General features: G+C 70.8%; 51 protein-coding genes (1 of these 51 only partly in view). 28 read left to right on the plus strand and 23 right to left on the minus strand.

What is annotated here, in order from left to right:
- Positions 1 to 88 precede the first annotated feature (88 nt).
- Genes KAK03_RS16075 through KAK03_RS16085 form a run of 3 tightly spaced genes read right to left on the minus strand, consistent with a single transcriptional unit; the run spans position 89 to position 2447 of the window.
- Positions 89 to 676, minus strand: a complete 588-nt coding sequence (locus KAK03_RS16075; protein WP_210855191.1) for an MOSC domain-containing protein — start codon at positions 674 to 676, stop codon at positions 89 to 91.
- On the minus strand, positions 631 to 2070 hold the full coding sequence (locus KAK03_RS16080; RefSeq protein WP_210855193.1) for a cytochrome P450: 1440 nt from the start codon (positions 2068 to 2070) through the stop codon (positions 631 to 633). The genes KAK03_RS16075 and KAK03_RS16080 overlap by 46 nt, the downstream gene beginning before the upstream one ends.
- Positions 2067 to 2447: a hypothetical protein gene (locus KAK03_RS16085; protein ID WP_210855195.1), complete on the minus strand. Its 381-nt coding sequence runs from the start codon at positions 2445 to 2447 to the stop codon at positions 2067 to 2069. Before KAK03_RS16085 ends, KAK03_RS16080 begins: the two co-directional genes overlap by 4 nt.
- Positions 2448 to 2546: 99 nt before the next feature.
- On the opposite strand from KAK03_RS16085, the gene KAK03_RS16090 reads away from it, so the two are divergent.
- Positions 2547 to 3434, plus strand: a complete 888-nt coding sequence (locus tag KAK03_RS16090; RefSeq protein ID WP_210855197.1) for an AraC family transcriptional regulator — start codon at positions 2547 to 2549, stop codon at positions 3432 to 3434.
- A gap of 15 nt (positions 3435 to 3449) precedes the next feature.
- Here KAK03_RS16090 and KAK03_RS16095 read toward each other — a convergent pair whose 3' ends face one another.
- Positions 3450 to 4178: a DnaJ domain-containing protein gene (locus tag KAK03_RS16095; protein WP_210855199.1), complete on the minus strand. Its 729-nt coding sequence runs from the start codon at positions 4176 to 4178 to the stop codon at positions 3450 to 3452.
- A gap of 114 nt (positions 4179 to 4292) precedes the next feature.
- Here KAK03_RS16095 and KAK03_RS16100 point away from each other — a divergent pair, with 114 nt between their 5' ends.
- From KAK03_RS16100 to KAK03_RS16120, 5 genes are all read left to right on the plus strand, one after another.
- The gene (locus KAK03_RS16100; protein WP_210855201.1) at positions 4293 to 5693 is read left to right on the plus strand and encodes an FAD-binding oxidoreductase; all 1401 of its coding nucleotides are present in this window, start codon (positions 4293 to 4295) and stop codon (positions 5691 to 5693) included.
- Positions 5694 to 5770: 77 nt separating this feature from the next.
- A complete protein-coding gene (gene hsdR, locus KAK03_RS16105; protein ID WP_210855203.1) occupies positions 5771 to 8164 on the plus strand; it encodes an EcoAI/FtnUII family type I restriction enzme subunit R in 2394 nt (797 codons plus the stop codon).
- 18 nt (positions 8165 to 8182) lie between these two features.
- The gene (locus KAK03_RS16110; RefSeq protein WP_210855205.1) at positions 8183 to 9664 is read left to right on the plus strand and encodes a type I restriction-modification system subunit M; all 1482 of its coding nucleotides are present in this window, start codon (positions 8183 to 8185) and stop codon (positions 9662 to 9664) included.
- Positions 9665 to 9777: 113 nt separating this feature from the next.
- Entirely contained in the window at positions 9778 to 11265 is a 1488-nt protein-coding gene (locus KAK03_RS16115) for a restriction endonuclease subunit S (RefSeq protein ID WP_210855207.1), read from the plus strand.
- 22 nt (positions 11266 to 11287) lie between these two features.
- Positions 11288 to 12811 carry an ATP-binding protein gene (locus tag KAK03_RS16120; protein WP_210855209.1) on the plus strand — a complete coding sequence of 508 codons (1524 nt, stop codon included), beginning with the start codon at positions 11288 to 11290 and terminating at the stop codon, positions 12809 to 12811.
- A gap of 464 nt (positions 12812 to 13275) precedes the next feature.
- On the opposite strand, the gene KAK03_RS16125 is transcribed toward KAK03_RS16120, so the two are convergent.
- Together KAK03_RS16125 and KAK03_RS16130 are read right to left on the minus strand one after the other, a co-directional pair.
- Positions 13276 to 14247, minus strand: a complete 972-nt coding sequence (locus KAK03_RS16125; protein WP_210855211.1) for a Bug family tripartite tricarboxylate transporter substrate binding protein — start codon at positions 14245 to 14247, stop codon at positions 13276 to 13278.
- A gap of 65 nt (positions 14248 to 14312) precedes the next feature.
- Positions 14313 to 15101: a LuxR C-terminal-related transcriptional regulator gene (locus tag KAK03_RS16130; RefSeq protein ID WP_210855212.1), complete on the minus strand. Its 789-nt coding sequence runs from the start codon at positions 15099 to 15101 to the stop codon at positions 14313 to 14315.
- A 132-nt stretch (positions 15102 to 15233) separates the two neighbouring features.
- Between KAK03_RS16130 and KAK03_RS16135 the strand changes: the two genes are divergently transcribed.
- From KAK03_RS16135 to KAK03_RS16150, 4 genes are all read left to right on the plus strand, one after another.
- Positions 15234 to 15710: a DUF3237 domain-containing protein gene (locus KAK03_RS16135; RefSeq protein ID WP_210855213.1), complete on the plus strand. Its 477-nt coding sequence runs from the start codon at positions 15234 to 15236 to the stop codon at positions 15708 to 15710.
- Between the two features lie 63 nt (positions 15711 to 15773).
- Entirely contained in the window at positions 15774 to 16241 is a 468-nt protein-coding gene (locus KAK03_RS16140; RefSeq protein ID WP_210855214.1) for a MarR family winged helix-turn-helix transcriptional regulator, read from the plus strand.
- Between the two features lie 7 nt (positions 16242 to 16248).
- The gene (locus KAK03_RS16145) at positions 16249 to 17472 is read left to right on the plus strand and encodes an efflux RND transporter periplasmic adaptor subunit (RefSeq protein WP_210855215.1); all 1224 of its coding nucleotides are present in this window, start codon (positions 16249 to 16251) and stop codon (positions 17470 to 17472) included.
- Positions 17469 to 20555 carry an efflux RND transporter permease subunit gene (locus KAK03_RS16150; RefSeq protein ID WP_210855217.1) on the plus strand — a complete coding sequence of 1029 codons (3087 nt, stop codon included), beginning with the start codon at positions 17469 to 17471 and terminating at the stop codon, positions 20553 to 20555. Before KAK03_RS16145 ends, KAK03_RS16150 begins: the two co-directional genes overlap by 4 nt.
- A 28-nt stretch (positions 20556 to 20583) precedes the next feature.
- Here the strand turns inward: KAK03_RS16150 and KAK03_RS16155 are convergent, their stop codons facing one another.
- Positions 20584 to 21036 (minus strand): DUF2059 domain-containing protein, encoded by a 453-nt coding sequence (locus tag KAK03_RS16155; protein ID WP_210855219.1) that lies wholly within the window; start codon positions 21034 to 21036, stop codon positions 20584 to 20586.
- Positions 21037 to 21150: 114 nt separating this feature from the next.
- A complete protein-coding gene (locus tag KAK03_RS16160) occupies positions 21151 to 21630 on the minus strand; it encodes a GNAT family N-acetyltransferase (protein ID WP_210855221.1) in 480 nt (159 codons plus the stop codon).
- Positions 21631 to 21821: 191 nt separating this feature from the next.
- On the opposite strand from KAK03_RS16160, the gene KAK03_RS16165 reads away from it, so the two are divergent.
- The 3 genes from KAK03_RS16165 to KAK03_RS16175 all read left to right on the plus strand — a co-directional run bounded on the left by KAK03_RS16165 (position 21822) and on the right by KAK03_RS16175 (position 25119).
- Positions 21822 to 22289, plus strand: coding sequence for a hypothetical protein (locus tag KAK03_RS16165; RefSeq protein WP_210855223.1), 468 nt, complete (start codon positions 21822 to 21824; stop codon positions 22287 to 22289).
- Between the two features lie 201 nt (positions 22290 to 22490).
- Positions 22491 to 23858: an aminotransferase class I/II-fold pyridoxal phosphate-dependent enzyme gene (locus KAK03_RS16170; protein ID WP_210855225.1), complete on the plus strand. Its 1368-nt coding sequence runs from the start codon at positions 22491 to 22493 to the stop codon at positions 23856 to 23858.
- Positions 23859 to 23886: 28 nt separating this feature from the next.
- On the plus strand, positions 23887 to 25119 hold the full coding sequence (locus tag KAK03_RS16175; protein WP_210855227.1) for a class I SAM-dependent methyltransferase: 1233 nt from the start codon (positions 23887 to 23889) through the stop codon (positions 25117 to 25119).
- A 7-nt stretch (positions 25120 to 25126) separates the two neighbouring features.
- Here the strand turns inward: KAK03_RS16175 and KAK03_RS25440 are convergent, their stop codons facing one another.
- Positions 25127 to 27631 carry an ATP-binding protein gene (locus KAK03_RS25440; protein ID WP_210855230.1) on the minus strand — a complete coding sequence of 835 codons (2505 nt, stop codon included), beginning with the start codon at positions 27629 to 27631 and terminating at the stop codon, positions 25127 to 25129.
- On the minus strand, positions 27628 to 28725 hold the full coding sequence (locus KAK03_RS16185; protein WP_210855232.1) for a TRAP transporter substrate-binding protein: 1098 nt from the start codon (positions 28723 to 28725) through the stop codon (positions 27628 to 27630). The genes KAK03_RS25440 and KAK03_RS16185 overlap by 4 nt, the downstream gene beginning before the upstream one ends.
- A gap of 149 nt (positions 28726 to 28874) precedes the next feature.
- Between KAK03_RS16185 and KAK03_RS16190 the strand changes: the two genes are divergently transcribed.
- A complete protein-coding gene (locus tag KAK03_RS16190) occupies positions 28875 to 29699 on the plus strand; it encodes a MipA/OmpV family protein (protein ID WP_210855234.1) in 825 nt (274 codons plus the stop codon).
- Here KAK03_RS16190 and KAK03_RS16195 read toward each other — a convergent pair.
- The 3 genes from KAK03_RS16195 to KAK03_RS25445 all read right to left on the minus strand — a co-directional run bounded on the left by KAK03_RS16195 (position 29683) and on the right by KAK03_RS25445 (position 32201).
- Entirely contained in the window at positions 29683 to 29913 is a 231-nt protein-coding gene (locus tag KAK03_RS16195; protein WP_210855236.1) for a hypothetical protein, read from the minus strand. The genes KAK03_RS16190 and KAK03_RS16195 overlap by 17 nt on opposite strands.
- 109 nt (positions 29914 to 30022) lie before the next feature.
- Positions 30023 to 30739: an SOS response-associated peptidase gene (locus KAK03_RS16200; RefSeq protein ID WP_210855238.1), complete on the minus strand. Its 717-nt coding sequence runs from the start codon at positions 30737 to 30739 to the stop codon at positions 30023 to 30025.
- A 52-nt stretch (positions 30740 to 30791) separates the two neighbouring features.
- Positions 30792 to 32201: a methyl-accepting chemotaxis protein gene (locus tag KAK03_RS25445; protein ID WP_210855240.1), complete on the minus strand. Its 1410-nt coding sequence runs from the start codon at positions 32199 to 32201 to the stop codon at positions 30792 to 30794.
- A gap of 239 nt (positions 32202 to 32440) precedes the next feature.
- On the opposite strand from KAK03_RS25445, the gene KAK03_RS16210 reads away from it, so the two are divergent.
- Positions 32441 to 33733, plus strand: coding sequence for a DUF4397 domain-containing protein (locus tag KAK03_RS16210; protein ID WP_210855242.1), 1293 nt, complete (start codon positions 32441 to 32443; stop codon positions 33731 to 33733).
- Positions 33734 to 33934: 201 nt separating this feature from the next.
- Here KAK03_RS16210 and KAK03_RS16215 read toward each other — a convergent pair whose 3' ends face one another.
- The 3 genes from KAK03_RS16215 to KAK03_RS16225 all read right to left on the minus strand — a co-directional run bounded on the left by KAK03_RS16215 (position 33935) and on the right by KAK03_RS16225 (position 37028).
- The gene (locus KAK03_RS16215) at positions 33935 to 34666 is read right to left on the minus strand and encodes a hypothetical protein (protein WP_210855244.1); all 732 of its coding nucleotides are present in this window, start codon (positions 34664 to 34666) and stop codon (positions 33935 to 33937) included.
- 194 nt (positions 34667 to 34860) lie between these two features.
- Entirely contained in the window at positions 34861 to 35715 is an 855-nt protein-coding gene (locus KAK03_RS16220) for a pirin family protein (RefSeq protein ID WP_210855245.1), read from the minus strand.
- Positions 35716 to 35801: 86 nt separating this feature from the next.
- Positions 35802 to 37028, minus strand: a complete 1227-nt coding sequence (locus tag KAK03_RS16225; protein WP_210855248.1) for a tetratricopeptide repeat protein — start codon at positions 37026 to 37028, stop codon at positions 35802 to 35804.
- A gap of 23 nt (positions 37029 to 37051) precedes the next feature.
- Between KAK03_RS16225 and KAK03_RS16230 the strand changes: the two genes are divergently transcribed.
- Together KAK03_RS16230 and KAK03_RS16235 are read left to right on the plus strand one after the other, a co-directional pair.
- Positions 37052 to 37780: a hypothetical protein gene (locus KAK03_RS16230; RefSeq protein WP_210855250.1), complete on the plus strand. Its 729-nt coding sequence runs from the start codon at positions 37052 to 37054 to the stop codon at positions 37778 to 37780.
- A gap of 29 nt (positions 37781 to 37809) precedes the next feature.
- Positions 37810 to 39351, plus strand: coding sequence for a thioredoxin family protein (locus KAK03_RS16235; protein WP_210855252.1), 1542 nt, complete (start codon positions 37810 to 37812; stop codon positions 39349 to 39351).
- Positions 39352 to 39367: 16 nt separating this feature from the next.
- Here KAK03_RS16235 and gstA read toward each other — a convergent pair whose 3' ends face one another.
- On the minus strand, positions 39368 to 39976 hold the full coding sequence (gstA, locus tag KAK03_RS16240) for a glutathione transferase GstA (RefSeq protein WP_210855254.1): 609 nt from the start codon (positions 39974 to 39976) through the stop codon (positions 39368 to 39370).
- A gap of 342 nt (positions 39977 to 40318) precedes the next feature.
- A complete protein-coding gene (locus KAK03_RS16245) occupies positions 40319 to 40768 on the minus strand; it encodes a DUF4902 domain-containing protein (RefSeq protein WP_210855256.1) in 450 nt (149 codons plus the stop codon).
- Between the two features lie 110 nt (positions 40769 to 40878).
- Here KAK03_RS16245 and KAK03_RS16250 point away from each other — a divergent pair, with 110 nt between their 5' ends.
- Positions 40879 to 41604: a helix-turn-helix transcriptional regulator gene (locus KAK03_RS16250; protein ID WP_210855258.1), complete on the plus strand. Its 726-nt coding sequence runs from the start codon at positions 40879 to 40881 to the stop codon at positions 41602 to 41604.
- Positions 41605 to 41987: 383 nt separating this feature from the next.
- On the opposite strand, the gene KAK03_RS16255 is transcribed toward KAK03_RS16250, so the two are convergent.
- The gene (locus tag KAK03_RS16255) at positions 41988 to 42182 is read right to left on the minus strand and encodes a YgaP family membrane protein (protein ID WP_210855260.1); all 195 of its coding nucleotides are present in this window, start codon (positions 42180 to 42182) and stop codon (positions 41988 to 41990) included.
- Positions 42183 to 42272: 90 nt separating this feature from the next.
- Entirely contained in the window at positions 42273 to 42962 is a 690-nt protein-coding gene (locus KAK03_RS16260) for a Crp/Fnr family transcriptional regulator (protein ID WP_210855263.1), read from the minus strand.
- A gap of 124 nt (positions 42963 to 43086) precedes the next feature.
- Between KAK03_RS16260 and KAK03_RS16265 the strand changes: the two genes are divergently transcribed.
- Positions 43087 to 43311, plus strand: a complete 225-nt coding sequence (locus KAK03_RS16265) for a DUF2061 domain-containing protein (RefSeq protein WP_210855265.1) — start codon at positions 43087 to 43089, stop codon at positions 43309 to 43311.
- Here the strand turns inward: KAK03_RS16265 and KAK03_RS16270 are convergent.
- Positions 43274 to 43534: a YkgJ family cysteine cluster protein gene (locus tag KAK03_RS16270; protein WP_210855267.1), complete on the minus strand. Its 261-nt coding sequence runs from the start codon at positions 43532 to 43534 to the stop codon at positions 43274 to 43276. The genes KAK03_RS16265 and KAK03_RS16270 overlap by 38 nt on opposite strands.
- 124 nt (positions 43535 to 43658) lie before the next feature.
- Here KAK03_RS16270 and mnmG point away from each other — a divergent pair, with 124 nt between their 5' ends.
- From mnmG to KAK03_RS16295, 5 genes are all read left to right on the plus strand, one after another.
- On the plus strand, positions 43659 to 45671 hold the full coding sequence (mnmG, locus tag KAK03_RS16275; RefSeq protein ID WP_210855268.1) for a tRNA uridine-5-carboxymethylaminomethyl(34) synthesis enzyme MnmG: 2013 nt from the start codon (positions 43659 to 43661) through the stop codon (positions 45669 to 45671).
- Positions 45668 to 46327, plus strand: coding sequence for a 16S rRNA (guanine(527)-N(7))-methyltransferase RsmG (gene rsmG / locus KAK03_RS16280; RefSeq protein ID WP_210855270.1), 660 nt, complete (start codon positions 45668 to 45670; stop codon positions 46325 to 46327). The genes mnmG and rsmG overlap by 4 nt, the downstream gene beginning before the upstream one ends.
- A gap of 89 nt (positions 46328 to 46416) precedes the next feature.
- The gene (locus KAK03_RS16285; RefSeq protein ID WP_247661211.1) at positions 46417 to 47058 is read left to right on the plus strand and encodes a LysE family transporter; all 642 of its coding nucleotides are present in this window, start codon (positions 46417 to 46419) and stop codon (positions 47056 to 47058) included.
- 313 nt (positions 47059 to 47371) lie between these two features.
- The gene (locus tag KAK03_RS16290; RefSeq protein WP_210855272.1) at positions 47372 to 48139 is read left to right on the plus strand and encodes a ParA family protein; all 768 of its coding nucleotides are present in this window, start codon (positions 47372 to 47374) and stop codon (positions 48137 to 48139) included.
- A 92-nt stretch (positions 48140 to 48231) separates the two neighbouring features.
- Positions 48232 to 49272, plus strand: a complete 1041-nt coding sequence (locus KAK03_RS16295; RefSeq protein WP_210855274.1) for an OmpA family protein — start codon at positions 48232 to 48234, stop codon at positions 49270 to 49272.
- 19 nt (positions 49273 to 49291) lie between these two features.
- Here the strand turns inward: KAK03_RS16295 and argC are convergent, their stop codons facing one another.
- On the minus strand, positions 49292 to 50233 hold the full coding sequence (gene argC, locus KAK03_RS16300) for an N-acetyl-gamma-glutamyl-phosphate reductase (protein ID WP_210855276.1): 942 nt from the start codon (positions 50231 to 50233) through the stop codon (positions 49292 to 49294).
- A 75-nt stretch (positions 50234 to 50308) separates the two neighbouring features.
- Here argC and KAK03_RS16305 point away from each other — a divergent pair, with 75 nt between their 5' ends.
- Together KAK03_RS16305 and KAK03_RS16310 are read left to right on the plus strand one after the other, a co-directional pair.
- Positions 50309 to 50869: an RBBP9/YdeN family alpha/beta hydrolase gene (locus KAK03_RS16305; RefSeq protein WP_210855278.1), complete on the plus strand. Its 561-nt coding sequence runs from the start codon at positions 50309 to 50311 to the stop codon at positions 50867 to 50869.
- A gap of 96 nt (positions 50870 to 50965) precedes the next feature.
- Positions 50966 to 51877: a ParB/RepB/Spo0J family partition protein gene (locus tag KAK03_RS16310; protein ID WP_210855280.1), complete on the plus strand. Its 912-nt coding sequence runs from the start codon at positions 50966 to 50968 to the stop codon at positions 51875 to 51877.
- Between the two features lie 3 nt (positions 51878 to 51880).
- Here KAK03_RS16310 and KAK03_RS16315 read toward each other — a convergent pair whose 3' ends face one another.
- Positions 51881 to 53053: an MFS transporter gene (locus KAK03_RS16315; RefSeq protein ID WP_210855282.1), complete on the minus strand. Its 1173-nt coding sequence runs from the start codon at positions 53051 to 53053 to the stop codon at positions 51881 to 51883.
- 315 nt (positions 53054 to 53368) lie between these two features.
- On the opposite strand from KAK03_RS16315, the gene KAK03_RS16320 reads away from it, so the two are divergent.
- A complete protein-coding gene (locus KAK03_RS16320; RefSeq protein WP_210855283.1) occupies positions 53369 to 55291 on the plus strand; it encodes a PrkA family serine protein kinase in 1923 nt (640 codons plus the stop codon).
- A 112-nt stretch (positions 55292 to 55403) separates the two neighbouring features.
- Positions 55404 to 55416 carry the 5' end (the start) of a YeaH/YhbH family protein gene (locus KAK03_RS16325; RefSeq protein ID WP_210855286.1) on the plus strand. The gene runs 1274 nt beyond the window's last position, so the window shows 13 of its 1287 coding nt (coding positions 1-13); its start codon is at positions 55404 to 55406; its stop codon lies beyond the right edge, outside the window.

Consider the following 55416-nt stretch of genomic DNA (forward strand, 5'->3'; position numbering starts at 1 on the left):
TGCCTGCCTGCCCAGCCCTTGGCGGCACGGTTGGCGTAGCGCGTTGGCCCACAGCGGCCTACGGCCGCTGTGGGCAGGGAGCCGCCGCTCACGCGGCGTCGAAGTCCCGCCCCCGCACCTTGGCGCGGAAGGCCTCGACCAGGCCGACCTCGCGCGGGCCTGGTTCAAGTTCGAAGGTCTGGCCGGCCTGCACGGCGCCGGGGTGGAGCACCGCCAGGTAGGTGCCGCACCAACCCGACTCGGCCATCAGCTTGGCGGCCTTGTTGAAGCCCATGGCGGCGTTGAACTTGAAGCAGGGGAAGCGCGGCTCGCTGACGACCAGCACGCCGCCGTCGGCGAAGCGCAGGCGGTCGCCCAGCCACAGGTCCTTCTCGAGCAGGCCTTCGAGCGTCAGGTTCTCGCCCATCAGGCCGGGCGGGATGTCATCGGCCCAGTCGCCGGCGCGGGCCTGGGCGCGCATGGTGCGCCAGACCGGCAGGTGCTCGCTGGGGTAGGCATAGATGGCCTTGGAGAGGCCGCCGTGCACGCTGGGGTCGGCCTGCTCGTCGCCGTCCAGGCCCAGCGGGCCATAGGACACGGCGCCGCTGCGGGGCCGCTTGGCGATCGCGGTGGCGACCAGGCGGCCGTTGATCAGGCGGCGCTCGACACGGGCGGTGTTGACACTGAGGATGCGCATGGCGCCGATTGTGGCCGCAGCGGGCCGCGGCGCTGCAGCCGCAGGCGCACCGGCAACGTGGGGCGCAGGGTGACATACATGCGCGGCTGCGGCGCGGGCTCACCGGGCAGCGTCTCCAGCGTGCAGCGCTGCAGCAGCAGCGCGGCCACCAGCGTCATCTCCAGCATCGCGAAATGCTGCCCGATGCACACCCGCGGGCCGACGCCGAAGGGCATCCAGGCGCTGCGCGGCTGCGCCGGGTCGTCGGCCAGGAAGCGTTCAGGGCGGAAGGCCTCGGGCTCGGGGAACCAGCGCGGGTCGCGCTGGATCACCCAGGGCGTGACGCGCAGCAGCGTGCCGGCGGGCAGCGGGCGGCCGGCCAGTTCGAAGCCACGCGTGGCGCGCCGGGTCATCACCGCGGCCACCGGCGGGTACAGGCGCATCGCCTCCTTCAGCGTGGCGGCCAGGTAGGGCAGGGCCGCGCCGTCGGCGGCCGTGGGGTCGCGCCCGGCCAGGTGCTCGTCCACTTCCTGGCGGGCGCGGGCGGCGGCCTCGGGGTGGCTGGCCATCAGCCAGCTCCACCAGAGCAGCGCGGTGGCGCTGGTCTCGTGGCCGGCCTGGAACATCACCATGCACTGGTCGTGCAGCTCGGTCGCGGTGAGGCCGCTGCCGTCCTCGTCGCGCACCGCCAGCAGCATCGCCAGCAGGTCGTCGGTGGGCCGCTGGTCGGGCGGCAGCGCCAGGCGCTGGGCGATCTGGCCGTCGACCAGGCCGGTCAGCACCCGCATCGCCCGGCGCTTGGCGCGCTTGTGCGGCAGCGGCAGCCAGTCGGGCAGGGAGGCGGGCCAGAACATCTCCTGCATCGCCGCCTGCGACAGCACCTGGGTGGCCTCGGCCGCCGCGGCGGCCTGCGCGGGCGCGCGGCTGCTGAACAGCGTGCGCATGATCACGTCCATGGTCAGGCCGTTGAACAGCGTCTCCACCGGGCGCACCGAATGGTCCTGGTCGGGCGGCAGGGCGGCGTCCAGCGCGCTGCGCGCCGCGTCCACCATCAGCGCCGCATAGCCCTGCACGCGGCGCGGCAGGAAGCCCGGTGCCAGCATGCGGCGCTGGCGGCGCCAGGGCTCGCCCTCGGCCACCAGCAGGCCCTGGCCGAAGGCCTGCGAGAAGACCTCGGTGCCGCGTTCCCAGCGCAGCAGGTCGTCAGCGTGGTCGACCAGGGCGGCGCGTACATCGTCGGGGTGGAACAGGTCCCAGCTGCGCTCGGTGCCCAGGCGCAGGGCCACCACGTCGCCGTGCTCGCGCTGCAGGCCAGCGGCGAAACCCAGGTAGTCGCGGTACATCGCGCGCAGCAGCGGCAGGCCCCACCAGGGGCAGGCGGGTCCGGGCGGCGCGGTCGTCGGGGTGGCGCTCATGCGACCCCCACCTGCCAGCGGCCGACGGCGATCAGCACCGCCGTGGCCAGCATCGCCGTGCCCCCCTGGTGCCGCCCCCGCGTGGCCAGCGCCACCAGCAGGCCGCAGGCACCGACCGCCAGCGCCATGGCCGCCAGCATCGTCGAGCGCGCGTCGGCCGCGCCGCCGACCGCCAGCAGCGCCAGCACCGCCGCCAGCCCCCACCCGAGCAGCGTGGGCAGGTGCCAGCTGGCGCGCAGGATGACCCGGTGGGCCCGCGGCAGGTCGCGCGGTGGCGACGCCAGCCAGGGCAGGAAGATGCGGCGTTCACCCATCACCGAATGGGTCAGGCCGATGCCGATCAGCGCCGCACAGGCGCTCGCAAGCCAGTGGTTCATGGGCGGCAGCCTAAGGCCGGCGGCGTCCGCCGTCTTGAACGTTCCCGACATCGGCGGGGCTTGGGCCCGCGGGCCGCGCCATCTGCCTACACTGGCGGGATGGCAACGCTCGCGCCCCCCCTGCAGCCGGTGCTGGCCCAGCGCAACCGCGCACCGGCCCAGCTGTGGCTGCCGCACTGGTCGCTGAGCCACTGCGTGCGCGCCATCGTCTCGCGCAGCACGCTGGGCATCGGCCGCGACTGGCCGGCCGAGTGGCACCACAACCATTTCCCGGCCTCGCCGCTGTGCACGATCAGCTGGTTCTTCGCCGGCCACTCCGAGTTGCTGGAGCCGGGCCAGCCACCGCAGCGCCTGCCTCAGGTATCGCTGGCCGGCCCGTTCACCCGACCCACCCACTCGCGCAACAGCACCGAGGGCCACGGCATGATGCTGATGCTGATGCCCGACGCGCTGCAGGCGCTCACCGGGGTCGATCCGGCGCGCTACCTGAACCGCTTCGTGCCGCTGGACGAGGCGCTGGACGCCTCGTGGCAGGCGATGGCCGACGCCGTGCTGGCCGCGCCCGACGATGCCACGCGGGTGGTGTTGATCGAGAGCTTCCTGGCGCCGCGCTGGCAGGCCCTGCGGCGCAGCGCCGACCACCCGCACCTGCTGCGCCTGCAGGACTGGCTGCAGGGCCTGGCACTGCAGGCGGCGGCCTCGGGCGTGGGGCGCAGCCTGCGGCAGTTCGAGCGCCGCATCAAGGGTTGGACCGGCCTGCCGATGCGCGAGCTGCGCGGCCTGGGCCGCGCCGAGCAGGCCTTCTTTCGCACGCTGGCCGAAGGCGAGGGCCCGGTGCGCTGGGCCGACGTGGCGGCCGACACCGGCTACGCCGACCAGTCGCACCTGTGCCGCGAAACGCGCCGCGTCACCGGCTTCGCGCCGCAGGAGCTGCGCCAGCGGATTGCCGAGGACGAGCGCTTCTGGATCTACCGGATCTGGAACTGAGGCCGGGGGAAGCGCTCAGGCCTGCGCATCAACGTACACCCCCTTGGCCGCCGGCGCCAGCGACAGCGTCAGCAGCCGCCCGTGCACCGAATGGCCGACCCCCTGCTTGCGGCAGCCGACCACGCTGACCAGGGCGTCGAACTGCGGCGTGGTCACGCGCAGCACGCGGCCCACGGCCAGCGGCGTCTCGACCCACAGCTGCAGCCCGGTGAAGGACAGGTCGCGCAGCCGCGCGCGGCGCGGCAGGCGCTCGGCGGGCAGACGCAGCTCGACCACGGCATCGCGCGCGAAGCGCTCATCATGGCGGCGGCCCGCCGCCTCGCCGCGGCGTGGGCGGGCGGGCAGCGGCGTCAGCGGGCTGTCGCAGGCGCTGCAGCGGGCATCGCGCGGCAGCGTCGGGGCATGGGGGTGGCCGCAGAAGGGGCAACCACCTGAGCCTGCCGCCGCTCGCGGCGGCGGCGCTGGCGGCGGGCTGGCGGTGGCCCGCGGCGCGCTGTCAGCCGGTGGGGCGGCCGGCCCGCGCGGCGTGCGCCGCAGGCTGCGGTCATAGGCGGCGCGGCGCGCCGGGTCGGACAGCACCTCGTAGGCGGCATTCAGGCGCGCCGCGGTCTCGGTGTCGCCGCCCAGGTCGGGGTGGGCGCGCAGCGTGCTCATCAGCGCCCGCCAGGCGGCCTTGATGACCTCGGGCGGTGCCTCGGGCTGGACGTGCAGGATGCGGTAGAGGTTGCGGCGTTCGCGGCTCATGGTGGGCGGGGCTGTGGCGGGATGGCGCCATCCCGGCCTGTCGGACTTATCGGCGCCGCACGGACGGCACTTGAGGAGTTCCTAGAATCCTGCACCCACTTTCGCGAGCTGTCCATGCTGTCCACCGCCAACGCCCCCCGCACCGCGCCCGCCGCCCTGATCGACGCGCTGCGCCAGCGCTTCGGCGACCGGCTCTCCACCGCGCTGGCGGTGCGCGAGCAGCACGGCCGCGATGAATCGCCCTTCGACGTGGCGCCGCCCGACGCAGTGGTCTTCTGCGAATCCACCCAGGACGTGGCCGATGCGGTGACGCTGGCCGCCGCGCACCGCGTGCCGGTGATCCCGTTTGGCGTGGGCTCGTCGCTGGAGGGGCACCTGCTGGCGGTGCAGGGCGGCGTCAGCCTGGACCTCTCGCGCATGAACCGCGTGCTGCGCGCCGAGCCCGAGAACCTGACCGCCACGCTGCAGCCCGGCGTCACCCGCAGCCAGCTCAACCGCGAGGTCAAGGACCTGGGCCTGTTCTTCCCGATCGACCCTGGCGCCGACGCCTCGCTCGGCGGCATGTGCGCCACCCGCGCCTCGGGCACCAACGCCGTGCGCTACGGCACGATGCGCGAGAACGTGCTGGCGCTGGAGGTGGTCACCGCCAGCGGCCAGGTCATCCGCACCGGCACCCAGGCGCGCAAGAGCAGCGCCGGCTACGACCTGACCCGGTTGATGGTGGGCTCCGAAGGCACGCTGGGCGTGATCACCGAGATCACGCTGAAGCTGCACCCGCTGCCCGAGAGCCTGGCCGCGGCGGTGTGCTTCTTCCCCGACATCGCCTCGGCCGTGGCCACCACCATCCAGGTCATCCAGATGGGCGTGCCGATCGCCCGCTGCGAGCTGCTGGACGTCAACGCGGTGCGCGCCGTGAACAACCACGACAAGCTGGGCCTGCGCGAGGCGCCGATGCTGCTGATGGAGTTCCACGGCAGCGAGGCTGGCGTGGCCGAGCAGACCGCCACCGTGCAGGAGATCGCCAAGGACCACGGTGGCGAAGACTTCCAGTGGGCCACCACCCCCGAAGAGCGCACCCGGCTGTGGACCGCGCGCCACCACGCCTACCTGTCGGCGCTGCAGATGCGCCCGGGCTGCCGCGCCGTCACCACCGACACCTGCGTGCCCATCGCCCGCCTGGCCGAGATGGTCGTGGCCGCGGAGGACGAGGCCCGCGCCAGCGGCCTGCCCTACTTCATCGTCGGCCATGTGGGCGACGGCAACTTCCACATCGCCTACCTGCTCGACCCCAACCTGCCCGGCGAGCGCGACCTGGCCGAATCGCTGAACGAGCGCGTGGTGCGCCGCGCGCTGGCCGTGGGCGGCACCTGCACCGGCGAACACGGCATCGGCCTGCACAAGCAGGGCTTCCTGATCGAGGAAACCGGCGAGGGCGCGGTGGCGATGATGCGCGCGGTCAAGCGGGCGCTGGACCCGGACAACATCCTGAATCCGGGGAAGATCTTCGCGCTCTGAAGCGCGCCCCCTGTCCGGGCGCGACACGGCGGCACAATCAAGGTCGGCGCCCCACCCGCGCCCAGGGAGAAGCCGTCGTGGACAAGAAAACGCTCAGCGAACGCGACATCTGCACCAAGTTCATCACCCCCGCCGTGGCGGCGGCCGGATGGGACATCCAGCGCCAGGTGCGCGAGGAAGTCACCTTCACGCACGGCCGGGTGATCGTTCGCGGCAAGCTGCATGCCCGCGGCAAAGCGCGACGAGCGGACTATGTGCTGTACCACGCGCCCAACCGGCCCATCGCGGTGATCGAGGCGAAGGACAACACCCATGGTCCGGGCGACGGCATGCAGCAGGCACTGGACTACGCCGACGCGCTGGACGTGCCCTTCGCCTTCACCAGCAATGGCGACGGCTTCGTCTTCCATGACCACACCGTGGACGGCAGCGCACCCGGTGCAGCCGTTGAAACCCACCTGACGCTGGATCAGTTCCCGGCGCCAGCCGACCTGTGGGCGCGTTATTGCACCTGGCGCGGCCTGGACGCCACCAGCACGCCCAAGGCCGAGGCGCCTTACTACGACGACGGCTCGGGCCGTGCGCCGCGTTACTACCAGGTCAACGCCATCAACCGCACCGTGGAGGCCGTGGCCAAGGGCCAGCAGCGCGTGCTGCTGGTGATGGCCACCGGCACCGGCAAGACCTACACCGCCTTCCAGATCATCTGGCGCCTGTGGAAGAGCAAGCAGGCCAGGCGCATCCTGTTCCTGGCCGACCGCAACATCCTGGTCGACCAGACCAAGAACAACGACTTCAAGCCCTTCGGCGCGGCGATGACCAAGATCACCGGCCGCAAGATCGACACCAGCTACGAGATCTACCTCAGCCTGTACCAGGCCGTCAGCGGCGCCGAGGAAGACAAGAACGTCTACAAGCAGTTCTCACCCGACTTCTTCGACCTGATCGTGGTGGACGAATGCCACCGCGGCAGCGCGGCCGACGACTCGGCCTGGCGCGACATCCTGGAGTACTTCCAAAGCGCGACGCAGATCGGCCTGACCGCCACGCCCAAGGAGACCAGGGAAGTCTCCAGCACCTTCTACTTTGGCGAGCCGGTCTACACCTACAGCCTGCGCCAAGGCATCGAGGACGGGTTCCTGGCGCCCTACAAGGTGGTGCGCATCGACTTCGACCGCGACCTGCAGGGCTGGCGCCCGCCGCGGGGCATGCTGGACAAGCACGGCCAGCCGATTGAGGACCGCATCTACAACCTCAAGGACATGGACCGCCAGCTGGTGCTGGAAATGCGCACCCAGGCCGTGGCCACCAAGGTCACGCAGTTCCTGAAAGCCGGCAACCCCTACGCCAAGACCATCGTTTTCTGCGACGACATCGACCACGCCGAGCGCATGCGCCAGGCCCTGGTGAACCTGAACCCCGAGCGGGTGAAGGAGAACCGCAAGTACGTCATGCGCATCACCGGCGACGACGCCGAGGGCAAGGCCGAGCTGGACAACTTCATCAACCCCGAGGTGCGCTGGCCGGTCATCGCCACCACCAGCAAGCTGATGACCACCGGCGTGGACGCGCAGACCTGTCAGCTGATCGTGCTGGACCAGCACATCGGCTCGATGACCGAGTTCAAGCAGATCATCGGCCGCGGCACGCGCATCAACGAGGACTACGGCAAGTTCTGGTTCACGATCATGGACTTCAAGAAGGCCACCGAGCTGTTCGCCGATCCGGCGTTCGACGGTGAGCCGGTGCAGATCTACGAACCCACCGAGGACGAGCCCCCCACACCGCCGGACACCGATGCGCCGCCCGATGGGCTGGACCCCGTCCGCCCGGATCCGGGCGACGACCCGCCGGATGCAGACCGGCCGGACGACGACACCGCGCCGCGCCGCAAATACGTGGTGGGCGGCGACGTCACCGTACACATCGTGGCCGAGCGGGTGCAGTACTACGGCCCCAACGGCGCCCTGATCACCGAGAGCCTGCGCGACTACACCCGCCAGTGCGTGGCCAAGCAGTTCCGCTCGATGGACGACTTCCTGCGCCGCTGGAGCAGCGCCGATCAGAAGAAGGCCGTCATCGACGAACTGGCCGCCCTGGGCGTGCTGTGGGAGCCGCTGGCCGACGAGGTCCAGGCCAAGACCGGCCAGCCGCTGGACCCGTTCGACCTGATCTGCCATGTGGCCTTCGACCAACCGCCGCTGTCACGCCGCGAGCGTGCTGAGGGCGTGAAAAAGCGCAACTACTTCGCCCAGTACCAGGGCGCTGCACGCCAGGTGCTGGAGGCGCTGCTGGAGAAGTACGCCGACACCGGCATTGAACCCATCGAGGACCTGAAGATCCTGCAATTGCCGCCCTTTGACCGCATTGGCGCGCCGATGGAGCTGGTCAAGGCCTTCGGTGGCAAGGCCGGCTACACGCAGGCCATTGCCGACCTGGAGCGCCAGCTCTACCCGCCGCGCCAGGCCTGACCTTCCCCGCCTGTACCCATGTCGATTTCATCCGCCATCAAGTCCATCCAGGACATCATGCGCAAGGACGTGGGCGTCGATGGCGACGCCCAGCGCATCGGCCAGCTCGTCTGGATGCTGTTCCTGAAGATCTTTGACGACCGCGAGCAGGAATGGGAGCTGCTGAACAACGACTACCAAAGCCCGCTGCCCGAGGCCTACCGCTGGAGAAACTGGGCGGCCAATCCGGAAGGCATGACCGGCGATGAGCTGAAGAGCTTCATCGACAACGAGTTGTTCCCTGGCCTGCAGAACCTGACCGATCCGGTGAAGGGCCACAGCCAGAGCCCGGTGGCCTACGTGGTGCGCAGCGTCTTTGAAGACGCCTACAACTACATGAAGTCGGGCCAGCTGCTGCGCCAGGTGATCAACAAGATCCAGGCGGCGGTGGACTTCAACAAGGCCCAGGAGCGGCACGCCTTTGGCGACATGTACGAGCAGCTGCTGCGCGATCTGCAAAACGCCGGCAACGCGGGCGAGTTCTACACGCCGCGGCCCGTCACCGAGTTCATGGTGCGCATGGTCGACCCGCAGCTGCACGAGAAAGTGATGGACCCGGCCTGCGGCACCGGCGGCTTTCTCACCTGCACCATCGAGCACAAGCGCTCACGCTACGTGAAGACGCCTGAGGACGAGCAGATCCTTCAGGCCAGCATACACGGCGTGGAGAAGAAGCCGCTGCCGCACCTGCTGGCCACCACCAACATGATCCTGCACGGCATCGAGGTGCCCAGTCAGATCCGCCACGACAACACGCTGGCGCGGCCGCTGATCAGCTGGGGCCCGAAGGACCGGGTGGACTGCATCGTGGCCAACCCGCCCTTCGGCGGCATGGAAGAAGACGGCATCGAAACCAACTTCCCCGCCGCCTTCCGCACCCGCGAGACGGCCGACCTGTTCCTGGTGCTGATCATGCATTTGCTGAAGGACGGCGGCCGCGCAGCGGTGGTGCTGCCTGACGGCTTTCTGTTCGGCGAAGGCATCAAGAGCCGCATCAAGGAGAAGCTGCTCACCGAGTGCAACCTGCACACCGTGGTGCGCCTGCCCAACGGCGTGTTCAACCCCTACACCGGCATCAAGACCAACCTGCTGTTCTTCACCAAGGGCCGGCCGACCACCGACGTGTGGTTCTACGAGCATCCTTACCCGGCGGGGATGAAGAACTACAGCAAGACGCGGCCGATGCGCGTCGAGGAGTTCGCGGCCGAGCAGGCTTGGTGGGGTAGCGAGGCCGATGGGTTTGCGGCGCGCGTGGGTAATGAACAGGCCTGGAAGGTCAGCGTGGACGCCATCCGCGAGCGTGGCTGGAACCTGGACGTCAAGAACCCGCACCAGGGTGAGCAGGTCAGCCACGACCCCGAGGGGCTGCTGGCTGAGTATCGGCAGATGCAGGCGGAGATTGCCCAGTTGCAGGGGCAGTTGAAGGCGGCGCTGGCGGGGGCATTGGAGGGTGGAGAGTGACAGCTTTTCACACGGAGAACTTGTCGCTACTAGCCTCTGCGCCAAATGGCATTCGGCGTCTACGTGAACTGATCCTTGAGCTTGGTGTTACGGGGCGGTTGGTCGCGCAGGATATGAACGATGAGTCCGGACAAGATCTTCTCGTCCGCATCGGCAAACTGCACGCGTCGTTGATGAAGGGCAAACAGACCAAGTCCAGCAGCTTCGAGCGCAACGAGTTGCCCGACCAACTTCCTACCGGCTGGGCCGCTGCCCAGCTTGGCGATGTTGTCGAGATCGTGCGCGGCATCACCTTCCCGGCCAGCGAGAAGACGAAGGCCCCGGCGCCTGGACGAATCGCGTGTCTCCGGACAGCCAATGTGCAGGATCGAGTCGAATGGGATGACCTCTTGTACGTTGGCGAAGAGTTCGTCGCTCGGGAGGACCAAGTCCTGCAGGTGTCTGACATCGTGATGTCGATGGCCAACAGTCGAGAGCTGGTTGGCAAGGTCGCGCTTGTCACTGAAATTCCTGTGGAGAAGGCCTCCTTCGGTGGCTTCCTCGGTGTCATACGCCCGATCCTGATGGAACCGCGTTTCGTGATGGCGTTGCTTCGTACCCCTGTAGCCAGGCGCGATCTGATTGACGGTGCGAGTCAGACAACGAACATCGCGAACATCTCGCTTGCAAAGCTACGGCCGCTCCCAGTTGCAGTGCCGCCCCTCGCAGAGCAGCGCCGCATCGTCGCCAAGATCGATGAACTGATGGCCCTGTGCGACCGGCTGGAAGCGCGGCAGAAGGACGCCGAGGCCGCACACGCCCGGCTGGTGCAGGCGCTGCTGGACAGCCTGACCCAGGCCCGCGATGCCGACGAGTTCCAGGCGTGCTGGCAGCGCCTGGTGGGGCAGTTCCAGATTTCGTTCGCGACTGTGGAGGCTGTCGACAAGCTCAAGCAGGTGATCCGCGATGTTGCGGTGTCTGGTCGCTTGTCGGCCGGGAGCGCAGGTGAAGCGTCGTGGGAATGGTCGACGCTTGGTGCAGAGGTCACTGGCATGGACTCCGGCTGGAGCCCTGCGTGTCTTGATGCACCGTCCCCGTCCGAAGAGGCTTGGGGTGTCCTTCGCACTACCGCAGTTCAAAGCCTTCAGTACGTGCAGGCTGAGAACAAGTGCTTGCCTTCTCATCTGGAGCCCCGCCCCGAAGCTGAGGTCAGGGTGGGTGACATCCTGTTCACCCGCGCAGGCCCGATGAGCCGCGTTGCGATCTCGTGCTTGGTGGAGGCCACACGCCCGCGGCTGATGCTCTCCGACAAGATCATTCGATTTCGACCCAAAGCGCGCGTTGTGGGCAGCTTCATGGCGCTCTGTCTGAACGCTGGAAGGACTGCCGCGTACCTTGAACAGGCCAAGTCGGGCATGGCGGCTAGTCAGGTCAACATTTCGCAGGCCAAACTCAAGGCTGCGCCGATACCGGTGCCTCCGCTAGACGAGCAGGACCGCATTGTTGCGGCGGTCACCGAACTCCTCACCCTCTGCGACCAGCTCAAAGCCCGCATCGCCGCCGCCCGCGCCAAGCACGCGCAGTTGGCCGAGGCGCTGGTGGCGCAGGCAGTAGCCTCCTGAAGGCATCAAGGCACAACACACCATGCAGATCCACGACGAGCCGCTCAGCACTGCCGCCGCGCTGACCAAGATGCTCATCGGCCTGGGCGAGACCCGCCAGCGCGAGTTCAAGCGCGTCAGCGGCAAGATGGTGGGCAAGGCGCTGGAGACGATCTGCGCGTTGGCCAACACCGATGGTGGTGTGCTGGTGCTGGGCGTGGCCGACCTGAAGGACTTCAAAGGGTCGGCCCGGCTGTTCGGCGTGGAAGAGAACGCCGAGGCGGTGGATGAGCTGCTGCGCAAGCTGGGCACCGAGTTCCAGCCAGCCATCGAGGCGATCCAGATTCGCCGCCTGGCCTGCACGCTGCACAACGGCCCCGCCAAGGGCACCGACGGTCACCTGCTGCTGGTGCAGGTGGGCCGCAGCCGCGCGGTGCACTCCATCGTCAACGGCGGCACCTACACGCGGCTGGATGCCGGCAACCGCCAGATGTCGGCACCCGAAGTGACCGAGCTGTCGTACCGGCGCGGCGTGCGCAGCGCGGCCAGCGAGCCGGTGGCAGTTCCGCTGGACCGGCTGAAGACCGATGCCTGGCAGCGCTACGTCAGCGCCCGCGGGCTCAAGAGCGGCGACATGGCCGACCAGTTGCTGCGCATTGGCCTGGCCGACGAGGTGGGCGGTGTGGTGCAGCCCAAGCGCGCGGCGGTGCTGCTGTTTGCCGATGAGCCTGGCAGCCTGCTGGCCGCGCACGACACCCGGGCCGATATCCGCGTGATGGTGTACGACGGCAAGGCGGTGGTGCCTGGCGCCACGCCCAACCTGCGCAAGCAGCCCAAGACCGTGCGCGGTCCGCTGGTGGACCAGATCGATGCGGCCGTGACCCTGGTGTTGGATGAACTGGCGCAGGGGCTGACGCTCTCGGGCAGCGGCTTCAAGACCCAGCATGTGTACCCCGAGCGGGTGGTGAAGGAGGCCATCGTCAACGCGGTGGTGCACCGCGACTACCGGCTCAACCGCGACATCTTCATCCGCATCTTCGACGACCGGGTGGAGGTGGAGAGCCCTGGCGTCTTCCCCGGGGGCATCACCCCGGCCACCATCGCCCGGTCCGGCTCACGGGCGCGCAACCCGCTGATCGCCCAGAACCTGCGGGAGTTTCCGGTGGCGCCCAACATCGATGCCGGTGAGGGCGTGCGCATGATGTTCGCCGAGATGGCGCTGGCCAAGCTCTACCCGCCGCAATACCGCCAGAGCACCGACGTCGAGGTGGAGAGCGTGACGGTGACACTGCTGAACCTGCGGCGCCCCAGCGCCTGGGATGAGGTGAGCGACTGGCTCGACCGCCACGGCTCGATCGCCAACGCCGATGTCGTGCGGATCGCCAAGGTTGACACGCTGAAGGCCTCCAAGTTGCTGGCGGCCTGGCGCGAGCAAGGCTTGTTGGCGCCGCTGCCTGGGCGTGGAAAGCGCAACATGGCCTACACCAAGCCCGCACAGGGCAGCGAGAACGGGTCGTTGTTATCCGCGCTGGAAGAAAACAACGCGCCCACTGGGAATTTATCTTGATAATCAAAGACTTAGGATCGTCTTTGTTATCTGTGAGGGGTCAAGGGACACTGGGCGGCGCTTGAAGGACAGAACGAACAGAAGGGCAAGCGCAGAGCGCAGCTTGTTCTCCGCGGCGGCAGAAAAAGAAGTGGTCGACTGTCGATAAGTCTTATTTATCAACCACTTAGCGTCGCGTTTGTTTTCCTTGTCGGCTCACTCCGAGGTCTTCTGGGGCGTTCCCGCTGTAGGGTCCAACGCTGACATCGCGTATGCAGCAGCTCGGCCGCGCGCGACGGGCCGATCAGGTCATTCCGCCAGGGCGCGTTAGACGAGGGACTCGAAGCGGCGCGGCAGCTCGGCTGGTAGCGCGCGCGCGCCGCATTTCCAAGACTTCTTGGATGATGTCAATCCGGGGTCGGAGAGCATCACGATCTCAAGCGCGGGGGCGTCAGACAAACGCCACGGCAACAACGCCGCCCGCTTCAGTCCCCCTGGAACCCCGACGTCTTGACCACCGCCGCCCAGCGCGCCGCCTCGGCCTTGAGCATGCGCTCGGTGTCGGCGCGGCCGCTGCCAACGATGCTGAAGCCGGCCTCCTGCAGCTTCTGGCGCAGGTCGGGGCTTTGCAGGGCGGCCACGGCCTGCTGGCTCAGCGCGTCCACGGTGGCGGCCGGGGTGCCGGTGGGCAGCAGCAGCGCGAACCAGGCGGAGAAGTCGGCCTTGGGGTAGCCGGCTTCGGTGAAGGTGGGCACCTCGGGCAGCAGGGCGGAGCGCTGGGGCGCGGTGGTGGCCAGCGCGCGCATCTTGCCGCCCTTGACCTGGGCCAGCGCCAGCGCGGTGGAGACGAAGGCGCCCATCACGTCGCCGGCGATGATGGCGGTGACGGCGTCGCCGGTGGCGCGGTAGTGGATGGGCTCGACCGCGAAGCCGGCCAGGCTGCCGAAGACCTCGGCGCCGAAATGGCCCGGCGTGCCGGCGCCGAAGGTGCCGAAGTTGACGCGGTCCTTCTGCGCCTTGGCGGCGGCGACGAATTCGGCCACGGTCTTGGCCGGTGAGGTGGCGGGCACCACCAGCACGAAGTCGGAGCGCACCACCTCGGCCACGACCACGAAGTCCTTGGCGGGGTCGTAGGGCAGCTTGCGGTAGGCGGCGGGCGAGATGCTGATCGAGCCCACCTCGCCCAGCAGCAGCGTGCTGCCATCCGCCGGCGAGCGGGCCACCGCCTGGGCGGCGATCTGGCCGCCAGCGCCGGCGCGGTTGTCGATCACCACCTGCTGCTTCATCAGCTCGCCCAGCTTCTGGCCCAGCTGGCGCGCCACCACGTCGGGGCCGGAGCCGGGCGGAAAGCCCACCACCAGCTTCAGCGGCGCGCCGCCCTGGGCCAGCGCGGGGGCGGCGCCGGCCAGCAGCCAGGGGCTGGCGAGGACGGTCAGGGCGTGGCGGCGGGTGCTCATGGCGGTCTCCTGGGGGTATCAAGGCAGCAGGCCGGCAGTGTGCCGCCCGGCGCTGCCGCCGCCTGTCATCCCTGAGGAGGACAGTCTCCCCCGGGCAGGAAGGCGGCGAAGAGCTCGCTCTTGAAGTGCAGGCCCAGGCGGGCGAAGGCGCGGGCCCGGTAGGTCTTGGCGGTGGCCACGCTCAGGCCCAGGTCGGCGGCGATGCCGTCGAAGCTCCAGCCGCGCAGCAGCCGCTCGCACACGTCCAGTTCACGCTCGGTCAGCGCCGCGCAGCGGGCCTTCAGCGCGGCGCGCAGGTCGGGGGCCGGTTGGCGCAGCGCCAGGTGGCGCTGCACGCCGGCCAGCAGCACGGGCGCCAGCTGGGCGAAGCCGGCGAGCTCGCCGTCGCCGAAGCGGCCCTGGTGGGCGTGGCGGTAGACATTGACGGCGAACACCGCGCCGTCATCGCCCCGCTGCACCACCGACAGCCGCTCCAGCACGCCATGGCGCAGGTAGATGGCCTGACGGTGGTCGTGGCTGGGCGCCTCGTCGGCATGCATGCGCAGCACCGCGGCGTGGCCGGGGCGCACCGCGTCGAAGCTGCTGTCGCGGCGGTACAGGCCGGCGTCGCGGTAGGCAGCGAAGCAGTCGCGCGTGGTGTCGGCCACGCCCAGGCTGCCCGAGAGGTGCAGCTGCGGCAGGCGGTCGCGCCAGACCTGGTAGACCGACCAGGAGCCCACGCCCAGCGCCGCCTCGTCCAGCGCCTGCAGCACCCGGGTGTCGAAGTCCGGCGCGCCCACGGCCTGCACCACCGCGGGCAGGGCGCGCGACCAGGCGGGTTGGGCATCGGCAAGGGGCAGGGCCCAGGCGTTCATCGGGGTCAGGTGGGTGCTGGGGCGGTCATCCTCTGGGATGACGGCGGGTGGCTGGGCAAGCGCCCGAGCCTGGCGCAAGATGATCAACCGGCCACGCCGCCTGTCCATCCCGACTGACCCGAACGCCCCGCCATGACCGACCCCTTCAGCCCGCCGCCCGCCCTGCAACCGATGTGCCGCGTGGTCTGCGAGGTGGGCGCGCTGGTCAGCCTGGGCGGCCCCGCCAAGCATGGCGAGCGCCGCTACGTGCCGCTGCTGGGCGGCACGGTGGAGGGCCCCGAGCTGAGCGGCGAGATCCTGCCCGGCGGCGTGGACTGGCAGGTGCTGCGCGCCGATGGCGTGCTGGAGATCGCCGCGCACTACGTGATCCGCACGCCCGACGGCGCGCTGGTCGAGGTGCAGAGCGACGGCCTGCGCCACGGTCCCGCCGAGGTGATGGCGCGGCTGGCGCGCGGCGAGCCGGTGGCCGCCAGCGAGTACTTCTTCCGCACCGTGGTGCGCTTCACCACCGGCGCGCCGGCCTGGGCGCACCTGAACCGCTGCCTGGCGCTGGCGGTGGGGGAACGGCAGGCGCGCGCGGTGCGGCTGGACTTCCACCGCATCACCTGAACCCTGGCTGAAGCGGGGGGCTTCCCGGTTCGGCGGGCGCCGGAAATTTGTTAGATTTCCGAAGTGTCTGCCGCGCTGAAGCCCGTCCCCCACGCCGACCTCGCCGAGGTCTGCGCGCAGGCCGTGCTGGCCCAGGTGCCGCTGCTGATGCGCGAGATCCGCAGCGCGATGCGCCAGGCCGCGCCCGAAGGGCTGACGGTGCCGCAATTCCGCGCGCTGCTGTTCGCCCAACGCGAGCCGGGTGGCAGCGTCGGCGCGCTGGCCACCCATCTGGGCGTGACGCTGCCCACCGCGTCGGTGGCGGTGACGGCGCTGGCCGAGCGCGGCCTGCTGCGCGTGCACGCCGACCCCCACGACCGCCGCCGGCGACTGATCCGGCTCAGCGCCGAGGGCCGGCGCATCGTGGACGCCGCCTGGTCGCGCACCGCGGCCGGCTTTGCGGAGCGGCTGTCGCGGCTGCCGGCGGCCCAGTTGCACTCCACCCCGCAGGCGCTGCAGGCGCTGGCGGGGGCCCTGATCTCCCGTTCCTGAGTGGCTCATGAAGAAGTCTTCACTTGTCCTGATCCTGGCGGCCGTGGCCGCTGCCGTGGCGGCTGGCGCCTGGTGGCGCGGCCAGGCCGCCGGGCCGGCCGCGGCCGAGCCGGCCGCGTCGGCGCCGAAGCCGGCGCAGGTGGTCTCGCTGGCCACGGTGCAGCGGCGCGACATGCCGGTCAGCGTGGAGGCCGCCGGCACCGTGGTGCCGCTCAACACCGTGGAGCTGCGGCCGCAGATCAGCAGCACGGTGCGCCAGGTGGTGGTCAAGGAAGGCCAGATGGTGCGCCAGGGCGAGCTGCTGTTCCGCTTTGACGACCGCACCGAACAGGCCAACCTGGACAAGGCCCGCGCCCAGCTGGCGCGCGACCAGGCGACGCTGGCCGACCTGGAGCGGCAGTGGATGCGCGCGCAGGAGCTGCGGGCGCAGAACTTCATCTCGCAGGGCGCGGCCGACACCGTGCAGGCCAACCTCGAGGCGCAGCGTGCCGCGGTGGTGGCCGACCAGGCCGCCGTCAAGGCCGGTGAGGTGGCGGTGAGCTACGCCACGCTGCGCGCGCCGCTCACCGGCCGCATCGGTCTGGTCAACGTCTACCCGGGCAGCCTGGTCTCGCCCACCGGCGCCACCGCGCTGGCCACGATCGCCCAGATCGACCCGATCGGTGTGAGCTTCACCCTGCCCGAAGCCCAGCTGGGCGCACTGCTGCGCGGCGGCGACGAGGGCCGCGGCGCCCAGGGCGCAAAGCTGCAGGTGCTGCTGCCCGCGGCGGGTGGCGGCCGCGGCCCGAACACCGCGCCGCGCGAGGCGCTGGAGGGCACGGTCAGCGTGATCGACAACGCGGTGGACACCGCCACCGGCAGCATCCGCGTCAAGGGCGCGCTGGCCAACCCCAAGCAGCTGCTGTGGCCCGGCCAGTATGTGACCGTGAAGCTGACGCTGCGCACGATCAAGGACGCTGCGGTGCTGCCAGTGGTGGCGCTGGTGCAGCGCGGCCAGGAGCGCCTGGTCTATGTGGTGGGCGCCGACATGGCGGCCGAGCTGCGGCCGGTGCAGCTGCGCTACAGCAGCGGCGAGTGGGCGGTGGTCGAGGGCGTCCAGCCGGGTGAGCGGGTGGTGGTCGAAGGCAAGCAGAACCTGCGGCCGGGCGGCCTGGTGCGCGAGGCGCCGGCGGGGCCGGCGAAGGCCGCGTCGGGGGCGGCATCGGCTGCGGCGTCCGGGGCTTCTGCATGAACATTGCCGAGCATTTCATCCGCCGTCCGGTGATGACGGTGCTGCTGAACCTGGCCGTGGTGGTGGCCGGGGCACTGGCGCTGACGAAGATCCCGGTGGCGGCCCTGCCCAGCTACAACACGCCCATCATCCAGGTCAACGCCACGCTGCCCGGCGCGGCGCCCGAGACCATGGCCAGCTCGGTGGCGCTGCCGCTGGAAAAGCAGTTCAGCACCATCGCCGGCCTGTCGGTGATCAGCTCGACCAACACGCTGGGCAGCAGCTCGCTGACGCTGGAGTTCGATGCCGCGCGCGACATCGACGCCGCCGCGGTGGATGTGCAGGCCGCGCTGTTCCGCGCCCAGCGCCAGCTGCCGGCCGAGATGACCACGCCGCCCAGCTACCGCAAGGTCAACCCGGCCGATGCGCCGGTGCTGCTGGTGGCGCTGACCTCGCCCTCGCTGGACACCGCCGAGCTCAACGACTACGCCGAGAACCTGATCGCACCCAGCCTGTCGACGATCGACGGCGTGGCCCAGGTCTTCATCTTCGGCCAGCGCCGCTATGCGGTGCGCATCAAGGTGCGGCCCGAGGCGCTGGCCGAGCGCAACGTCACGCTGGATGAGTTGCGCACGGTGCTGGCCAGCGCCAACGCCAACACGCCGGTGGGCGTGCTGGAAGGCCCGCGGCAGACGCTGACGGTGCAGGCCAACCGCCAGCTCTCCAGTGCCCGCGAGTGGGGCCAGGTGATCGTCGCCGCCCGCAATGGCGCACCGGTGCGGCTGCGCGACGTGGCCGAGGTGCAGGACAGCGTGGAGTCGGTCAAGACCTACGCCGCGCTCAACGGCGAACCGTCCATCACGCTGGCGGTGCAGCGCCAGCCCAATGCCAACACGGTGCAGGTGGTCGACAAGGTGCGGGCCATGCTGCCGCGCTTCGCGGCGCAACTGCCGGCCTCGGTGCAGATGACGCCGGTCAACGACCGCTCGCTGTCGATCCGCGAGGCGCTGCACGACGTCAACCTGACGCTGGCGCTGACCGTGGTGCTGGTGGTGCTGGTGATCTTCCTGTTCCTGCGCCGCGCCGCGGCCACGCTGATCCCCACGCTGTCGCTGCCGGTGTCGCTGATCGGCGCGATCTCGCTGCTCTACGCTGGCGGCTACAGCCTGGACAACATCTCGCTGCTGGGCATCACGCTGGCGGTGGGCCTGGTGGTGGACGATGCGATCGTGATGCTCGAGAACATCGTGCGCCACGTGGAGGACGGCATGGCGCCGTTCGAGGCCGCGATCCGCGGCGCGCGCGAGATGAGCTTCACGATCGTCTCGATCTCGGTGTCGCTGGTCGCCGTGCTGATCCCGATCTTCTTCATGCCGGGCGTGATCGGCCTGCTGTTCCATGAGTTCGCGGTGGTGGTGGGGCTGGCCATCCTGGTGTCGGCCGGCGTGTCGCTGACGCTGGTGCCAATGCTGTGCAGCCGCTTCCTGCGCCACCACGAGCCCGAGGAGGAAGGCCGCCTGGGCCGCGTCTTCGAGGCCGGCTTCAGCGCCTTCCAGGCCGCCTACGGCCGCAGCCTGGACTGGGCGCTGGCGCACCGCGCGCTGATCGGGCTGCTGGCGCTGGGCAGCCTGGGCCTGTCGATCTGGCTGGCGGTCAGCAGCCCCAAGGGCTTCTTCCCCGAAGAGGACATCGGCCAGATCCAGGTCACCACCGAGGCGGCCGAGGACATCTCCTTCGAGGCGATGGTGAAGCTGCACACCCGCGCGGCTGACATCTTCCGCGCCGATCCGGCGATCGCCGCGGTGTCGGCCTTCACCGGCGGCAGCGGCGGCAACCAGCAGAACACCGGCCGGATGTTCATCGTGCTCAAGCCGCGCGCCGAGCGCCCGCCGATGGCCCAGGTGGTGGAGCGTCTGCGCCAGAAGACCCGCGCGGTGCCGGGCCTGGCGGTCTACATGCGACCGGTGCAGAACCTGCAGCTGGGCGGCCGCCAGAGCAAGAGCCGCTACCAGTACACGCTGCAGAGCGTCAGCGCCGACGCGCTGGGCGAATGGTCGGGCAAGCTGCAGGAGAAGCTGCGCGCCGACCCGATCTTCCGCGACGTCACCAGCGACAGCCAGAACCGCGGCCTGCAGGCCACGCTGGCGATCGATCGCGACAAGGCGGCGCTGCTGGGCGTGCAGATCGCCGAGCTGCGCAGCGCGCTCTACAGCGCCTTCGGCGAGCGCCAGGTGTCCACCATCTACGGCGCCAGCAACAGCTTCCAGGTCATCATGGAGGCGGCCGACGCCGACCGCCAGTTCGAGGACGCCTTCAACAAGATCTACCTGCGCAGCCGGACCGGCGCGCTGGTGCCGCTGTCGGGCTTTGCCACGGTGCAGCGCACGCTGGGCCCCACCGCGGTGAACCACCAGGGCCAGCTGCAGGCGGTGACGATCAGCTTCAACCTGGCGCCCGACGCGCCGCTGGGCGAGGCCACCAAGCGCATCAGCGCCTACAGCGCCGAGCTGCGCCTGCCGCCCACCATCATCGCCAGCTACGGGGGCGACGCCGCGGTGTTCCAGGATTCACAGGGCGGCCAGCTGGTGCTGATCATCGCCGCGCTGGCGGTGATCTACGTGCTGCTGGGCGTGCTGTACGAGAGCTACATCCACCCGCTGACCATCCTGGCTGGGCTGCCCTCGGCCGCGGTGGGCGCGCTGCTGGCGCTGTGGGCCTTCGGCCACGACCTGACGCTGATCGCCACGATCGGCATCCTGATGCTGATCGGCATCGTCAAGAAGAACGCGATCATGATGATCGACTTCGCCCTGGACGCGCAGCGCCACCAGGGCCTGCCGCCCGAGCAGGCGATCCGCCAGGCCTGCCTGCTGCGTCTGCGCCCGATCATGATGACCACGCTGGCGGCCTTCATGGGCGCGCTGCCGATCGCGCTGGGCCTGGGCGCCGGTGCCGAGCTGCGCCAGCCGCTGGGCCTGGCGGTGTGCGGCGGTCTGCTGATCAGCCAGGCGGTGACGCTCTACATCACACCGGTGATCTACCTGGCGCTGGACCGCTGGGCGGGCCAGGGGCCGATCCTGGACCCGGTGGCCCAGCCGCGTTGAGACGCGCCCGCCGCGGCGCGCCCGCGCGTCACGACGAGCGCGATGTCGTGGCCGACGAGCGCTGCCGCTGCAGCTGCTCCAGGCCCCGCTGCACCTCGGCCTGGACCGCCGGGATGACCTGCGCGATGTAGGTGCCGAACTTCTTCATCGCGCTGGCACCATGGGTCGAGCCGTAGAAGTCGGCCAGCGCATTCAGCTCATCCGCGGTGAAGGTCCGGACCATGGCCTCGCGCGTCAGGGTCTCCAGCGCGTCCACGCGCACGATCGCTTTCATGTCGGCCAGAAACTGCGCCCGGTGCGTGGCGGGCACCTGCTTGCCGATCTCGGCGAACGCGTCGTCCAGCATCCGGGACATCGGCACCACCTGCAGGTAGCGGTCGGCCGCGGCCTGGCGGTCAGCCAGGCTGTCCTGGGCCTGGGCGGGCAGCCACAGCAGTGCGGCCAGCGCCACGCACAGGCAGCGCATCGGGAAGTGGGTCATGGGTGGTCCTGGGTGAAGCAGTGGGAGATGGGGCTGGCGTGAAAACACCAGGGCATCCAGCGATCCGGCCACGCCAACAGGCGGGCGCCGCTGGGTGCGGATCGCTGCCAACGCTCAGTCACCGGCGCCGACCCGCTTGAACAGGCTGATATTGGTGGGCTCGAAGCCCAGCTGGGCGTAAAGCTGCCTGGCGCCCAGGTTGTGGCCGAACACATGCAGTGCGATGCCATGGAAGCCGAAGGACGCGCAGGCCTGCTCCAGGCATCGCAAGGCACCCGCGGCATGGCCCTGGCGACGGTGCGGCGGGTCGACCTCCAGGTTGTAGACATAGGCGATGTCCAGGCCATGCAGGCGCTGCCTGGCAAACCACAGCACGCCCACGGCGGTGCCGGTGCCGTTGACGATGGCGCAGAGGTGGTGGTCGACCGTGGCCAGGCCCTGGGGCAGCAGGCGGGCGTGGTCCTCGCGCGAGCGCGCCAGGGCCTCGTCGGGCGTCCACTGGCCCGCGGCGGTCTTGTCGCGTGCGTAGGCCTCGATGGCCTGCGGCAGCCAGGCCTCGAATTCAGCAGCTGAGAAGGGGCGCAGGGCCGTCATGGGGAGGTGGCTGGGGCCGGGCAGCGGCTGCATGCTATGCCGATGCGCCCTCTGCGCCAAGCACCTGCCAGGGCATCCGACGGCCGCAGGTTGGCCTGTCACGGCTGGTAACGCCCTCGCGGTAGACTGGGGCGGCGCGGGGGTTCCCTAGCGCTCACCACAACACTCCATCAGCGAGAGGGAGACTGCCCATGTCCATCCGGACCCTGGCCATCCTGGCCGCGAGCGTATCCATGGTCGGATGCGCGTCCATCGTCAACGACACCACCCAGCCGATGAAGCTGGAGACCAAGACCGCCGACGGCCAGATGGTCACCGGCGCCGAGTGCAAGATCAGCAACGACTACGGCACGATCAGCGCGCGCTCCGGCGAGAGCGCGATGGTGCGCCGCTCGAGCAAGGATCTTGACATCTCGTGCAAGGACCCTGCCAACCCCGAGGCCGTGGGCCGTGCGATCTCGCGCGCCAATGCAGGCCTGGCGGGCAACATCCTGATCGGCGGCGGCATCGGCGCGATCATCGACCACTCCAAGGGCACGGCCTACACCTACCCGACCTGGGTGCAGCTGGTGTTCGGCAAGACCCTGGTCTTCGATCGCAGCAACGAGAAGGACGGCATGCCTGTGATGGGCACCGAGCCCACCGTGGCCCCCAAGTGAACGGGCACCCGCCTGCCTGCTGAACAGCCCGGCCCCGCCGGGCTTTTTTTCGTCCTCGACAGCGCCCAGCGGGTGTCGCATCCAAGGCAACAGCCAGCCAGTTTCAGCGCAAAAAGTCAATCCCCCTTTGCAGGCAGGCTGGCAGCCCGAGGGTTCCCGGTCAGACTCCCGGCCGTCCACATACACACACAGGGAGATGACATGGACGACCGTTTCGAGGAGCAGGAACCCGACGCCGGCGACACGCTGGCCCTGCTGGACCCCGCGCTGGCCGGCAGCACACGCGACTTCGTCGGTGGCGCGCACGCCGACCTGCGCGAGCGCCCGCGCGCCTTCCACGACTGGCTGGTGTTGCGCCGCGAGCGCGGCCTGCACCCCTACGCGCGCACGCTGCAGGGGCCGCCCGGCCCGCAGGCGCGTCTGGCGCAGGCCGATGGCAGCCTGGCCAGCGGGCTGAACTTCTCGTCGCAGGACTACCTGTCGCTGTCGACCCACCCGGCGGTGTGCGCCGCCGCCACCGAGGCGGTGCAGCGCTGGGGCGTGCACAGCGCCGGCTCCACGGTGCTGGCCGGCAACGTGGGCGACGGCGATCGGCTCGAGCAGGAGCTGGCCGAGCACCTGGCGATGCCGCATGTGCGCCTGTTCCCCACCGGCTGGGCTGCCGGCTACGGCCTGCTGCGCGCGCTGGTCGGGCCCGAAGACCACGTGGTGATGGACCAGCTGGCCCACAACTGCCTGCACGAGGGCGCGCGCGCCGCCACCCGCCATGTGCACCTGCACCGCCACCTGGACGTGGCGCATGCGCGCACGCTGCTGCAGCGCATCCGCGCGCGCGGCGGCCAGCACGGCATCCTGCTGGTCACCGAAGGCTGTTTCTCGATGGACGCCGATGCGCCCGACCTGGCCGCGCTGCAGGCGCTGGCGCACGAGTTCGACGCGCTGCTGGCGGTGGACGTGGCACACGACCTGGGCAGCATGGGTCCGCAGGGCCAGGGCCAGCCAGGCCTGCAGGGCGTGCACGGCGAGCTCGACATCGTGCTGGGCTCGTTCTCGAAGACGCTGGCCGCCAATGGCGGCTTCGTCGCCTGCCGCGAGGCGGCGCTGGCCGAGTACCTGCGCTACTACGCCCCCACCACCACCTTCTCGAACACGCTGTCGCCGGTGCAGATCGCGGTGGTGCGCGAATCGCTGCGCCTGGTCCGCTCGGCCGAGGGCCTGCAGCGCCGCGACGCACTGATGCAGACCGTGCTGGCGCTGCGCCAGGCGCTGCACTGGCAGGGTCTGGAGGTGCTGGGGCAGCCCTCGCCGATCGTGCCGGTGCTGCTGGGTCCCACCGCGCAGGCGCGGCGCATCGCCCGCGCGCTGCCCGGGCAGGGCCTGCTGGCCAACCTGGTCGAGTACCCGGCGGTGGCGCTCAACCGCGCGCGCATGCGGCTGCAGTGCATGGCGGCGCACACGCCAGCCCAGGCGCTGGAGGCGGCGCGCCGCCTGGGCCGGGCGATCGCCGAGGCCGCTCCGCCCGAGGCCGTGGAGACCGCGCAGATGGGCCTGGACACCGCCGAGGCCTGAGCCCCGCGCATGCGGGGACAATCGCGCGATGAGCGACGATGCCCCGCTGACCGACCACCGCCAGGCCCTGGCCGACCTGGCCCGGCTGGAGCGCTTCCATGCGCTGCTGGCCGAGTCCCTGGTCCAGGGCCGCTGCGTGAAGCTGGTGCTGGCCAAGCCACGTGCCGGCGGCGACGACCTGCAGCGCCTGAGCGCGCGGCCGCTGGTGCTGCGCGGCCAGGCCTGCCTGCAGCTGGTCTACCAGCACGCCACGCGCGACATCACCAAGAACCCGCCGCAGGATGAGGCGCTGGCCCTGCTGCGCGAGCTGCTGGGCACGCGCTTCGCCCACGCCCACCTGTTCACCACCGACGGCGAATGGCAGCTGTCGATCAGCAAGCGCGGCAAGGTGGCCCTGGCGCGCCACGCCCAGACCGCGGTGGCCGCCGAGCCCGCCGGCCACGACCGCGAGAAGCAACGCTGGCTGGCGCTGAGCGAGCCCTTCCTGCAGGACCTGGGCGTGACCGACGCGCAGGGCAAGCTGGTGCCGGCGATGGCGCGCAAGTGGAAGCAGATCAACAAGTTCGTCGAGGTCATCGCCCACGCGCTGGAGCGCGCCCATTGGGCGCCGGCCCCGGGGCAGCCGGTGCGGGTGGTGGACTTTGGCGCCGGCCGCGGCTACCTGACCTTTGCGCTGCACCACCACCTGACCCAGGCGCGCCACTGGCCGGCCGAGGTGCTGGGCGTGGAGCTGCGCCAGCCCCTGGTGGACGAGTGCAACGCCGCCGCCGCACGGCGCGGCCTGGCGGGCCTGCGCTTCGAGTGCGGCGACGTCAACGACCACGCCCCCGAGCGGGTCGACCTGATGATCGCGCTGCACGCCTGCGACACCGCCACCGACGTGGCGATCGCCGCCGGCATCCGCGCCGGCGCGACGATGATCGTCTGCTCGCCCTGCTGCCACAAGGAGCTGCGCCCGCAGATGCAGCTGCCCGAGGTGCTGCGGGGCATGCTGCAGCATGGCATCCACCTGGGCCAGCAGGCCGAGATGGTGACCGACACCCTGCGCGCGCTGTGGCTGGAGGCGCGCGGCTGGGACGCCCAGGTCTTCGAGTTCGTGGCGCTGGAGCACACCAGCAAGAACAAGATGATCCTGGCGCTGCGCCGCCCCGAAGGCGCCCCCGGCGAGGCGCGCCGCCGCGCCGAGGCCGAGCGGCAGATCGCCGCGCTGCAGGGCTTCTACGGCGTCACGCAGCAGCGGCTTGCTGAACTGCTGGCCTGAGCGCGCCTCAGCCGCGCCGCGCGCGCTCGATCGCCGCGGCTAGCAGGCCCAGGTCCAGCGGCTTGCTGACGTGGTCGTCCATGCCGGCCGCCAGGTGGGCGGCGCGGTCCTCGACCATGGCATTGGCGGTCATCGCGATGATCGGGATGCGCGACAGCGGCGGCGGCAGCGCGCGGATCGCGCGGGTGGCCGACTCGCCGTCCATCCGCGGCATCTGCACGTCCATCAGCACCAGGTCGTAGGGCTCGGCCTGCACCTCGCGCAGCACCTCCAGCCCGTCGGCGACGATGGTGCAGGGGTGGCCCAGCTGGTCGAGCATGGCCTGGATCAGGATCTGGTTGACCGCGTTGTCCTCGGCCACCAGGATGCGCAGCGGCGCGCGCAAGGCCGAGGCGCCGCCGGCCCCCTGCGGCAGCGCGTCGGCCGCCTCGGTGGACGGCTGCAGCGGCAGCAGCACGGTGAAGCAGCTGCCCACGCCTGGCGCGCTCTGCACGTCGATGCGCCCGCCCATCAGATGGACGATCTCGCGGCTGATCGCCAGGCCCAGCCCGCTGCCGCCATAGCGCCGGGACGCGCCGCTGTCGCCCTGGGTGAAGCGGGTGAACAGCCGCGGCAGCAGCTCGGGCACGATGCCGATGCCGGTGTCGCGCACCGCGATCGAGACCTCGCAGCGGCCATCGGGCAGCCACTGGTGCCCCAGCTCGACGCTGATGCGGCCGTGGTCGGTGAACTTCAGCGCGTTGCCCAGCAGGTTGAACAGCACCTGGCGCAGCCGGCTGGCATCGGCGCGCAGGCGCTCGGGCAGGCCGGGCGCGACCACCAGGTCCAGCGCCAGGCCCTTGGCCTGGGCGCGCAGGCGCAGCAGCGAGGCCACCTCGTCGACGGTGCGCGCCAGATCGACATCGGCCAGCTCCAGCGTCAGGTGGCCGGCCTCGACCTTGGACAGGTCCAGGATGTCGTTGATCAAGGCCAGCAGGGTCTGGCCGGAGCCGTGGATCAGCTCGGCGCAGCGCCGCTGCTCGTCGCTCAGCGGCGTGTTCAGCAGCAGGCTGTTCATGCCCAGCACGGCGTTCAGCGGGGTGCGGATCTCGTGGCTCATCGCCGCCAGGAAGCGCGACTTGGCCTCGTTGGCGGCCTCGGCGGCCTGCTTGGCGCGCGCCAGCTCGCGCTCGTTGCGGGTGATGTCGCGGAACACGCTGACCACACCACCCTCGGGCGTGCGCCGCTCCACCGCATGGATCACGCGGCCGTCGGGCAGCTCCTGCTCGTAGCCGCCCTCACGCTGGCGGTGCACGGCCAGGCGCATCTGCACCCAGCCCTGCTGGTCGGCCTGGCTGGCGTCGGGCATCAGCGCCAGCGCACCGGTCAGGGCCAGGCGCTCGAAGTCGACGCCCGGCGCCAGCACCGGCTTGAGCCAGGGGAACAGCTCCTCGTAGCGCTGGTTCCACACGACCACCCGGTCCTGCGCGTCGCACAGCAGGAAGCCGTCACCCATGGCCGACAGCGCGCGCTCGAGCGAGTCCTTGGTGCGCTGGGTCTCGGCGCGGGCGCGCGCCAGGCCCCGCAGGTAGTGGTCGGCGGCCACGGCGGCACCGATCAGGGCCAGCGAGAACAAGGCCGCCACCGCCACCACCAGCCGGCGCGTCAGCTCGCCCTCCTGCAGCGCCGCCGCCTGCGACAGGCCGGCGCTGACCAGCAGGCCCTGGTAGAGCAGCGGCCGTGCGGCCACCAGCGCGGGCTCGCCACGCAGGCGCCCCTCCACCTCCTGCGCCTCGCCACCGGTCTTCAGCGTGCCCAGCGGCCGGGCCAGCTGGCTGCCCAGCAGGGCGTCCTGCGGTGGCGCCACGGCCATCAGCAGTCCGTCGTCGCGCTCCAGCGTGAGGCAGATGCCACCTTCCTCGGCATTCGGGCCGAGGATGGACGCGGCCACCGCCGCTGGCCACTCGGCGACGATGAACCAGCGCCGCCCGCCGGGGTCGATCAGCGGCCGCGCCAGGTAGAGCACCCGCTCGGCGGTGGCAAAGGTCTGGACCGGCGCGGACACGCGCAGCTGGGGCACGGCCTGCTGGCGCAGGCCACTGAGCCAGTCGGCCGGCGGCTGCATCGGCGGGCGGCCGTCCAGGGCCTGGGCCGACACCCGCACCCGGCCCTGCTCGTCAATCAGGGCCACGTCGCGCAGCGACAGGTTCTGGCGCACGGTGGCATACAGCAGCTGGCGGGCGCGGGCCTCGTCCAGGCCGGTGGGCGTCCAGGCCGGTTGCAGCGTGCTGTCGTGGCCGGCCAGCAGCAGATCCAGGCCCAGCAGGCTGCGGTTGAGCGCGGCCTCGGCGCCGGCCACCTGGCGCTCGACGGCGCCGCGCGCTTCGCGCAGCGCCTCCTCGCGCAGGCTGTGCAGCAGCCAGGCGGTCACCCCGGCGACCAGGGCCACCAGCACCGCGGCCATCAGGCCCACGGCGCGGCGCGTGCGCCGGGTCTCGGCCGCGCCGTCGGTGGACAGGGCGGTGGGGGTCACGGTCCGCGCGGCGCCATCGTGCCGCTGACCGGCCCCAGCGTTCGGTTCCAGGCCTCGGCGCAGCCGGCGCCGCAGCGCTGCAGCCAGCGGGTCAGCACGGTGCTGGCGAAGATCTCACGCTGGCGACGGACATCGGCCGGCGTCGCCCGCACCTCGGCCATGCGGCCCTTGCGGCCGCCCACGCAGGCCTGGGCGCCGATGTTGCAGGCCTGGCCTTCGCCGGTCTCATGGTCGGACTCCAGCCAGATGTCGTGCTCCAGCCGCGCCAGCTCGCGGTTCAGCAACTGGCGCAGGTCGGCCGGCAGCGCCAGCCAGGCAGCGCGGTTGGCGCCGAAGTAGGACAGCCCCCAGGTGATCGGCAGCGTGTGGATGTGGGTGGTGACCTCATGCAGGCCGATGGTGTTGCCCGACATGCTGCCGGTGACCGCGCAGTCCAGGCCACCGCTGCGCATCTGCTGCACGATCTCGGCAAAGGGCGTGGTGACCGCGGTGCCGCCCAGCGCTTCCACCCAGTCGGCCTGGGTGGGGCTGGAGGTGCGCACCTTGCGGCCCGCCAGGTCGCCCAGGCTGGCCAGCGGCTTGTTGCAGAAGACCATCTGCGCCGGGTAGGTGTAGACCGCCAGCAGCTCGATGCCGTGGCGCTCGCGCAGGCGCTCGGCCAGCAGGGGCCGGAAGGCCGCCAGGTGGCGGCGCAGGCTGGCGATGTCCGGGTTCAGGCCCGCCAGGTCCACTGCGCCCAGCAGCGGGTCCTGGCCGCTGGCCTGGCTGACCAGCAGTGTGCCGAAGCTGACCACGCCCAACTGCATCAGCCGCACCATGTCGGCACCCCGGATGCCGGCGCGGTCGAAGGGCACGATGTCGGCACGCAGGCGCCCGGCGCTCAGGCCCGGCAGCTCCTGCGACCAGAACGGCTCCTCGTGGCGCAGGTACTGGTTGACGCCTGCCAGGCCCCCCACCACGCGCAGCACGGTGGGCTCCGGCGCTGCGGCCGTGGCCGTCGCCGCGACCAGCCAGGCCGCCGCCATGAGCGCCCGGCGGCCAGACCATCGCACGGCCGGTTGCCGCCCTGATCGCCACCAGGTGCCGAGGTGCATCGCTGGAACTCCTTCATCGCGCGCCGCGGCACGCCGCGGCCGCAGTGGTGGCTGGAAGTATGGCACCGTCGGGGTGACATCCCTCTTCAGACGTCGTCAATCCTGACCCACTAGCATCGCCGACCATGCGCCACTACCGCCCTCATCCCATGCGACTGCACGCCCTGGCCCTGGCCGGTCTGGCCAGCCTGCTGGCCCCGGCCAGCCACGCCGCCGATGACGAAGGCCATTTCAGCTACCAGGTCGGGCTGGCCACGGCCTGGAAGCCCAGCTATGCAGGCTCGGACAACTACGACGTGTCGGCGCGGCCGGTGATCGGGCTGCGCTGGGGGCGTTTCCGGCTGACCTCGTCGCAGGCCAACCTGATCGAGGGGCCCAGCGACGGCAGCCGGGCGCCAGGCGCCAGCGTGTCGCTGGTGGAGTCGACCCGGTGGAGCTCGGGCCTGGCACTGCGCTACGACAAGGGCCGCTTCGCCAGCGACGACCCGCGCCTGGCCGCGCTGCCCGAGGTGCGCAGCACGCTGCGCGCCCGGCTCTACGGCCGCTACGCGCTGGAGGGCGAGGCCGATGACCAGCGCGCCATCAGCGCCGCGCTGTCAAGCGACCTGCTAGGCCGCGACGGCGGCGTGACGCTGTCGGTGGATCTGTCGCGCCGGGTGGCCTTGTCACCCACGCTGCGCTGGACCCAGGGCATCGGCCTGGGTGCGGCGGACGCCACCTACATGCGCAGCCACCACGGCGTGCCGGCCGCCTCGGCGCCGGCGGCCGGGCTGCCGGCCTACAACCCGGGCGCCGGCCTCACCGATGTCCATGTGGGCACGGGACTGACCTGGCGCGTCCACCCGAACTGGCGCCTGGGCGGCACGGTCGGCCTGACCTACATGCTGGGGCCCGCGGCGACCAGCCCGCTGACGCTCCAGCGCAGCTCGGTGGGGCTGGTGCTGGGGCTGGTCTACATCAGTTCTCCTGACTGAGACCCAGCGATTCGTGGGCGCCGAAGTAGGTCGCGAACAGGTCCTCGTCGCGGCTTTCCTGCACCTGCAGGCCGGCCAGCACCTGGCGGAAGGGGCGCGGCCGCGGCGGTGATTCCACGCTCAGGCCCATCGGCTGGGTGTCGGCCCAGCAGGTGGAGACAGCGGGGGCGGGGCGCAGCGCGGCGGCAAATCGGCGGGCGAGTTGAAGGGGCATGGCGTTCTCCGGACGACTCCTGCAATGTCGGAGGCTTCGGTCCAGAGCCTAAGGGCCGCGTGAGGCCCGCAGCGTGGCGAAATGCGGGGGAAAAGCCGCCTTGGCCCCCCTACGCCTCGGGGGGCAGCGGCGGCAGGGGCTCGGCCAGCGGGGCGGTGAGGGCTTCGCCGTCCACGCTGGCGCGGCCCACCGCCCGGTCGACCGGCCAGCTGCGCAGCGCCTGCGGCGGTGTCGGCGGCAGCAGCGCGGCGAGTGCCTCGGGCCGCTGCTCGCCGCGGTCCAGCCAGGCCGCCCAGTGCGCCGGCTCGACGATCACCGGCATGCGGTCGTGCACCGGCGCCATCGTGGCATTGGCCTCGCGGGTCAGGATGCAGCAGCTCAGCAGCCAGTCGGCGCTTTCGTCAGGGCGCCAGGCCTCGAACAGGCCGGCGAAGGCCAGCGGCGCGCCGTCGGCGGCGCTGAAGTACCAGGGCTGCTTGAAGGGCTTGCCGTCGGCGCCGCGGCGCGGCTGCCATTCGTAGAAGCCGCTGGCCGGGATCAGGCAGCGGCGTCGGCGCAGCGCCTGGCGGAACGACGGCTTCTCGGCCGCGCTTTCCAGCCGGGCGTTGTTGAGCTTGGCGCCGATGCCGGCGTCCTGGGCCCAATGCGGCACCAGGCCCCAGCGCATCAGCGTGCCGATGCGCTCGCCCTCGCGCGTGTCATGGACCACCGGCACCTCGCTCTGCGGGGCGATGTTCCAGCGCCGCTCGAAGGGCTGGATGCGGGTCAGGCTGAAACCCTGTACCAGCGTCGCAGGGTCATAGGCCACCACGTAGCGGCCGCACATCGCAGGCTCCTCCCGGGCAATGGGTCGGCCTGGATGATAGGGCCGCGGGCGTTCAGGCGGCGCGGATGCCCTGCATCGCCTGGGCCAGCTGACCGGCCTGCTGGCGCAGGCTCTCGGCGGCGGCCGAGCTCTGCTCGACCAGCGCGGCGTTCTGCTGGGTGGAGGCGTCGAGCTGGTGCACCGCGCCGTTGACCTGGGCGATGCCCTCGCTCTGGGCCTGCGTGGCGGCGGTGATGTCGCGGATGATGTCGGAGACGCGCTGCACCGCGGCGACGATCTCGTCCATCGTCGTGCCGGCCGAGCCCACCAGCTGGGCGCCGGCGTCCACCTTCTGCACGCTGTCGCCGATCAGCTGCTTGATCTCGCGCGCCGCCTCGGCCGAGCGGCCGGCCAGGCTGCGCACCTCGCCGGCCACCACCGCGAAGCCGCGGCCCTGCTCGCCGGCGCGGGCGGCTTCGACCGCCGCGTTCAGCGCCAGGATGTTGGTCTGGAAGGCGATGCCGTCGATGACGCCGATGATGTCGGCGATGCGCTTGGAGGCCTGGTTGATCTCGCCCATCGTGGTCACGACGTCGGCCACCACCTGGCCGCCGCGCCCGGCCACCTCGGCGGCGCCGGCCGCCAGCTGGCTGGCCACGCGGGCGGACTCGGCCGTCTGCTGCACGGCGCCAGAGAGCTGCACCATCGCCGAGGCGGTCTGCTGCAGCTGTCCGGCGGCCTGCTCGGTGCGGCCGCTGAGGTCCAGGCTGCCGCTGGCGATCTCGCTGGACGCGGTCTGGATGCTGGCGATGCTGCCACCCACGGTCTTCAGCACCTCCCCCAGCGACAGCAGCGCCGTCTTCAGGCCGGCGGCCGCGGACGTGCGCGCCGGCAGCGACTGCACGTCCAGCGCGATGCGGCCCTGGGCGCCCAGGTGCTCGACCAGGCTTTCCAGCTCCTGTCCCTGGGTGGCCGCGCTGCGCATCAGCGTCGCCAGGTACACCTCCAGCGCGGTCTGCACCACCACGTAGCCGGCGTGCACCATCACCCGCATCAGGTCGGGTTCGGCCAGGCAGTAGGTGCCCAGGCCGGCCGCCTGCAGACGATCGAACACCACGTGGTGCACCGCAATCACGCCGGCCGCCAGCACCAGCGGCCGCCAGTCACGGTAGGCCAGCAGGAAGGCCAGGGTCACGAAGACGCCGAAGTGCATCTCGGTCAGGCCGCGGGCCAGCTGGATGTGCAGCGCCACGCTGGACATCAGCGTCGCCGACAGCACCAGCCGCGACGCCAGCGAGCCCGGCGCGCCCAGCGCCACCAGGGTGCCCAGCAGGGCCAGCGGCAGGCCGGCGCCCAGGGCCAGGCCCGGCTGGCCGACATACACCCCCAGCCCGACGGCCATCACGACCGAGGCGAGCAGGGACAACAGGATCAGTCGATCCGCCTGGCGGGCCAGGCGGGACGGGGGAAGGGACGAGGCCATGCGGTCTCCTGGCAAGGAACGGGACGGCGACGGGGGCAGTCGCCCAGGACGCCACTGTGCCGGTCAGTCCGGGCGGCCATAGGCGCAAAATGCCCGGGCTTGCCGGTCCTGTTCCGCCGGGGGCGACCCGCGCGGGGTTCACGCGCAAGCGACCGCCGCGCAACATGCGCGCAACACGCCCTCGCCACGATCGCCTGCCAGCCGACAAGACACCCAACCGACCTGCCGAGGAGCCCCTTTTGTCCGAACACCGCCTGTCCAAGCGCCACTTCCTGGGCCTGATTGCCGCCCTGCCGATGACCAGCCTGGTCGGCTGCGGGGGCTCCAGCAGTGGCGATGCCTCGCTGCGCCTGGTCAACGCCAGCGGCTACGACGCGCTCGACCTGTACATCGACGATGAGCTGCTGCTGTCCTCGGTGGCCTACGGCAGCGCCAGCAGCTACACCAGCGTCTCGGCCGCGACCGTCACCGCGGCACTGACCAATGCCGACTCGGCCACCTACCTGCTGAGCCAGAGCCGTACGCTGGAGACCGACACCCAGTACACCGCCGTGGCCTACGGCTGGCAGGGGGCGCTGAAGTCCAACCTGATCGCCGACTCGGTGGACGCCGCCGACAGCGGCAAGACCAAGCTGACGGTGCTCAACACCGCCAGCGATGCCGGCAGCCTGGACGTCTACCTGACCGCCGCCAGCGATGACCTGGACGCCTCGACACCGGTGGCCACCGGCGTGGCGGGCGGCTCGTCCTCGAGCGTGACCAGCGTGACCGCCGGCACCTACCGCCTGCGCGTCACCGCCAGTGAAGACACCAGCGACCTGCGGCTGGACGTGGCCAGCATCACGCTGGCCAGCACCGGCGTGGTCACGCTGGTGCTGATGCCCGGCCCGGGCGGCGTGCTGGTGCATGCGATGCAGCTGGTGCAGGGCGGCGCGGTCACCGCGCTGCTGAACACCCAGGCGCGGGTGCGCGTGGTGGGGGGCGTGGCCAGTGGCGCCACGGTCAGCGCCAGCGTGGGCGGCGTGTCGCTGCTCAGCGGCGCGCCCTCGCCGACGATCGGCAGCTACAAGCTGGTGGACGCGGGCAGCAGTGTGGCGATCAGCGTCAGCGTGGCGGGCAGCAGCCTGGCCGCGCGCACCGCCACGCTGGAGGCCGGCGGCGACTACACGCTGCTGGTCAGCGGCACCGCCGCCTCGCCCACCGTCAGCGTGGTCGAGGACGACAACCGCCTGCCCACCAGCACCAGCAAGTACAAGCTGCGTCTGCTCAATGCGATGAACGGCATGGACAGCTACCCGCTGACGCTGACGGTCGACTACGAGGCCGTGATCTCGGACCTGGCCGCCGGCGCGGTGTCCGACCCGGTGGCGCTCAACAGCAACGACGCCGCGACGCTGGAGGTCAGCTCGGCGCTGTCCTCGACCGCGCTCTACAGCCTCACCGACACCGCATTGGCGGCACAGGGCGTGTACACGGTGTTCATGTTCGGCACCTCGGCCGCGCCTTCGGGGGCGCTGCGCAAGGAACGCTGATTGGCGCCCCCGGCCGCGGGGTACCGCGGCCACCCCCCGAGGGGGTGCGCAGGCCGCTTTGGGCGAGTCCTGACGTGTCGACGTCCTGAGGACGTCGGCGCGCCTGACGAGCCGGGCGAGCTCTGCGAGCCCGTGGAGCGGCCGTGCGCTGGCCTGCGCGGCGCCCCCGGCCGCGGGGTACCGCGGCACGGGGCGCTCCGCTCAAGACGACTTGAGCTTGCAGAACACGAACTTGCCGGACACGCCCCAGATGTGCTCGGCGACGGTGCCGCCGGTGACGCCGGGGAAGTTGAACTCCATGCCGCCACCGGTGCTCATGAAGTCGCCGGTGCGCATGTAGATCACCACGCCGTTGGCATCGACGTCGATCTCGTCCACCGCTGTGCCGGCAAAGGCCAGCGACGGTGTCGCCGCCAGCTTGGCCTGCTGGTAGGTGGGCATCCAGATGCCCAGCCCCGGCTCCAGGAAGAAGTTGCAGTCGTCGTTCAGGGCGATCGTGGTCAGTGAGCCGTCGGTGGCCTGACCCTTGAGGCCGTCAGCCTGGTACACCTTGCCCGGCCCGTTGGGCGGCGTGGCGGTGTCGGAGTTGGCCGCGATCCAGGCGTTGATCGCACCGAACACGTCCTGGTTCGCCTGCGCGTCGGTGGTCGAGGCCTTGCACTGCGTGTAGGCGACGATGGTGCCCAGCGTGGTCTTGGTCGGGCAGAGCTTCTCCAGCTGCGACAGCGTGACCGTCGGACCATCGCCGGACGGCGGCGGGGGGGGCGGAGGAGGAGGCGGGGGCGGCGGCGGGGGAGGGGGAGGGGGCGGCGCCGGCACCGGCGCAGGGGCGGGTGAGTCACTGCCGCCACAGGCGGTCAGGCCCTGGCCCAGGGCCAGGACAGCGGCGAGCGCGAACATGACGCGCAGCGCACTCAGGTGGGTGGTCTTCATGGTGTGGTGTCGGGCTTCGGGCTGCTCGCCGCCCCGGGGCGGGGCCGTCCACGTGGCGGCCTCGATGGGGAACGCCCAGCGCCCGGGTGGGACGGCTCACCAGACACCCCCCTAGGTGTGCAGTCCCCCCCCAGTTTCCGACCTGGCCGTCGCGCCAGTCCGGCCGGTCCGGCCCGACCGGGCCGCCCGCGCCCTCAGGCCAGGCGGCCGGCGCGGAAGTCGGCGATCGCCTCGTGGATCTGCTGCGGCGTGTTCATCACGAAGGGGCCGTACTGGACGATCGGCTCACCCAGCGGCTGTCCCGCCAGCACCAGCAGGCGTGCCGGCTGCGCACCGGGGTTGGACAGCTGCACGCCGTCGCTGCCGGCCTGGTTGGCCAGCAGACCCATCTGGCCCGCCACCAGGCGGCCGCCGCCCAGTGCGGCTTCACCGCGGTAGACGTGCACGAAGGCGTTGTGCGCGGCCGGGATGGCCACCGCGTGCGCCGCGCCCGGCGCCAGGTGCACGTCCAGGTACAGCACCTGGGTGGCCTCGCGCTGCACCGCGCCCTGCACGCCCTGGTGTTGGCCGGCGATCACGCGCACGCGCACGCCAGGCGCCTGCCATTCGGGGATCTGGGCGTCGCTGAAGTCGCGGTACCAGGGCGGGCACAGCTTGTCGCGGCCAGGCAGGTTCAGCCAGAGCTGGAAGCCCTCCATCCGGCCTTCTTCCTGCTCGGGCAGCTCGCTGTGGATGACGCCGCGGCCGGCGGTCATCCATTGCACGCCGCCGTTCTCCAGCAGGCCCTCGTGGCCGGCCGAGTCGCGGTGGCGCATGCGCCCGGCGATCATGTAGGTCACGGTCTCGAAGCCGCGGTGCGGATGGTCCGGGAAGCCGGCGATGTAATCGGCGGCCTCGTCCGAGCCGAAGGCGTCGAGCATCAGGAACGGGTCCAGACGCTGCTGCAGCGGGCCATCGAGCAGGCGCACCAGGCGCACGCCGGCACCGTCGCTGGTGGGGCGGCCGGTGACGATGGTGTCGAGGAGACGGGGCGAGGTGAGGGTGTCCATGAGGTGGGATGCTAGGTCCGGTGCGGGCGCCGCAGGTGCAGGCGCGGCGCACGCAGCGTTGCAATTTCTCGCTGGTGCGGGGCGCCTCAGCGCTTCATGGCCTCGACGGGCACGTCGTCAGGCAGACGCAGGCAGGGCAGGCGCTCGATCCAGGCGCTGAGCAGCCGCTGCTGGCGCTCGCGGTGGGCGGCAAATTCGTCCTGGCCGATGTGGACGTTGCCCTGTGGATCGGGCAGCACCACCCGGCCCTCGACCGCGAACAGGCGGTCGTGCACCAGCACATGGCGGCGCACCAGCGGCCAGACGCAGTCACGCAGGAACCACTGGTCGACGTTGGGCGTCTCGGCCTGGCGGCTCTGGTAGGCCGTCAGCAGCGGCCCCAGGTCGGGCAGCACGCCGGCCACGCCGCCCCACAGCCCGGCGAGCATCAGGTCGGTGTGGGTCCACCAGTCGCGGATCACATGGAACCAGCGGCCCGAGGCGATCCAGTCGTCGACCGCGCGCACCTCGCGCAGGCTGAAGACCGAGTCGCAGTCGCGCACCACAAAGCGCCCCACCGCGGGGTCGTTGGCCACCAGGAAGCGCCAGCACAGGCGCTGGCGCAGCGACTGCCCGGAGGGCATCACCCGCACATCCACCATCAGCGAGCGCATCACATTGACGAATGCCTCGGGCACGGTCTCGTCCAGTGACAGACGCATCACCCAGCCCGGGTAGAGGTCGGGCATCAACAGCGCATTGCGCAGCGCGCCGCGCAAGTAGCGCGGGTTGGCGCCCCACAGCGAGAACGACACCACCGAGGTCTTGCCCTGCACCTGCTGCGCCAGCGGGTGCGGCGGCGGCTGCCAGGGTGGCTCGGGCTCGGGCAACGCGCGGTCCTTGGTGTCCAGCGACAGGCGCCCGGCCTCCAGGGCCTCCGCGCGCCGGCCCACGCGCATCAGCGACTTGGCCCGCAGGTCCAGCGCCAGCGGCAGATCGGGCTGCAAGGCCAGCACCCGCTCGGACAGCGACAGCACCTCGGCGTGGCGGCCCAGGCGCTGCTGGCAGACAGCCAGGTTGATCAGGGCCTCCTGGTGCTCGGGCTGCTGGCGCAGCAGCTGTTCCAGCACCGTGGCGGCGCCGCCGTAGTCACCGATCAGGAAGAGGTAGTAGGCCAGCTGCAGCACGCGCGGCGCCGGCTTGCGTTCGCCGAAGCCGTTGATCGCCGCCACGGCCGCCTGGATGGCCGGCATGCGCTGGCCCGCGCGCCACAGGCGTTCAGCGGGCTGGTCCCAGCCCTCGGGCATCGGGCGCGCAGGGGTGTTGTCGGCCATGGGGCGAGGCTAGCATGCGGGCGATGACCGCGCCTGCTCTTCGCGCCACGCCCGCCCAGCGCCAGCGGCTGCGCGCGCTGTGGCGCTCGGCCGGCTGGCCCAGCCGCGACATGCTGGAGCTGGAGCTGATCGGCGCCGGCTGGGTCGAGCGGCTGCTGGACGGCGAGGGCCGCGAGACGCTGCGGCTGACCGATGCCGGCATCGCCCAGCTGCTGGACGCGCGCCGGCGGCACCAGGCCGCGCGCGGCGCGCACGAGGACCTGGTCGCGCAGGTCGCGCAGGCGATGCAGCGCGACGGCCGGCTGGCCTGGCGCGGCCTGGCGCTGCGCGCCCCGCTGGTCGAGCCCGAGGCGGCCGGCGGCAGCCGCACCCGCTGGGTGGTGGCCATGCCGGATGTCTACTCGATCCGCCACACCACCCGCGAGGACGCGCTGCTGCCGATCGCCCACGAGGTGAAGGTCTCGCGCGCCGACCTGCTGGCCGACCTGCGCCGCCCGGCCAAGGCCGAGGCCTACCGCGCGCTGGCCAGCGAGTGCTGGTACGTGCTGGCCGCGGGCATTGCGCAGGCCGACGAGATCCCGCCGCTGTTCGGCGTGCTGCAGGCCACGCCCGGCGGCGCGCTGGAGGTGTTGCGCCCGGCGCCCCGGCGCCCGTTCACGCCGCAGCTGGGCCTGTGGATGGCACTGGCCCGCGCCACGCCGGAGCCGCCGGACGAGGAGAGTCCCCAGGCGCCGCTGGGCCCGGTGGCGTAGCAGAATCGGGCCCCGACCGCGGAGCCGACATGAAACACACTGCCCTGATCGCCACCCTGCTCTGTGCGCTGGCCGGCCCGGCGCCTGCCGCTGTGCCCTCGGGCCCGAACGCCGTGGCCTGGCTCAGCGCCGAGGCCGACGCCGACATCGAGCGCGCCTTTGCCCAGGCCCGCGAGCAGCGCAAGCCGGTGCTGCTGTACTGGGGCGCGGTGTGGTGCCCGCCCTGCAATCACCTGAAGTCCACGCTGTTCAACCGCCAGGACTTCATCGAGCGCAGCAAGTCGGTGGTGCCGGTCTATCTGGACGGCGACGCGCCTGGCGCGCAGAAGCTGGCCAGCCGCTTCAAGGTGCGCGGCTACCCCACCATGATCCTGATGGACCCGCAGGGCCAGGAGCTCACCCGCCTGCCCGGCGAGATCGACGCACCGCAGGTGCTGCGCGTGCTGCAGCTGGGCCTGTCGGGCGGGCGGCCGGTGTCGGCAGTGTTGGCCGACGCCCGTGCCGGCAAGTCGCTCAAGCCCGCCGAGTGGCAGCTGCTGGCCTTTTACAGCTGGGACACCGACGAGGACCGCCTGGTGCCCGAGGCCGAGCGCCCCGGCCTGCTGGCGCAGTTGGCCGCGGCCTGCCCGAAGGCCGAGCGCGACAGCGCCGAGCGCCTGCTGCTGCGCGCGCTGGCCGCCAGCAATGAGCAGCACGGCCTGCGCGCCGATGCCGCCACCCGCCAGCGGGTGCAGGCGCTGATGGGCCAGCCGGCCCGCGCCCGCGCGCTGATGGATGTGCTGGTCAACTACCCGGCCGAGCTGGCTGCGGCCGCCGCCCCGACGGCCGGCGCCGATCGCGACGCCCTGGTGGCGGCCTACGACCGCGCCCTGCAGGCCCTGCAGGCCGACGCCACGCTGTCGCGTGCCGACCGCCTGAGCGCGCTGATCGCCCGCATCGACCTGCAGCGGCTGGGCCAGCCGAAGGACAGCAAGGCGCCCACCCTGCCCGCGGCGCTGAAACAGCAGATGCGCGACACGGCCGCTTTGTTCGACCGCGACGTCAAGGATGGCAACGAGCGCCAGACCGTGATCACCGCCGCCGCCCACGGCCTGGCTCGTGCCGGCCTGTGGGCCGACAGCGACGCGCTGCTGAAGGCCAACCTGGCGAAGAGCCACTCGCCCTACTACCTGATGAGCCAGCTGGCCAGCAATGCGCGCCAGCAGGGGCGCACGGCCGAGGCGGTGGACTGGTCCGGCCAGGCCTTCGAGCGCGCCAGCGGCGGCGCCACCCGGCTGCAATGGGGTGCCGCCTACGTCAGCACGCTGGTCGATCTGGCGCCGCAGGACAGCGCGCGCATCGAGGCCGCCGCCGCGGCGATGCTGAAGGAAGCCGCCGGCCAGAACGCCGCCTTCCACGAACGCAGTGCGCGCTCACTGCAGCGCATGTCCAGCAAGCTCGCCACCTGGAACGCCGATGGCAGCCACGCCGCGGTGATCGGGCGCCTGCGCGGCCAGCTCGGGCCGGTGTGCCAGGCGCTGCCGGCCGCCGATGCGCAGCGCGCCACCTGTGACGCGCTGCTGAAAGGCTGAGGCCGTCAGCGAGCGCTTACTTGATCAAGCCTTCGGCCTGCATCGCCGCCTGCACCGCCGGGCGGGCCGACACGCGGGCCCGGAAGGCCGCCAGGTTCGGCAGATCGCTGATGTCGATGCCAGTGGGCGCGGTCCAGTTGCTGACCACGAAGAGGTAGCTGTCGGCGATCGTGAAGGTGTCGCCGGTCAGGTAGTCGCGGCCGGCCAGCTGGCTGTCGACCCAGGCCAGGCGCTCCTTCAGGCGGCCGGCAAAGACCGGCTTGGCCTCGGCCGGCACGGCCGGGTTGAACAGCGGCGAGAAGCCCTTGTGCAGTTCGCTGGTGACGAAGTTCAGCCACTCCAGCACGCGGTAGCGCGCCATCGTGCCGGCGGGCGGCACCAGGCCGCTGGCCGGGGCCAGGTCGGCGATGTACTGCTGGATGACCGGGCCCTCGCTGAGGCGCTCACCGTTGTCCAGCTCCAGCAGCGGCACCTGGCCCTTGGGGTTGATGGCCAGGAAGTCGCTGCCGTCGGCCAGCTTCTTGGTCTTCGTGCTGGCCAGCGCCAGATCGAAGGGCAGGCCGGTCTCGCGCAGCGCGATGTGCGGGGCGAGCGAGCAGGCGCCAGGGCTGTAGTAGAGCTTCATTGGAAGGGTTCCATCAGTGGTCAGGGGGGCCGATGCTGCCAGCAAGCGCCCCCCGTTCGCAAGGGCTGCGTGCCCGCACGGGCGCACACGGCTGTGGTGCGGCCACCCAACGGCGGTGTGTCATCGCCGCGCTGCGGTGGTCGGCGCCTTCGGCTCGGTATACATTCGCAGTTTCTGGGGAGCCAGGTCCACGGCGTCGCCGCAGAGCGGCCCGGGACTCGGTGGCGCGGTCCGGCTCGGCCGCGCGGTCATGCGATGGTCGATGGGCGCAACATGACGAGGAGTCGGCACCAGGTGCCGGTCAGCACGGGGGCGACCCCAGGCGGGTCTGCCGCCGGCCTGTCAGCGCCCACTTGGCGGGGGCGTGCGCTCCAGGCCGTCCTCGCGCCGACGTCGCGCCCGCGACGGTGGCGCCTGGGTGCCGTCGGCGCGCAGGCGCCGCAGCGCCTTCAGGATCGTCGCCTGCCAGGGCAGCGCATGAACAATGGCATTCAGGTGCGCCGCGGCGCGGCTGGCGTGGATCGGCTCGTGCTCCTGCAGGAAGCACAGGTTCGAGTTGATGCCCAGCGGGTCGGCCAGCACGACGATGCCGTCGTCGATCAGCGCCCAGTCCCAGCCCAGCCGCACCATCGGACCGGCCTCGATCGACTGCCAGGTGGTGTAGCCCACTTCGCGGGCGCGGGGCAGCTCAGGCTCGTCCACCGTGGTGTGCAGGTGGCGGAATCGGGTGGGGGGGACGTGGCAGGTGGGCCATTCGACCTGCGGCAATGCCAGGGTGCTCCAACGGTACATGGTTCCTTCCTGGGCCGGTTTGTCCGGCGCGATGTGTCGTGCCGTCATTGTCTGGAGCGCGCTGGTGGGGTCAACCTGCCTGGGTTGATAGGGCTGACCCGGAGGGCGTCATGGTGATCGCCACCGAGTACCTGGACGCCCGCGACGCCGCCAGCCTGGTCGACCTGGAAGGCGCGCTGATCCGCTTTGCCCAGCGGCGCGACTTCGCCACCGTCAGCGCGGTGGTGGTGGTGGACCAGCCCGACGGCGACGCCACCTTCGTCTCGGTGGGCAACATCCCCGAGGCCTTCTATGCCGCACACAAGAACCGCGACAACTCGCGCCGCGACCCGGTGCTGCAGGCGGTCAAGCACCAGACGCTGCCGGTGGTCTGGGACCAGGCCACCTACGTGAAGGCGGGCGCGTCCGACCTCTGGGAGGAGCAGGCGCCCTTCGGCTTCCACCAGGGCATCGGCCTGGCCATGCACGCCGGTGGCCTGCATTACCTGCTGGGTGTGAACGGTCCAGGTCGGCTGCCCGACAGCGTGGACACGCTGACCTCGCTGGTGGCCGAGCTGCAGCTGATGGCGGTCTACAGCCATGACGCCGCGCTGCGCCTGATCCGCGTGCCCGAGCCCGAGGAAGACAACGTCAACCTGACCGCGCGCGAGCGCGACGTGCTGACCTGGACCCTCGAGGACAAGAGCGCCTGGGTGGTGGGCAAGCTGCTCAGCATCAGCGAGCACACGGTGGCCTTCCACCTGAAGAACGCGATGCGCAAGCTGGGCTGCGCCACCAAGCATTCGGCCGCCGCCAAGGCGGTCCGACTGGGCCTGATCACCCCGCCTAGACGATAGGCGCCAACTTGTCAAGCTGCCACGGCGCGTAGCTGCCCGCAGGGCGGGCTCGCTGGTGCAATGACGTCATTCCAGAACGGATTGCCGTCCAGACACCAGGAGTCGAGCCATGAACCCAATCGCTGTCATCGCGTCGCAACGTGACTTCCCCCGCACCGGCGGTTGGTGAGTCGCGCCAGTGCGCGTCCTATATCTACAAGCAGTGGTGAGGTCGTCGTTGGGACACCCCGCCAGACAAGGCGACGAGACGGAGGCCACCATGGATGCCACGCCCGTTCGCTGACAACGAGATCCCTCCACAGCCCGCGCGGCCTCGCGCCTGACGGGCTGAGCTTGGACCCGGCAGGCCTTGCGCCTTCCGGGTCGTTTTTCTTGGGGCGGTGTCAGTCCTTCTTCATCGAGCAGGTGCTCATGCCCAGCAGCGGGTAGGCCGGGCAGAAGCGGGTCAGCCCGGTCAGCAGGGGCACGACGCCAATCCAGCCCCAGACACCGATCTGGCCAGCCAGCGTGAGGCCGATCAGCACCAGGCCGACGAGGATGCGGGCGATGCGGTCAATGCCGCCGACGTTTGCAGTCATGGTGAACTCCTTCCAGCGTTGATCAAGGCCCTGTGCCGGGCCAGGCATGCGCATGGTGCCCGCAGCGGACCCGCCCGTCTGTGACCGCCGTCACTCAGCGCCCTGGCCGGCCGCCAGGCGGCGCAGCGCCGGGGCGTCGAGCAGCTCGATGCGCTCGCGGCCCAGGCTGAGCCAGCCGGCGCGCTCGAAGCGCTTGAGCAGCCGGGTGACGATCTCGCGCACCGTGCCCAGCTCGTCGGCCAGCGCCTGGTGGGTGACCAGCAGCGGGCTGCCGTGGCCCAGCAGCGCGGCCGCCAGGCGCTGGTCCAGGCGCTGGAAGGCCACCGCCTCGGCCAGACCCATCAGATCGGCCAGGCGGTCGCCAAAGACGCCGAAGACAAAGCGCCGGAAGCCCGGATCGACCGCCCAGGACTCGAACCCCGCGCGGCTGAGCACGACCAGCTCGGTGGGCTGCGTGGCATGGCCGTGCGCCACCAGCGGGCTCTGGCCGAACAGCCCGGCGGTGGAGGCCACGCACAGCTCCCCCGGGGTCACCCGGTACAGCTCCAGCGAGCGGCCGCCCTGCGAACCACGCGCCACCCGCACCTCGCCGCTGAGCAGCATCGGAAAGCCCTGGCAGGGTGCGCCCTCCTCGAACAGCGGCGTGCCCGGGGGCACCGTCAGCACCATGGCGTGCGTGGCCAGCACGGACTCGCGCAGCGCAGCCGGCAGGGCGGCCACGGCGGGGTAGGCCTGGCCCAGCCGGTCGGCCAGGCTGAGGGACGGCGGGGCATCGGTCATGGGCGGAGTGTAGAAGCGCCACCGGCCGCGCTGTTGCGGGCTATGCTGGCGATCAGAACTATCAAATGGCGCCGCTTGATAGTTTTTCTGACAATGGGCCCCATTGCAGCACAGGAGTGTGTCCATGGCCAAGTCCGCCGCCTTCGGCATCGTCCACATCGCCACCTCGTTCGGCGTCGGCTACGCGCTGACCGGCAGCCTGGCGCTGGCCGGCGCGATCACGCTGGTCGAGCCGCTGGTCAACACCGTGGCCCACTACGGCTTTGACAAGGCCTGGGAGCGCTGGGCCGTGCCGCGCCGGGACGCGGCGGTCAGTCCGACGGACGCGTCTGCGCTTCCAGCCCACTGAGCCAGCGCATCGCCTGCTCGCGGCTGTCGCCGCACATGTCCTCGCAGGGCTGCAACGACGCGCACACCGCCGGCCGCTCCGGTCGGCCGAAGATCCGGCAGCGGTCGGCCTCGTCCAGCTGCACGCAGCGCACGCCCGCTGGCTTGCCCTGCGGCATGCCGGGGATGGGACTGCTGATCGACGGCGCGATGCAGCAGGCGGCGCAGCGGGGGCGACAGTCCATGCCGCGATTGTCCCTGCCGCCGGGCGGGCGTGCACGCCGGCGGGCCGCCCACTAAAATCACGGGTCCCCCTGACGCCGGAGACGCTGCGCGCGCGACGCCGCAGCCGCCGGCCCCTGCCCGCCCATGATCTATCCCCAGGAATTCGACGTCATCGTCGTCGGTGGCGGCCACGCCGGCACCGAGGCCGCGCTGGCCGCCGCCCGCATGGGCGCGGCCACGCTGCTGCTGAGCCACAACATCGAGACGCTGGGCCAGATGAGCTGCAACCCGTCGATCGGCGGCATCGGCAAGGGCCACCTGGTCAAGGAGGTCGACGCGCTGGGCGGCGCGATGGCGCTGGCCACCGATGAAGGCGGCATCCAGTTCCGCATCCTCAACGGCAGCAAGGGCCCGGCCGTGCGCGCCACCCGCGCCCAGGCCGACCGCATCCTGTACAAGGCCGCGATCCGCCGCCGGCTGGAGAACCAGCCGAACCTGACGATCTTCCAGCAGGCGGTGGACGACCTGGTGGTCGACGGTGACCGCGTCACCGGCGCCGTCACCCAGCTGGGCATCACCTTCCGTGGCCGGTCCGTGGTGCTGACCGCCGGCACCTTCCTGGACGGCAAGATCCACGTCGGCCTGGCCAACCACGCTGGCGGCCGCGCCGGTGACCCGCCGGCCCAGCGCCTGTCGGCCCGGCTCAAGGAGCTGAAGCTGCCGCAGGGCCGGCTGAAGACCGGCACGCCGCCGCGCATCGACGGCCGCACGATCGACTTCAGCCGCCTGACCGAACAGCCCGGCGACGGCGTGCCGCTGGTGGGCCGCTGGGGCGAATCGGCGCCCACCGGCCCCGAGGTGCCGGTGTTCAGCTTCCTGGGCTCGGCCGCGATGCACCCGCGGCAGCTGCCCTGCTGGATCACCCACACCAACGAGCGCACGCACGCCATCATCCGCTCGGGCTTTGACCGCAGCCCGATGTTCACCGGCATCATCGAAGGCGTGGGGCCGCGCTACTGCCCCAGCATCGAGGACAAGATCAACCGCTTTGCCGACAAGGACAGCCACCAGATCTTCCTCGAGCCCGAGGGCCTGACGACCAACGAGTTCTACCCCAACGGCATCTCCACCTCGCTGCCCTTTGACATCCAGCTGGCTGCCGTGCGTTCGATGACCGGTCTGGAGAGCGCCCACATCCTGCGCCCCGGCTACGCCATCGAGTACGACTACTTCGACCCGCGCGAGCTGAGCAGCACGTTCGAGACCCGCGCGATCCGCGGCCTGTTTTTCGCCGGCCAGATCAACGGCACCACCGGCTACGAGGAGGCCGCCGCCCAGGGCCTGTTCGCCGGCGCCAATGCTGCCGCCCAGGTGCTGGGCCGCCCCGCGCTGAGCCTGCGCCGCGACCAGGCCTACCTGGGCGTGCTGGTCGATGACCTGGTGACCAAGGGCGTGTCCGAGCCCTACCGCATGTTCACCAGCCGCGCCGAGTTCCGGCTGCAACTGCGCGAGGACAACGCCGACGCCCGCCTGACCGAGCTGGGCCGTTCGCTGGGCCTGGTGGACGACGTCCGCTGGGACGCCTTCAACCGCAAGCGCGACGCTGTTTCACGTGAAACCGAACGCCTGAAGTCCACTTGGGTCCACCCCGGCATCTTCCCGGCCGAGGCGGCCGAGCCGCTGCTGGGCAAGGCGATCGAGCGCGAGTACAACCTGGCCGACCTGCTGCGCCGACCCGGCGTCAGCTTCGACACCCTGACCGCCATCGCCGCCACCGCCCGCCCGGACGCCGGTGTTTCACGTGAAACCTTGCGCGCCGAGCTGGGCGACCTGCTGGCCGACACCGTGGTCGAGCAGGTGGAGATCGGCATCAAGTACGCCGGCTACATCGACAAGCAGCAGGAGGAAGTCGAGCGCGCCCAGGCCTATGAGCACCTGACCCTGCCGCCGGAATTGGACTACAGCCAGGTCACCGCCCTCAGCCATGAAGTGCGTCAGAAGCTCGCCCGCCAGAAACCCCAAACGCTGGGCCAGGCCGCCCGCATCTCCGGCGTGACGCCGGCCGCCATTTCGCTGCTGCTGGTCCACCTGAAGAAGAAGCGCTTCAAGGGCTTCGACGGCCACACCACCGCCACCCCGGAAACCACACCGCCGTGAGCCACCCGCACGCCGCCGCGCTGGCGCGTGGCATCACCGCCCTGGGCCTGACACTGCCCGAGGGCGCCGAAGCCCAGCTGCTGGCCTACCTGGACCTGATCGCCCGCTGGAACCAGGTCTACAACCTGACCGCCGTGCGCGACCCGGCGCAGATGCTGACCCAGCACCTGCTGGACTGCCTGGCCGTGGTGCAGCCGCTGCGCCAGCAGGCTACCGCCCTGGGCCACGCCGATGACCTGCGCCTGCTCGACGTCGGCAGCGGCGCCGGCCTGCCCGGCGTGGTGCTGGCCATCGCCAACCCCGGCTGGTCGGTCACCTGCGTCGACACCGTCGCCAAGAAGGCCACGTTCATCCGCCAGGTGGGTGCCGAGCTGGGCCTGCGCCAGCTGCAGGCGGTGCACCAGCGGGTCGAGACCATGAGCGGCGCGCCCTACGCGATGATCACCTCGCGGGCCTTCGCCTCGCTGGTCGACTTCATCACCCTCACCCGCGGCCGCCTCGCACCCGGCGGCTGCTGGGCCGCCATGAAGGCCCACCTGACCGAGGACGAGCGCCAGGCCGTGCCGACGGATGTGTCGATGTTCCACGTGGAACGCCTGACGGTACCCGGGCTGGACGCCGAGCGCTGCATCGTCTGGCTGCGGCCCGCGGACTGATCCTCCACAGGCCGTCCACCCCTGTTCCACGGCCTGCCCACAGGCGGATCCACAGCCTTGTCCACAGGCCGCTGCAGTATGCTGGGGCCATGGACCTTCCCAGCCTCAGCGGCCCGTTCATGGGCATCGCCGACTACCCGGCCTTCTGCGCCGCCATCGTGCTGTTCCTGGCCCTGCCCGGCCCCGGCACCTTCGCGCTGCTGACCAGCACCGCCAAGGGTGGCTTTCGCGCCGGCGCTGCCGCGACCTTCGGCATCATCGCCGGCGACCAGGTGCTGCTGTGGCTGGCGGTGGCCGGTGTGGCCGCGCTGATGGCGGCCTACCCTGCGGTCTTCGACGCAGTGCGCTGGGCCGGCGCCGCCTACCTGGCGTGGATCGGCCTGAAGCTGCTGACCGCCAAGGAGGGTGAATCGGCCAGCCCGGTGCGCATCGAGCCGCACCACTACTTCCGCCAGGCACTGCTGATCACCCTGCTCAACCCCAAGGCCATCGTCTTCTACATGGCCTTCTTCCCCCTCTTCATCGACCCCGCCCAGCACCGCGGCCTGCCCACCTTCGGCGCGATGGCCCTGACGATCGCCATCATCACCGCCGTCTACTGCCTGCTGCTGTGCGCCTTCGCCCAGGCCGTGGCCGAGCAGGTCCGCGCCCACCGCCGCGTGGCCCGCTGGCTGGAGCGGCTGGCTGGCGTGTTTCTGATCGGGTTTGGCTGGCGGCTGCTCAAGGACTGAATGCTGCCCACAGCGGCCGTAGGCCGCTGTGGGCAGAGCCCTATTCCGTTGAGCTCCCCCCAGCCCCCCTCCAAGAAGGGGGCTCCAGCATGAGCTTCGGGCCGGCCTGCCGGCCGGCGTGGCGCTGGCACGCTTGGCGCACCACCTTTTGTGGTTCTGACTGGAGCCACCCTCTTGGAGGGGGGCTGGGGGGAGCCCAACGTTCGGGGCCTTGGCCCACAGCGGCCTACGGCCGCTGTGGGCAGAAAGCCGCCAACCCGCCAGCGCTTCCAGCGACAATCGCCCCGCCCCCACGCGCCCACCCCAGCCCACCATGTCCCGCATCTTCTGCATCGCCAACCAGAAAGGCGGCGTCGGCAAGACGACCACCTGCGTCAACCTGGCCGCCGGTCTGGCCAAGGTGGGGCAGCGCGTGCTGCTGGTCGACCTGGACCCGCAGGGCAATGCCACGATGGGCTCGGGCGTGGACAAGCGCAGCCTGGAGATGAGCGTCTACGACGTGCTGCTGGAAAGCGCCAGTGTCGCCGAGGCCCGGGCCCGTGCCGAGAAAGCCGGCTACGACGTGCTGGGCGCCAACCGCGAGCTGGCCGGCGCCGAGGTGGAGCTGGTCCCCCTGGAGCACCGCAACGAACGCCTGCGCCGCGCGCTGAAGGCCGCCGAGGCCGACTACGACTTCGTGCTGATCGACTGCCCGCCGTCACTGAGCCTGCTCACCCTCAACGGCCTGTGCAGCGCCCATGGGGTGATCGTGCCGATGCAGTGCGAGTACTTCGCGCTGGAAGGCCTGACCGACCTGGTCAACACCATCAAGCAGGTCCACGCCAACCTCAACCGCGACCTGCAGCTGATCGGCCTGCTGCGCGTGATGTTCGACCCCCGCATCACGCTGCAGACCCAGGTCAGCGACCAGCTCAAGTCGCACTTCGGCGACAAGGTCTTCAACACCGTCATCCCGCGCAATGTGCGCCTGGCCGAGGCGCCCAGCTACGGCCTGCCGGGCGTGGTGTTCGATCCGGCGTCCAAGGGCGCCCTGGCGTTTGTCGAATTCGCGCGCGAGATGGTGCAGCGGGTGAACGCCTGAGCCGGCGCTAGACTCCCGCTCAGCCGGTCCACCGGCCGGGCCGCCCGCGCGTTGTGGGCGCTCACACCAACGCGCTTCCAGGGAGTCTGTCGATGTCCGTTCCTCACTTCGGGGCGCTGCGCCGCGCCGCCGCCGCGCTGTCCTGCCTGCTGCTGGCCGCCGCGCCGGCCTGGTCCGCCACCTCCAGCTACGCGGACGTGCCCGGCAGCGCTGATCACCCGCTGGTCAAGCGCTTCGCCGGCTCCACCCTGGTGGGCATCAAGAAGGCCGACTGGGACCAGGCGCTGCTGCCGCTGTCGGCACGTGAAAGCGAGGACGGTCGCTCCAGGCTGCTCGACACCCGCACCGTCGAGGGCAAGCTCACCCGCCTGGTCTACCTGGCGCCGCTGGGCAAGACCCCGCTGGAGGTGCACCGCAACTACGAAGCCGCGCTGCAGGCCGCCGGCCTGAAGAAGCTCTACGCCTGCGACCGCGACTGCAGCAAGCTCTACTTCTCGTGGACCAAGACCGCCGACATCGACGCCGGCATGACCTGGTCCAAGGGCTCGATCGCCAGCGTCAACAGCGGCACCTACAACGTGTCCTCGCCGCTGCATTACGACGGCCGCATGCTGGTGGGCAGCCTGAACCAGGGCGGCCGGGAGGTGTATGTGCTCACCTACACCTCCAGCGCCGTGGGCGACGACACCCGCACCACTGCCACCTACCTGGAGATCGTCGAGCCCAAGGCCATGCCCACCGGCCAGGTCGCGGTCGACGCCAAGGCACTGCAGGCCGGCCTGCAGAGCGACGGCAAGATCGCGCTGTACGGCCTGTTCTTCGACACCGGCAAGGCCGACATCAAGCCCGAGTCCAAGGCCCAGCTCGACGAGATGGCCAAGCTGCTGCAGGCCCAGCCGGCGCTGAAGGTCTACATCGTCGGCCACACCGACAACCAGGGCAGCCTGGACGCCAACCTGGCGCTGTCGCAGCAGCGCGCGCAGGCGGTGGTGGCCGCCCTGGGCGCGGCACCCTACAAGGTTGATGCCCGCCGCCTGCAGCCGCGCGGCGTGGCCAGCCTGGCGCCGCTGGCCAGCAACGCGGCCGAGGACGGCCGCGCGCGCAACCGGCGGGTCGAGCTGGTGCTGCAATAAGGCCGGGGCGTCGCGGGCCTCACAGGCCCAACGACTCCTCGCAGCCCAGGTGCACGTTCATCGCCTGCACCGCGGCGCCGCTGGCGCCCTTGCCCAGGTTGTCCAGCCGCGCCATCACCACCGCCTGGGTGTCGTTGGCGAAGACGAACAGATCCACCCGGTTGGTGTCGTTGCAGGCCTGCACGTCGAAGAAGCCGCCGGCCAGCGTGTCCGGGTCCGAGAGCGGCATCACGCGGATGAAGCGTTCGCCGGCGTAGTACTCGGCCAGCGCCTGCTGCAGCTGCGCACCGGTCGTGCCCGGCTTCAACATCGACAGATGCAAGGGCACACTCACCGCCAGACCCTTGTAGAAGCGGGCAACGATCGGCATGAACACCGGCGGCCTCGCCAGCCCGGTGTGGGCCTTCATCTCAGGCAGGTGCTTGTGCGCCAGCGCCAGCGCATAGGGGCGAGGCGCCGTCAGCGCCGCATCGCCACCCGCCTCGTACTGGGCGATCATGCTCTTGCCGCCGCCCGAGTAGCCGGTGATCGACGTGGCCGTGACCGGCGCATCGGCCGGCAGCAGCCCGGCCTGCACCAGTGGCCGCACCGCCAGCACGAAGGCGCTGGCGTGGCAGCCGGGGTTGGCGATGCGCTTGCCGGCGCGGATCGCGTCGCGCTGGCCCGGCGCCAGCTCGGGCATGCCGTAGGTCCAGCCTGGCACCGTGCGGTGCGCGGTGCTGGCGTCGATCAGGCAGGTCTTGGGGTTGGTGACCATCGCGGCCGCCTCGCGCGAGGCGGCATCGGGCAGGCACAGGAAGGTGATGTCCGAGGCATTGATCAGGCGCGCCCGCTCGGCCGCGTCCTTGCGCTTGTCGGCATCGATCTTCAGCACCTCCAGGTCCGCACGGCCCGCGAGGTACTCGTGGATCCGCAAGCCCGTCGTGCCTTCCTGGCCATCCACGAACACCTTGAACGTCATGTCGATCTGCCCCACGCGCACAAGCGGTGCGCAAGAATCCGAAGAACCGCTGATACTACGGTAGAAACCCACCCCATGAACACATCGCCCCGCATCCTGCTGCTGCCCGGTTGGCAGGACTCCGGTCCCACGCACTGGCAGAGCCGCTGGGAAGCGCTGCACGGCGACCTCCGCGTGCAGCAGCACGACTGGCTGTGGCCCAAGCGCGGCGACTGGATGATGCAGCTGGAAGAGGCCCTGCTGGCCGACGAGCGCCCCGCGGTGCTGGTGGCCCACAGCCTGGGCTGCCAGCTGGTGGCCGCCTGGGCCGCGCACAGCCGCCACAGCGCCCGGGTGGCCGGCGCGCTGCTGGTGGCACCGCCTGATATCGAACGCACCGATGCGCCGCCGCAGATCGCTGGCTGGGCGCCGATCATCCGCCGCGCGCTGCCCTTCCCGGCGATCGCGGTGATCAGCAGCGACGACCCCTTCTGCAGTAGCGAACGCGCCCACGAGATGGCCGGCGACTGGGGCGCCGCGGCGCTGGAGATCGGCCCGCTGGGCCACATCAACGGTGACTCCGGCCTGGGCGACTGGGCCGAAGGCCGCGCGCTGCTGCGCAGCCTGACCGAGCCGGTCGACGACGACGACGACTGATCGCCGACAATCCGGGAATGAACCCACCCCAAGCTCACTCCGTTCGCGGCCCCCGAGGGGCGCGTCAGCGCCTACGGGCGGCCGGGCGACGCTGACATGGCAACCAAGAAACCCAAGGGCCTGGGCATGGGCCTGGAGGCCCTGCTGGGCCCCAAGGTCGGCGACGGCCCCAAGCCCGCCGAGACCCGCGACGGCGCGCCGGCCACGCTGGCCGTGGGCCAGCTGCAGGCCGGCAAGTACCAGCCGCGCACGCGCATGGACGAAGGCTCGCTCTACGAGCTGGCCGAGTCCATCCGCAGCCAGGGCATCATGCAGCCGATCCTGGTGCGCCCGGTGGGCGACCCGGTGCTCGCGCGCTACGAGATCATCGCCGGCGAGCGGCGCTTCCGTGCCGCCCAGCTGGCCGGACTGAGCGAGGTGCCGGTGCTGGTCAAGCCCGTGCCCGACGAGGCCGCGGCGGTGATGGCGCTGATCGAGAACATCCAGCGCGAGGACCTGAACCCGCTGGAAGAGGCCCAGGGCCTGAAGCGCCTGGTCGATGAGTTCGGCCTGACGCACGAACAGGCCGCGCAGAGCGTGGGCCGCTCGCGCAGCGCCGCCAGCAACCTGCTGCGTCTGCTCAACCTGGCTGATCCGGTGCAGAAGCTGCTGATGGCCGGTGATCTGGACATGGGCCACGCCCGCGCGCTGCTGGCCCTGCCTGGCGCACAGCAGGTGCTGTCGGCCAACGAGATCGTCGCCAAGAAGCTGTCGGTGCGCGACGCCGAGAAGCTGGTCCAGCACGCCCTGAACCCCGGCCGCCAGACGCCGCTGCTGCGCGTCAAGCAGCAGAAGTCGCGCGACATCCTGCGGCTCGAGGAACGCCTCGCCGACCGCCTCACCGCCGAGGTCGAGATCCGCGTGCAGAAGAAGACCAAGCGCGGCGAGCAGGGCGAGATCGCAATCCGCTTCTCGTCGATCGACGAGCTCAACGGCCTGCTGGACAAACTCGGCGCGCTGGACGAGTGAGCGTCAGCCCGCCGCCGCCGCGCGCGGCTGCCGCGCCAGCCACAGCAAGCCCAGCGCCACCAGGCCGATCGGCAGCAGCGAACCCAGGTTCAGCCAGGTCCAGCCCTGTGTGGTGATCAGCGCGCCCGACGAGAACGAGGTGACGGCCATCACCGAGAACATCACCGTGTCCATCGCGCCTTGGGCGCGGTTCTTCTCCTCGGGCCGGTAGGTGCTGGTGAACAGCGTGGTGGCGCCGGTGAACAGGAAGTTCCAGCCCACGCCCAGCACCAGCAGCGCCCCCAGGAAGTCCATCACCGCCACGCCTGAGAGCGCCATCGCCACGCAGGCCGCGTTCAGCAGCACGCCCACCGCCATCACCGGCAGGGCGCCGAAGCGCTTGATCAGGTGGCCGGTGAAGAAGCCGGGCACGAACATGCCCAGCACATGCCACTCCAGCACCAGCGCCGCGGCCGAGAACGGGTGCTGGCACTGCGCCATCGCGATCGGTGTGGCGGCCATCAGCAGGTTCATCACGCCATAGCCCAGCGCGCCGGCCAGGATGGCGACGACAAAGGCCGGCTGGCGCGCCAGCTCGCGCACCGAGCGGCCCGGCGCAGCGCCCGGCGCCGGCGCCTGGTGCGTCGGGAATGCGATGAAGGACAGCGCCAGCAGCGCCAGCGCCGCCACGCCAATCAGCGCGATATAGGCGCCGGCAAACGGCACCGCCAGCCAGTCGCGCGTGGCACTGGCCAGGTTGGGGCCGGCGAAGGCGCCCAGGATGCCGCCACCCAGCACCCACGAGATCGCCATCTCCTTCTTCTCGGGCGCCACCAGCTCGGGCCCGGCGAAGCGGTAGAGCTGCGCATTGGCGTTGTAGAAGCCGGCCACCACGGTGGCTGCCAGCAGGGCCCAGAAGTCCTGCCGCCAGGCCGCCAGCGCGCACAGCGCGGCGGTCAGCATGGCCACCACCAGGCCCAGCTGGAACGAGCGCTTGCGGCCCCAGCGCGCCTGCACGCGCGCCACCAGCGGCGCGCTGAGCGCACCGCCCACCACATAGCCGGTCACCGGTAACGTCGCCATCCAGCCCACCGGCGCCAGCGCCAGGCCCACCAGGCCGTTGATCGCGATGAAGGTGACGTTGTTCGTGAGAAACAGGCCCTGGCACAAGGCCAGCAACGCGAGGTGGCGGTTCATGACCCCGATGTTCGCACCGGATTGGCGTCAACCCGCATGCACTCGGTGCGCGTTACAGCCATCATGGGGCTGTCCGGGCCGCTGCGGAACCAAAGCCGTGCGGCATGGTCCTTGCGAGAAATGCCAGGGCAAGCCGGCCTTTCTCGAGCCTTGATCGGAGTCCAACCCGCGAGAAGCTGCGCCCCATGCACTGACCACACGGAAAGCTCTGATGACGCCCGGGTCTGTCCAGCCGGGACGCCATCAGAACTTCCCCGACGCCCCGCCGGCCTGATCCCCGGCGCGCGCCGCCTGATGCCCGACAGGAGGTCTTGCATGGACGTGATCAGCAGCTTCGCCGCCCGCTACGAGCGCACCCGCGAGGAGGAAATGTCCCTCGAGGACTACCTCGCCGAGTGCAAGCGCAATCCGCTGGCCTACGCCACCGCCGCCGAGCGCATGCTCAAGGCGATCGGCGAGCCGCAGATGGTGGACACCCGCAACGACCCGCGGCTCTCACGCATCTTCGCCAACAAGGTCATCAAGATCTACCCGGCCTTCGCCGAGTTCTACGGCATGGAAGACGCGATCGAGCAGGTCGTCTCCTACTTCCGCCATGCCGCGCAGGGTCTGGAAGAGAAGAAGCAGATCCTCTACCTGCTGGGCCCGGTGGGCGGCGGCAAGAGCAGCATTGCCGAGCGCCTGAAGGCGCTGATGCAGGAGGTGCCGTTCTACGCGATCAAGGGCTCGCCGGTGAACGAGTCGCCCCTGGGCCTGTTCGACTTGGCCGAGGACGGCCCGCTGCTGGAAGAACAGTTCGGCATTCCGCGGCGCTACCTCAACCGCATCATGAGCCCCTGGGCGGTCAAGCGCCTCGAGGAGTTCGGCGGCGACATCCGGCAGTTCAAGGTGGTCAAGCGCTACCCCAGCATCCTCAAGCAGGTGGGCATCGCCAAGACCGAGCCGGGCGACGAGAACAACCAGGACATCTCCAGCCTGGTGGGCAAGGTCGACATCCGCAAGCTCGAAAGCTACGCCCAGGACGACCCCGACGCCTACAGCTACTCGGGCGGCCTGTGCCTGGCCAACCAGGGCCTGCTGGAGTTCGTCGAGATGTTCAAGGCGCCGATCAAGGTGCTGCACCCGCTGCTGACCGCCACCCAGGAAGGCAACTTCAAGGGCACCGAGGGCTTCGGCGCCATCCCGTTTGACGGCGTGGTGCTGGCCCACAGCAACGAGAGCGAGTGGAAGGCCTTCCGCAACAACAAGAACAACGAGGCCTTCCTCGACCGCATCTACATCGTCAAGGTGCCCTACTGCCTGCGCGTCAGCGAAGAGGTGAAGATCTACGAGAAGCTGATCCGCAGCTCCAGCCTGGCCGAGGCCAAGTGCGCCCCGGGCACGCTGAAGATGATGAGCCAGTTCGCCATCCTCACGCGCCTGAAGGAGCCCGAGAACTCCAGCCTGTACAGCAAGATGCAGGTCTACGACGGCGAGAACCTCAAGGACACCGACCCGCGCGCCAAGAGCTACCAGGAGTACCGCGACTACGCCGGTGTCGATGAAGGCATGAGCGGCATCAGCACGCGCTTCGCCTACAAGATCCTGTCCAAGGTCTTCAACTTCGACAGCCAGGAAGTCGCCGCCAACCCGGTGCACCTGATGTACGTGCTGGAGCAGCAGATCGAGCGCGAGCAGTTCCCCAAGGAGACCGAAGAGAAGTTCGTCGCCTTCATCAAGGAACAGCTCAGCCCGCGCTACGCCGAGTTCATCGGCAAGGAGATCCAGACCGCCTACCTGGAGAGCTACTCCGAGTACGGCCAGAACATCTTCGACCGCTACGTCACCTACGCCGACTACTGGATCCAGGACCAGGAGTACCGCGACACCGACACCGGCGAGGTCTTCGACCGCGCGGCGCTCAACGCCGAGCTGGAGAAGATAGAGAAGCCCGCGGGCATTGCCAACCCCAAGGACTTCCGCAACGAGATCGTCAACTTCGTGCTGCGCGCGCGGGCCAACAACCAGGGCAAGAACCCGGTCTGGACCAGCTACGAGAAGCTGCGCTCGGTGATCGAGAAGAAGATGTTCTCGAACACCGAGGAGCTGCTGCCGGTCATCAGCTTCAACGCCAAGGCCAGCGCCGATGAGGCCAAGAAGCATGAGGACTTCGTGCAGCGCATGGTGGCCAAGGGCTACACCGCCAAGCAGGTGCGCCTGCTGTGCGAGTGGTACCTGCGCGTGCGCAAGAGCAGCTGACAGACCCCCCCGAAGCGGCCTGGCGGCCGCCTCCCCCCAGGGGGCGCCGCCAGCGGCCCGGCCAAGCCGGTTCCGCGGCGGCCACCTGGACTAGGCAGAGGCACAGCAGAACATGGCGCTGCAAC

This window comes from Ideonella alba, from assembly GCF_018069845.1.
GTDB classification, from domain to species: Bacteria; Pseudomonadota; Gammaproteobacteria; order Burkholderiales; family Burkholderiaceae_C; genus Ideonella; species Ideonella alba.

Bases quoted from the DNA above. Each gene is read 5' to 3' on its own strand.
- KAK03_RS16165 (WP_210855223.1), top strand. From the start codon at position 21,822: ATGTCCATCCGGACCCTGGCCATCCTGGCCGCGAGCGTATCCATGGTC.
- KAK03_RS16230 (WP_210855250.1), top strand. From the start codon at position 37,052: ATGACCGCGCCTGCTCTTCGCGCCACGCCCGCCCAGCGCCAGCGGCTG.
- gstA (WP_210855254.1), bottom strand. From the start codon at position 39,976: ATGAAGCTCTACTACAGCCCTGGCGCCTGCTCGCTCGCCCCGCACATC.
- KAK03_RS16285 (WP_247661211.1), top strand. From the start codon at position 46,417: ATGGACCTTCCCAGCCTCAGCGGCCCGTTCATGGGCATCGCCGACTAC.
- KAK03_RS16260 (WP_210855263.1), bottom strand. From the start codon at position 42,962: ATGACCGATGCCCCGCCGTCCCTCAGCCTGGCCGACCGGCTGGGCCAG.
- KAK03_RS16160 (WP_210855221.1), bottom strand. From the start codon at position 21,630: ATGACGGCCCTGCGCCCCTTCTCAGCTGCTGAATTCGAGGCCTGGCTG.
- mnmG (WP_210855268.1), top strand. From the start codon at position 43,659: ATGATCTATCCCCAGGAATTCGACGTCATCGTCGTCGGTGGCGGCCAC.
- KAK03_RS16115 (WP_210855207.1), top strand. From the start codon at position 9,778: ATGAACGATGAGTCCGGACAAGATCTTCTCGTCCGCATCGGCAAACTG.
- KAK03_RS16130 (WP_210855212.1), bottom strand. From the start codon at position 15,101: ATGAACGCCTGGGCCCTGCCCCTTGCCGATGCCCAACCCGCCTGGTCG.
- KAK03_RS16075 (WP_210855191.1), bottom strand. From the start codon at position 676: ATGCGCATCCTCAGTGTCAACACCGCCCGTGTCGAGCGCCGCCTGATC.
- KAK03_RS16200 (WP_210855238.1), bottom strand. From the start codon at position 30,739: ATGTGCGGCCGCTACGTGGTGGCCTATGACCCTGCGACGCTGGTACAG.
- KAK03_RS16215 (WP_210855244.1), bottom strand. From the start codon at position 34,666: ATGAAGACCACCCACCTGAGTGCGCTGCGCGTCATGTTCGCGCTCGCC.
- KAK03_RS16175 (WP_210855227.1), top strand. From the start codon at position 23,887: ATGAGCGACGATGCCCCGCTGACCGACCACCGCCAGGCCCTGGCCGAC.
- KAK03_RS16095 (WP_210855199.1), bottom strand. From the start codon at position 4,178: ATGAGCCGCGAACGCCGCAACCTCTACCGCATCCTGCACGTCCAGCCC.
- KAK03_RS16315 (WP_210855282.1), bottom strand. From the start codon at position 53,053: ATGAACCGCCACCTCGCGTTGCTGGCCTTGTGCCAGGGCCTGTTTCTC.
- KAK03_RS16265 (WP_210855265.1), top strand. From the start codon at position 43,087: ATGGCCAAGTCCGCCGCCTTCGGCATCGTCCACATCGCCACCTCGTTC.
- KAK03_RS16245 (WP_210855256.1), bottom strand. From the start codon at position 40,768: ATGTACCGTTGGAGCACCCTGGCATTGCCGCAGGTCGAATGGCCCACC.
- KAK03_RS16235 (WP_210855252.1), top strand. From the start codon at position 37,810: ATGAAACACACTGCCCTGATCGCCACCCTGCTCTGTGCGCTGGCCGGC.
- KAK03_RS16255 (WP_210855260.1), bottom strand. From the start codon at position 42,182: ATGACTGCAAACGTCGGCGGCATTGACCGCATCGCCCGCATCCTCGTC.
- KAK03_RS16120 (WP_210855209.1), top strand. From the start codon at position 11,288: ATGCAGATCCACGACGAGCCGCTCAGCACTGCCGCCGCGCTGACCAAG.
- KAK03_RS16320 (WP_210855283.1), top strand. From the start codon at position 53,369: ATGGACGTGATCAGCAGCTTCGCCGCCCGCTACGAGCGCACCCGCGAG.
- KAK03_RS16085 (WP_210855195.1), bottom strand. From the start codon at position 2,447: ATGAACCACTGGCTTGCGAGCGCCTGTGCGGCGCTGATCGGCATCGGC.
- KAK03_RS16270 (WP_210855267.1), bottom strand. From the start codon at position 43,534: ATGGACTGTCGCCCCCGCTGCGCCGCCTGCTGCATCGCGCCGTCGATC.
- KAK03_RS16145 (WP_210855215.1), top strand. From the start codon at position 16,249: ATGAAGAAGTCTTCACTTGTCCTGATCCTGGCGGCCGTGGCCGCTGCC.
- argC (WP_210855276.1), bottom strand. From the start codon at position 50,233: ATGACGTTCAAGGTGTTCGTGGATGGCCAGGAAGGCACGACGGGCTTG.
- KAK03_RS16110 (WP_210855205.1), top strand. From the start codon at position 8,183: ATGTCGATTTCATCCGCCATCAAGTCCATCCAGGACATCATGCGCAAG.
- KAK03_RS16250 (WP_210855258.1), top strand. From the start codon at position 40,879: ATGGTGATCGCCACCGAGTACCTGGACGCCCGCGACGCCGCCAGCCTG.
- KAK03_RS16080 (WP_210855193.1), bottom strand. From the start codon at position 2,070: ATGAGCGCCACCCCGACGACCGCGCCGCCCGGACCCGCCTGCCCCTGG.
- KAK03_RS25445 (WP_210855240.1), bottom strand. From the start codon at position 32,201: ATGGCCTCGTCCCTTCCCCCGTCCCGCCTGGCCCGCCAGGCGGATCGA.
- KAK03_RS16170 (WP_210855225.1), top strand. From the start codon at position 22,491: ATGGACGACCGTTTCGAGGAGCAGGAACCCGACGCCGGCGACACGCTG.
- KAK03_RS16295 (WP_210855274.1), top strand. From the start codon at position 48,232: ATGTCCGTTCCTCACTTCGGGGCGCTGCGCCGCGCCGCCGCCGCGCTG.
- KAK03_RS16155 (WP_210855219.1), bottom strand. From the start codon at position 21,036: ATGACCCACTTCCCGATGCGCTGCCTGTGCGTGGCGCTGGCCGCACTG.
- KAK03_RS16125 (WP_210855211.1), bottom strand. From the start codon at position 14,247: ATGAGCACCCGCCGCCACGCCCTGACCGTCCTCGCCAGCCCCTGGCTG.
- KAK03_RS16135 (WP_210855213.1), top strand. From the start codon at position 15,234: ATGACCGACCCCTTCAGCCCGCCGCCCGCCCTGCAACCGATGTGCCGC.
- KAK03_RS16185 (WP_210855232.1), bottom strand. From the start codon at position 28,725: ATGCACCTCGGCACCTGGTGGCGATCAGGGCGGCAACCGGCCGTGCGA.
- KAK03_RS16290 (WP_210855272.1), top strand. From the start codon at position 47,372: ATGTCCCGCATCTTCTGCATCGCCAACCAGAAAGGCGGCGTCGGCAAG.
- KAK03_RS16305 (WP_210855278.1), top strand. From the start codon at position 50,309: ATGAACACATCGCCCCGCATCCTGCTGCTGCCCGGTTGGCAGGACTCC.
- KAK03_RS16310 (WP_210855280.1), top strand. From the start codon at position 50,966: ATGGCAACCAAGAAACCCAAGGGCCTGGGCATGGGCCTGGAGGCCCTG.
- KAK03_RS16220 (WP_210855245.1), bottom strand. From the start codon at position 35,715: ATGGACACCCTCACCTCGCCCCGTCTCCTCGACACCATCGTCACCGGC.
- KAK03_RS16090 (WP_210855197.1), top strand. From the start codon at position 2,547: ATGGCAACGCTCGCGCCCCCCCTGCAGCCGGTGCTGGCCCAGCGCAAC.
- KAK03_RS16150 (WP_210855217.1), top strand. From the start codon at position 17,469: ATGAACATTGCCGAGCATTTCATCCGCCGTCCGGTGATGACGGTGCTG.
- KAK03_RS16190 (WP_210855234.1), top strand. From the start codon at position 28,875: ATGCGACTGCACGCCCTGGCCCTGGCCGGTCTGGCCAGCCTGCTGGCC.
- KAK03_RS16100 (WP_210855201.1), top strand. From the start codon at position 4,293: ATGCTGTCCACCGCCAACGCCCCCCGCACCGCGCCCGCCGCCCTGATC.
- KAK03_RS16195 (WP_210855236.1), bottom strand. From the start codon at position 29,913: ATGCCCCTTCAACTCGCCCGCCGATTTGCCGCCGCGCTGCGCCCCGCC.
- KAK03_RS16225 (WP_210855248.1), bottom strand. From the start codon at position 37,028: ATGGCCGACAACACCCCTGCGCGCCCGATGCCCGAGGGCTGGGACCAG.